Source organism: Nostoc sp., assembly GCF_036917535.1.
In the GTDB taxonomy this organism is placed as follows: domain Bacteria; phylum Cyanobacteriota; class Cyanobacteriia; order Cyanobacteriales; family Nostocaceae; genus Nostoc.
Window position 1 is genome coordinate 1 of the sequence record NZ_JBALDA010000082.1, and the last position, 57,671, is coordinate 57,671.

Sequence of the window (57,671 nt, forward strand, 5' to 3'; positions counted from 1 at the left end):
GTGACAAACGTGGTGCCGGTCAGCCAACCGCCTAGTGCTAGGAAGGCGCAAGGGAACAATAGTATCCCTGACCAACCTACGAATACGAAGCGATCGCGCTTGAGCCAGTCGTCGAGAACGTCAAACCACCCTCTACTGGGCGCGCGTCCAACTGCGATGGTCATCGGACTAAAATCCTCTTTTTTTACTAAAATTGCAACGTTTTTAAGGCAGCACGGAGAGCCAGTGTAACTGACTGCCGTCAGGAATTAACGTTTTTTGACAGTCTCAACTGCTTTTAAGTAACTGAGATTCTGAGAGCTTGCTGACTAGTTAAGTCATTATTTCTCAGGGTTATGACATTACACGTACCATCGGCTAGTAATTTAGCTTGTGGTAACTTAATGATTCTTAACTTATCACATCATTCAGGGTTTTCGCTTAATACGCAAAAGCAAATGAGCTACGAAACACGAACCTTATAAATAATATGAATATCAGAATTTTTACAATTTGACACAACTTTTCTCAGAAATCTAAAAAAATTTAATGGAGATAGATGTAAGTAGTTAACTCATTTCAACAGGTCAAAAAGAGGCAGGGAGAGGGTAGCAGGGAATAAAAGGGGCAGAAGGGCAGGGAGAAAAAATTTTTATCAGCGATTGAGTGAAAAAATAGTACAACATTCCCTAAAAAATTATATCGGTAGCAGGAACATGGAAGGGCACAGTTGAGTTTTTGTCAACGATGTTTGGTAAAATGCGGATAGTCACTTCGCCGCCACGGCCGTTGATACACCTCCAGAAAACCTATGTGAAACCTTAGACAAGGAGAAAGAAAGTTGGCACATCTTGACTAAATACAAATAGCCTAAGTGGTTTGTCTCGTAGTACAAGTAAGCCAGCATTATCTGCGACAGTAAAATTTGTAGGGTACAAAGTGAAAAATTTCTAGTCTGCGGCAGGGTTCCCGTAGACTTCAAACATAACTCTGGGTGCCTCCTAAGCAATAGCCGGATGGGCACAGGAACCCACCACTCTATGCAAAAGCATTCAGTGTGCTTTGTATGTGACAGTTAGTATCTCACGGGCAATGGTAGTTCAATGACGATATCAACAACGATTAACAAAGGCGATCGCATCCTGCACCAAAATGTTCTCGGTTCTCGTCGGTTCAGTAACTACTGGTGGGCAACTATCGTTACCTTGGGAGCAAGCGGCTTTTTATTGGCTGGAATATCCAGTTATTTAAAAGTTAATTTACTCATAGTTTCCGATCCTACTCAACTGGAATTCGTCCCCCAAGGATTAGTAATGGGGTTATATGGTGCAGCTGGCTTGCTATTAGCTATATACCTGTGGCTAGTAATTTTATTGGATGTTGGAGGCGGTTACAACGAATTTGATCGGGAAACTGGGGCAATCAAAATCTTCCGTTGGGGGTTTCCTGGCAAAAACCGCCAAATTCAGATTGATAGCCGCATAGAAGATGTTCAATCTGTACTAATAGACGTAAAAGAAGGTCTTAACCCCCGTCGCGCCCTCTATCTACGCATTAAGGGACGGCGAGATATACCCTTAACACGGGTTGGACAACCCTTATCTTTAACAGAGCTGGAAACAGAAGGCGCAAAGTTAGCCCGCTTTTTGGGAGTATCGTTAGAAGGACTTTAAATAATTGGGCATGGGGCATGGAGCATGGGGCATTGCGGATTGGGGCTGGGGCATGGGGAGTGGGGACAAGGAGGATAAACTGCCAAAGAAGGGGGATAAACCAAGAATTTTTACAATGCCCAATGCCCAATGCCCCTCAAAACGATAAGATACTCTGGTTAAATCAGTAACAGGCAATGCGGTTAAAAATTTCACAATTTTTACTTTCTCTTGCGCTCATCAGTGCCTTGATGTTGGGAGGGTGTTCAACACAGCAAGTCACTTCTAATACGTCTTCTCCAAGCTCGACAGCTACCTCGACTACCCAGACAACTACTGAAGCAACATCTGTATCTCAAACTATAAGTGAGAGTGTTCCTGGAATTGCTAGTTTACCACGTCTTGAAGGCAAGGCTACTGTGGTAATAACGGTTAAAGGCTCGCCGATTACTATCGAAGTAGACGGCACTGATGCCCCTATTACAGCTGGCAACTTCGTAGATTTAGTGCAGAAGGGTGTGTACGATGGTTTAGCTTTCCATCGAGTTGTGCGCGAACCCCAACCGTTTGTGGTTCAAGGGGGCGATCCTCAAAGCAAAGACCCGAAAGTTCCAGCAGATAGACTGGGAACAGGTAGTTATATTGACCCAAAAACGGGAAATGCTCGTTATATACCTTTAGAAGTTAAACCCAAAGGTTCAGATACTCCAATTTACAATAAACCATTTGATGCTACTGCTCAACCCGTCGTATTGCCCCATAAACAGGGTGCAGTAGCGATGGCGCGATCGCAATCACCGGATTCAGCTTCTGCCCAGTTTTACTTTGCTTTAGCGGATCTAGCATTTTTGGATGGTAACTACGCCGTGTTTGGCAATGTCACTCAAGGCTTTGATGTAGTAAACAAAATTCAGCAAGGCGATCGCATTGACTCCGCTAAAGTCACCCAAGGTGCTGAAAACCTAAAAACGCCTGGACAGTAGGAGAAATCAATTCAAAATTCAAAATTCACGCATTCAAAATGAAGAATTGAATGTTTGAATAGCGGAAGATTCTTTACTCCTAAAATTCAGATTGGTTAAGGTTTGTGTTACTGGTATTGGTCTAGTTTCCGCTTTGGGTGGAAGCTTAGAGGATAGCTGGCGAAATTTAATCGCAGGTAAATCTAGAATTCGGTTGCATCAACCATTTCCAGAACTTACACCACTTCCTTTAGGTTTGATTGGTCAACAACCATCTGAGTTGACAATGTTAACTCGGATGGTTGTTGCTTCTGCTTTACAAGATTCTGGGTTAGTTGCACCTTTAGCTGATTGTGCTGTAGTCATTGGATCTAGTCGCTCTTATCAAGCGTCTTGGGAAATGCTGGCGCGGCAAATGTATAACGCGAAGAATTTTCCCGTGTCCTCTTTTGGAAATTGGCTAAATATATTACCTCATATCAATGCGATCGCAGCTGCAAGACAAATTGGTGCATCAGGGATAGTTTTGGCACCAATGGCAGCTTGTGCTACTGGAATTTGGTCTATTGCCCAAGCAGCTTTACTTATCCAAACTGGGCAATGTCAACAGGCGATCGCAGGTGCAGTGGAAGCACCGATTACACCCCTAATTTTAGCTGGGTTTCAGCAGATGGGTGCTTTAGCGAAAACTGGAGCTTATCCTTTTGATTTGCATCGGGAAGGCTTAGTGTTGGGTGAAGGCGCGGCTGTGTTTGTCTTAGAATCAGCAGAATTGGCAAAGCAACGTCAAGCAAAAGTGTATGGTGAAATTCTCGGTTTCGGCTTAACTAACGACGCATATCATAGTAATTCACCAGAACCTGAAGCAAAAAGTGCGATCGCTGCCATCAAACAATGTCTAGAACGTAGTTGTCTGTCACCAACCGATATCAATTACATTCATGCTCATGGCACAGCTACCCAGCTAAATGACCAGATGGAAAGTATGGTAATCCAGCGTTTGTTTCCCCAAGGCGTGGCAGTTAGTTCTACCAAGGGAAGCACAGGTCATACATTAGGAGCGTCGGGAGCATTAGGTGTAGCTTTTTCTCTCATGGCACTAAAGCATCAAATATTACCACCTTGTATAGGATTGCAGCAGCCAGAGTTTGATTTAGAAATCGTTACAGCAGCACGTCTAAGTAAAATTCGACAGGTATTATGTTTGAGTTTTGGCTTTGGGGGACAGAATGCTGCGATCGCGTTAGCAAGGTAAAAATTTGTGTGTGCTCTTTAGCTCCCTTGTCGCCTCCTCAAGTCAAAAACCTAAAACGTTCAACATCTACTTTCCTACTTGTCTTGGCTGCCAGCACAGATAACTTACGGTGCATTGATTCAGGTAAATCAACAGTTAATCTGATTGTCGGTTCTTTAGGATTGGTTTGCTGAAGCACCACCACGCACAGACTGAGCTTGCCTAATTAATTGCACAGCGTCACTGGCAGACTGTAAATCTAACTCTGTAAGCTGACAGGGAAATACTGTTAGCTGGCTTGATTGCTTATCCCTGTTTTGTCAAAGCCTACATCATCGGCAGCTAACAAGCCAATTCTGATCACAGGCAAAGCCTTTGATAGCAACTTTAGAGGAAGAGGCAATCAACGCTGCGAAGCGATGCCTAAAGTGAATGTATTAGTCCGTATACTGTTTGCACGCTTAGCAGAATATACAATATAAAACTGTAACAAAAACTACAAAATCGTTATTTTTCCAAAAAAAAGGATAAGCTTAAGTATAGATGATATCCGGTTCGTAAAGATACCGTGATTAGGAGAAAATTTTATGATTTCAAAATCCTTGTTGTTGGCGGAAACTGCTTCTCCAGCGCATATATGCCCATTTGACCAAGCCTGTAGCTACTTAGAGGCGGCAGCTAAAGAATTAGATTTAAATCAGGGTTTGCTAGAAATTCTCAGCCACCCGCGTAAGGTTGTCACGGTTTCCATTCCCGTAAAGCTAGATGATGGGGATATACAGGTTCTCGCTGGACATCGGGTACAGCACTGTGATGTCTTAGGCCCATACAAGGGCGGAATTCGTTACCATCCGGCCGTGACATTGCGCGAAGTATCCGCTTTAGCAATGCTGATGACCTGGAAATGTGCCTTATTAGGTATTCCTTACGGTGGTGGAAAGGGTGGCATTGCTATAGATCCCAAACGCTACAGTGTTGGCGAACTAGAGCGAATCAGCCGCCGTTATATCAGCGAGTTGATTAAAGATATTGGGCCTTCCGTAGATATTCCTGCGCCAGATATGGGCACTTCTGCCCGTGAGATGGCTTGGATGATGGATACTTACTCTGTGAATGTTGGTAATGCTGTACCAGGAGTTGTAACTGGAAAACCCCTTTCGATTGGTGGTTCTCTAGGGCGAGAAATGGCAACTGGACGGGGCGTAATGATTACTGTACGTGAGACGCTAGCAGATCGAGGTAAATCCTTGGCAGGAGTGCGAGTCGCTATTCAGGGTTTCGGTAACGTTGGCTGTGCCGCAGCAGAATTATTATATGAAGCAGGCGCGAAAATTATCGCGGTTTCAACTGGTGCTGGGGGAATATTCTCTGAAGTTGGTCTTGATATTCCCAAGTTGAAAGTCTACGCCGCTGAAAATCGCAAGAGTATTGTGGGTTTCCCGGAATCTGTAGCAATTAGCAATGCAGATTTATTAACTTTACCCTGTGATGTATTAATACCAGCGGCTTTGGAGAACCAAATCACTGAAGAAAATGTGAATCAGGTGCAGGCGCAGATTGTAGCAGAAGCAGCTAACGGCCCGGTTACTCTTAAGGCTAACTTGGCATTAGAGGCGCGGGGTGTGACAGTGCTACCCGATATTTTGGCAAATGCTGGCGGTGTAGTAGTCAGTTATTTAGAGTGGGTGCAGGGTCTTTCTTACGTATTTTGGGATGAGGAGCGCGTCAACCGCGAAATGGAACATTTAATGGTACAAGCATACCGCAAGGTGATTCATCAGTCGCAGGTGCGCCAAATTTCTTTAAGGTTAGCAGCTTACACACTGGGAGTAGGTAGAGTGGCTCAGGCACTGACTGACAGAGGTCTTTATCCTTAGTTTGTTTTAGTTGTTCATCAGGCAGAATAGATCGTTGGTGGCAGTAATTTTACTTGAACCGCCATTGATTTATCTGCCTTTTTTATTGAGCGATCGCTATAACATGACTAGTACAGGATGGCGGAAGTTTCCCCACCTTTAACCAGTTACTCAAAGCAACTTGTCTCACCAAGCTGATATTATTTGGTCAAGAATATTTTAAAACTACCTTATGACTCGCTAGAAGGTGTAGCAGCATGAATCAAGTCTGGTGTTTCCTCAACAGGAGGACACTCAATAGTTTGAGCCGATGTGGGACGTTGATGGCGTAGTTTACCGCCGCAGGCATCGCGAGTTTTTATCTGCACAGGTTGACCAGTTTCAATTGACTGATAAAGTGCTTGAATAATACTAACATCAATCAACCCTTCCATTCCAGATGGCTCTGGGTATTTATCTTGCAGAATACAATCAGAGAAGTAGGTAAATTCAGCTGCTAATTGGTCGTGATCCTCAAAAGTTCGCTCTTGAGTTTCACCATTAATTGTTAGGTAATGCTTCAGTTCTCCCTGCCAAGCATAAGCAGGTTCTACTCGCAAATCGCCTTGAGTACCTACAATCTGATAAGTCGAAACACTTGCCCCTCCAAAGCTACAGGTAAATGTTGCCAATCGCTCATTGGGGAAACGCAAGATGATGCTAGTCATTTCTTCCACTTCGCTAAAGCGTTCTTCTCCCTTATTGGCAGCTACAGCAAATACTTCAATTGGTTCATCTTGAAAGAGATAACGTACAGCATTAATGCAGTAGATACCAATATCATAGAGCGTGCCACCACCTGTGACATCTCGTAAACGAATATTACCTTCTTCTACTTGCTGAGTAAAAACCGAGTTGAAAATTCGTGGTTCACCAATTTGCTTTGAGCGCAAAATTTCGACTGCTTGTAAATTGGCTTCTTCTAAATGTAAGCGGTAGGCAATCATCAGCTTCACATTATTGTCATCGGCAGCTTTAATCATTGCCTCACACTCTTCTTCTGTTACTGCCATTGGCTTTTCACATAACACATGAATTGCTTGATTGGCAGCCCGCACAGTATAGTCGCAATGCAAGTGATTGAGCAGGGCAATATAAACTGCATCAACCTCGCCGCTTGCCAGACAGTCCTCATACTCCTCGTAAGAGTAAGTATGATTAATACCGTACTTTTTGCTCAGTTCTTCGCTTTTTGTGGGGTCATCTGAAACCAGTGCGACTAATTCCGAGTTTTCAGTGTGGACAAAGGAAGGTAGGGCGGCTTCTTGAGCAAACCAACCTAAACCAACAACTGCATAACGAATTTTACGCTGATCATTTGTAGCAGTCATTTTTATACCTCATAATGAATAAATAGCTTGGTAATTTTAATGCCCTAATTAACGCCATGTGCAACTTTACTCTTAAATCTAACCCCCAACCCCTTCCCTACTAAGGTTGGGGAGAAAGAATCAAAGCCTGTCGACCGTTTCTTGAATATAACCACAATCATCATGCTAAAGCTGATTAGAATAGATACTTAACTTGTGCTGACTGCAAAAAGGATCATAATCTAAATCAAAATGATAATAATTTTTTCTGAATTGCTTTTATACAAAGGGCGATGCGAGAATTGATATCTTTTTGCTCAACTTCATCGATACCCAATTTTACCTTGAGGTGTTGGATATGATTTTGAACAGCCCTGAGCGATATGTGAAGATGATGAGCGATCGCTTGGTCTGTTAAAGATTCATGACACAAAAGCCTAAGAACTTCCAACTCTTTCTCATTCAAGTGTAATTCTTGACGTAACTCTTTAGGCAGCTTCAATTCTCCATTCAGCGCACTTTCAACCCCTTCTAAAAAAGATTTGCGTCGTTCCATCTTATTCACCACCACAAACCCACCGCAGTGATGATTAATAGATGTGACAAGTTTTATCAGCCAAGTGGGTTCACTGCTATAGATGAGGATATTTAGAGAGGAATAAGCATCAAGAATTAACTCTAACAATTCTAAAGAAGATTTAGCTGACTGAGAGCCAGAAGGTGAAACAAATTGTAAATCAAGGACAATTAAATCTGGTGTCTCTATTTGTAGACGTTGTAGTGCTTCTTGAGGAGTGTTGGCGATGACACAAACAGCAGAGGAGTCGAATTTTATCAGAAAATCACAGTTATTTTGGGCTACCTCCGGGTGATCTTCTACAACGAGAAACAGTAGTGGCTTGGCTTTCATGTCTTAGGCGATGATTCCGTAAGTACGGCTGAAATTAAACGTGCGGATTGTAATCTTTGTTAGACCAAGCTTTACTAACTTATTCTCCTAAATAGGTCAAAGTTACATCAGTACAACCTGCTTTTTTATCATCGCAGTTTTTAACAGTCATTGTGCCTTTTAAGAACTGCTGAATGTAGAAGTTATTAGCCCAGTACCCACGTAAGTTAGTTACGATCACATCTCCATCAAGAATATATTTATCTTGGGAATCTCTTTTGAGTTGCATTCTTTGCTCCGCAACGTGATTTTGATTATCAACTAACACTAAAGTTGCATAATCCCCATTCATCCGCAAAAGACCAGACCATTTATTCATTTCTACATACCAAGCCCCGTAAATTTTATCAGGAGAATTATTACTAATAGACGACGGATCAGAAGTATTAGAATTGGCCTTACATAATTTAAAAGCCCGTTCAACTGACTCTGAGTTATAAAAAGTACCTATAGTCTCAATAAAACATTTTCCTGGTGCTGTAGATGTAGCTCCTTTACATACCATAGCTGCTCGTTTGGCAACTTGATCATCATAAAAAGTAGGAAGTGCTGCTTTAAAACATTGAGCTGATATGGTAGATGTAGCTCCTTGACACATCCATGCTACTAAATCAGCCGTATCCGAATTAGCAAAGGTAGGTAGTGCTTGTTGATAACATTGCTGAGGATTTGCTTGGACTGATTTAATATTTATTGTAAATAATCCTAAAAGATTAAGTAGGATTATTACCCTTAGAGATTGCCAAAAGTTCATTTAGTTTTTAAGACTTATTGAGTTAAGAAAAATGTAGTTATAGCCTAAAATCATCGTGTTATGGAAAGTGCGTAGTTTACCGCCGTAGGCATCGCCTAAAATCATCGTGTATGGAAAGTGCGATCGCTAGTTATCTTTAGAGTAGGTGCGATCGCTCAAAATCATCGTGTAATAAAAAGTGTGTAGTTTACCGCTGTAGGCATCACTCTCAGCAACCTACTAATTAATCGAATAATTCCTATGTGCGGTTGAGATTATTGCTAGTGCGATCGCCTACAATCATCGTGTAATCAAAAGTGCGTAGTTTACCGCCGCAGGCATCGCCTAAAATAATCGGGTTATCGAGAGTGCGAGCGCTTCTCCTAGATCCCCGACTTCTTGAAGAAGTCGGGGATCTGAATTCGCTCCACGAAAAGACGAAAATTAATTGTATAAATAAATACTTTTATAAATTAGGCTTTCACTTAGACAAGACAAGAGTTTCAGATTCTTTTTCGGAGATGTCTAATGGTCATAATATTGACTCCTTAATTCAATATTATGATCTTGGTATTGCTAAGCCGATAAATGACGGTTGAAGAAGCGATAAAATACGTAAATAACCCACTTTTATCACTCTCCGAAAACAAAAATCAAAAGCAATTTGCTGGGACTAGAGCGTCAGTCCAGTAGAAGTATTTGACGTAAAAATGCAAAATATGCATGTTGTTTAAATTGAGTATGTAGGCTTTCTGTTTTAATGCGATCACTAAAAACCAAACCTAAATATTTAGCTCAAAATAGGTGTTTTATGCTAATGCATATATTAAAGTTTTTGTCAATCTATATTAGTGGACTGGCTCTCTAGGTTTGTGGCTTGATTTTCTAATATTAAAAACCTTATCGTTGTGGAGTGGAAGGCAGAGTTGGATTTCCACCTGGGACAACAATTATTGTGTTGTTTCCAGGTATAGAATTGTTTTGAGGAGTGATACGACTTATTGCACAAGCATTAATCGCAGTCTCTTCGCTTGTCTGAGTGCGTTCAGCTCCCCAAGGAGTATTTGTGTAAAGCAAGGAATCAATACAATTTTTTATAGAACTAGCTTCTTCCTGAGTTGTTACTCCTTTGCAAACGCTTGCTACGGTTTGCTCGCTAAGTTTTGTTCTTTCTGCACCCCAAGGAGTACTTGTGTAGAGCAAAGAGTTAATACAACTACTTATTGGAGTATCTGCTAAAGCAATTTTACTTCCAATAACTGATGAAAATGGATAAACAACTGCACAGAATAGTAAAACAACTTTTAATCCTTTCATGGTTTATTTGTTATGTGTGTAAAAAACCTAAGTTATTGCCGTGTTATCAAGAGTGCGATTGCATGAAATTATCAAAGAATAGTATCATCAAAAGTGCGATCGCATAACATGAAAGAAGTTAGTCAATCAATAATCTACTTTTGAATAAACGGAACTGGAACCACATCTAGGTCTCCCGATTTAGTATTTTGAAAATCATACCGTCCTCCACCTGCTAACTGAAAGCAGTCAAAACGGTAGTATGGGTGAACTTACGCATTTAAATTAATCCTTCTTTAAAAGCTAACCTGTTGCTTTTACTGAGATTAGTTTTATCCACCAAAAAAGTCTACGAGTATCACCGCAGAAAACTTTGCGAAACCCCGCAAATTAATTTGCAGACTTACGAACCCATCTAAAAACCTAATTATGATAAGTGTGAGAACATCATTTATCCAGCAGCTATCAGGGTTCAGGTTCCAATTATGAAATTCCCTATACAAAGACTGCATATTATCCTCACCACAGTATCTTTGCTGTGGGAACTCGGTTTACCCGCCTTTGCTCAACAAATTTGGTCAGGAACAGGCAGAATTGTCAGTGGTGCTGGTGAAGGTGGCTTAGTTGAGTTAAAATTGGAGATTACAGACAAAAATGTGCAATTCCTTTCTGGCCCTTCAAAAAATGAACCACCATTCCAGCTAAATAACTCCACTGGTCTCAATGGAACTGTAAACATGAATGCTGGAACTTGGCAGTTTGTCCAAACAGGGAACGAGTTAGGAGTCAGCTTGTCTCAAAATAATCCCTATCGGATTATTCGCTATCGTCTCTTTCCCAAACCGTAACCAGATGTGGCGCAAAGGTTGGCAATTTAAATTTCTCAGTTTAGGAATTGGTTGCGGTGTATTTTACAATTTCATTTTCTCCCAAATTCCTTTAGTTCAGAAATTGGAGTTACAACTTCAAGATACTTTGCTGAGATTACATCACCCAAAATCTCCGCCTCAAGAAATTATTCTGGTAAAAATTCAAAGAAAGGATTTAGCAAATCAAAAGCTATCTATAGGGCGAGTTTTTTATGCAGATTTAGTTGAGCATCTTTTAGAAGCAGGTGCATCTGTCGTTGTTTTGAATCTCCGCAATGACTGGCGAGAACCATCATTTGAGTACCCAATCAAAATTACTGAGCCAATAAATAGACCTCTAAAAAATCTGGTGCAAAATCATAGCGCTCAACTTGTTTTAGTGACGCGCACCAATCCAATCTCTAATTATAAAAAAACAAACTTTTTAATTTATAATCATCTTATCCCTTTTGATGGCGAACAACTTCGACCTTTAATTCCTCCTCATACTCTTCAGGGATTTTTTGAATACGAACCAGAAGCAGAATTTCCGAGAAATTTAAGTAGCACTGCTCGACGCTCTCACTTAGTTGGTCGGTTCTTGATATCGGAAGAAAATAATCAAGTTAAAACTTTTAAATCTGCTGCTCTTTTAGCTTTAGAAAAGTTTGAACAACAAGAGCAAAAAAGCCCTCTCTCTTCACGACTTGCTAAAATTCCAACTCAGGTAGAGATTAACTTTTGGGGTAGGGGGGGAACTTTTCCTTCTTTGGAACTGACATCTATTTGTCAGCCTAGTAAAGTCAATTCTGGAAAGTTAACTTTAACAGTGATTACAGAACTTCAGCCTCTGCAAGAACCAGAATTAAACAGTGTTTGGATTGAACACCGAGAGGAAATTTACCGCTTTTTCCGCGAAGCACTGAATAATGTGATCCAACACGCCCAACCACCCCACGGTACTGCTACCCAAGTGTGTATTAGTTTAGAGCAACAGGGAGCCAAATGTATTTTAGCGATCGCCAACGATGCTTCAATTGTAGAATCTACTATCTATGGACGCAAAAAAGGTGGCTATGGTACTAAGATGATGGATGCGATCGCCTCTGAACTTTCAGATGGTGCATGGGAAATGTCAGCTTTACCTGATGGACAAGTGCAAGTTACACTGAGTTGGCATTTACCCTAAGTCAATCTAGCTAAATTAAAAAATAGTAAGAGTTCGGCTAGTCTATGGTAAAACCTAATAATCCAATCAGCAACTCAAGCTTTATACGACGAAGATTATTATCTGTGGCTGAGGACAACTATAAACCAACTTCGCACTGGACAGTTTTCTGCTGTTGATGTAGATAATTTGTTAGAAGAATTAGAAACTATCGGTAGAAGGGAGAAGCGAACAATTGAAAGTTTATAGTTAAGCTTCTTGAACATCTACTAAAACTCAAGTGTTGGAATAATGAACGAGAACGTAATCAAGGACATTGGAAGGGGGAAATCAGGACTTTTCGTAGAGAGATTAAAAAATCTCTTAAAGATAGTCCTAGCTTAAAACCTTACATTTTAGAAATATTTGATGAATGCTATCAAGATGCAAGAAAAGAAGCAAGCGATGCCTACGGCGGTAAACTACGCTCTCAACTTACCATTGACATATTCCCCTCTATACCCATTGGCTCTTTAGAACAAATCTTAGATGAAAACTGGTTTCCTGAATATAACCACAATCATCACGGTAAACCCGATTAAAATGAATACGCAACTTGGGTTTCCATAGGAGTATGCAGTGCAGCCGGACTTAATAGGCTTGGAAATTAGTAAGGGGGAACTAAGACGTTTGACTGGGTTCGATCCAGAAGACGTTTTTCGACCCTCAGTTTTGCGAGATGGCAAAAAGCGATTAGGGTTTTTTATCAATGAACTGCTAGTGACACTGGCGCTAACGCCTATAATTGTGGGCTTTATTTACGCATTTATTATTCTGCCGACAATTGGTTCTTCAATTCGACTAGGAATTCTTTTACTAATTTTAGTGCCAATGCCGATATTAGTCGGGCGATGGCTGTGGCGACAAGTAACCTGTCCTGAAGGACTGACAATACTTTTAGATGAAGTTGATAAATATCATGACCTAGTTGCTGCCATCGATATCAATGACCAATTGGCAGCATCAGGAAACGTAGAAAGCAGTATCCATGACCGAGAGAAAATAACCGCTGCCCTACAACTAATTAGAGAAGATTTAGTCCGCGCTCTGAAAACGGAACGGATTTTGCGAGATAATAAAAAATTGCTTGCTAATAACCAAGAGTTGTTTGTGAATAATTTAGCCAGTCTGCGAGCTTTACAAGTTAGTAGTCAAGCAGGCGAATATGCTCAACTGCTAAATCAATCATTGCAAATTGCAATCGATGTGCAAGCAGAAATCAGAAAATTGCAGAAAGGCTGAGTAGAGATTACCTCTGTTGATAAATTTCCCAGAAAACAATCGCCCCGTTGACTTAAATGAGCAACAAACCCAAAATAATTGTCCTGGATGATGACCCTACAGGTTCTCAAACAGTCCACAGCTGCTTGCTGCTAATGCGCTGGGATGTGGAGACTTTACGCAGCGGGTTGCAGGATGATTCGCCGATTTTCTTTGTGCTGACTAATACTAGATCGCTAACGCCAGAGTCAGCTGCATCTGTCACTAAAGAAGTTTGCCATAACCTGAAAATTGCTTTGAATGCTGAAGGAATTGACGATTTTCTGATTGTCAGCCGTTCTGATTCTACTTTGCGGGGACATTATCCCATTGAAACAGATGCGATCGCCCAAGAACTCGGCCCCTTTGATGCTCATTTTCTGGTACCAGCATTTTTTGACGGCGGACGCATCACCAGCGACAGCGTGCATTACTTGATTATTGACGGTGTACCTACCCCAGTCCATGAAACCGAATTTGCCCGTGATTCAGTCTTCAGCTACCATCACAGTTACTTACCCAAGTACGTTGAAGAAAAGACTCAAGGAGGAATTAGTGCTGAAGCAGTAGAAAGGTTTCTCCTCGCCGAGATTCGCGCTGGTAGTTTGGAACGCTTGCTAAAACTGAGTGGTAATCAGTGCGCTGTCGTCGATGGTGAAACTCAAGCTGATCTCAACCGCTTTGCAGTAGATGTATTAGCAGCCGCAACTCAAGGGAAACGCTTTTTATTTCGCAGTGCAGCAAGTATTTTGACGGCTTTAGCTGCTTTACCACCCCAACCAATTGCCGCCGAAAACATGGCGCAGTACGTGCGCCAAGGCAAACCAGGTGCAGTGATTGTTGGTTCCCATGTGAAAAAAACTACCCAGCAATTAGAGGCGCTATTGCAAGTAGAAGGAACAGTGGGAATCGAAGTGAATGTAGCGCAATTACTTGATGATGCAAATCAATCTGCGGCATTGCTAACTGAAATTCAAGAAAGTACACGAGCAGCACACAAAGCTGGCAAAACACCAGTGGTTTATACTAGCCGTCAGGAACTAAATTTTAAAGATGTCAAGACACGATTAGAGTTTGGGGAAAAAGTTTCAAGTTTATTGATGGATATTGTGCGCGGTTTACCATCTGATATAGGATTCTTAATCAGCAAGGGTGGCATTACTTCAAACGATGTCTTGAGTACTGGACTAGCTTTAACTTCAGCCCGTTTACTCGGTCAAATTTTAGCTGGTTGTTCAATGGTGTTAACGCCATCCGATCATCCTCAGTTTCCTGATTTACCTGTGGTGCTGTTTCCAGGTAACGTTGGCGATGCTGATGCCTTGGTGACAGTTTATCAGAGGTTGACCGTACCAATTTGAGATTTGAGATTAAAGAGTCTTTTGGTTAATGTCGGACAAATATCCCGCTCGCCAACACCCCTTATGAGTGACACAAATCCAAAATCTAAGTTGCGCTGTCAGCGCACCAAAGGTGCGACCTAAAATTTAAAATCTGTTGTCTTTTGGCTAGTACTGCATGACTTCTGATTCTGCGATTCCCAATCGAAAGTCAAATTCTGCACTTCCTAATGCAGAATCAAACTCTATCCTTTCTGAGATAGAGGTAAATTCTACTGTTTCTGATGTTGAGTCAGATTCTATCCTCCCAGATGCTGAATTAAAATCTGTCCTCCTTTACTTAAAATCAAATACTGTTCTTGGGGATGTAGAGTCAAATCCTGCTGACCCAGATGTAGAGTCAACAAATACTGATGCTGGATCGGATTTTATCCTGACTGACTTAAATCCCGATGAGTTAGCATTACCAGGGCATCGTGTAAATGATAATAGTCAAGTCCAGTTAAAAAGTAAGGAGGGACGACTTTTATTAATTTTGCCCTCGGAATCTCAAGTATCTGCCTCAGAACTCACTTGGTCTGATATTTGGCAACAAATAAGACAACGTTTGAGTGCAGGCGATCGCTTCCGTGTATCTAATACACCTGTGCATTTAATGGCACAAGATCGTTTGGTAGATGCCAGACAACTCCAAGAACTTGCCGAGGCTCTGAGTGAAGTCCAACTCCGGCTGATATCTGTCTCGACCAGTCGGCGGCAAACGGCGATTGCTGCCGTGACATTAGGGTATTCAGTAGAACAATTGCAGCCCGTAACTTCCCTGAATTCAGAGCCAACAGCTACAGCGATCCCCCAAGAAGATGCCCTCTATTTAGAAATGACAGTCCGCTCTGGAGTAGAAATTCGTCATCCTGGGACAGTAATTGTCTTGGGAGATTTAAATCCAGGTGGTATTGTAATTGCAGATGGAGATATTATCATCTGGGGTCGCCTACGTGGAATCGCTCATGCTGGGGCTGGAGGCAATAGTGAGTGTCTGATTATGGCCTTGCAAATGGAACCAACCCAACTGCGGATCGCAGATGCTGTAGCTAGAGCACCAGAAAAACCGCCAATGCAGTTTTTTCCAGAGGTGGCACATATTACGCCCCAAGGAATTCGTATCGCTAGGGCGACTGATTTTTCCAGAAACCAATTCACCAAGAGCAATCAAGAACCATAAATATTTATTTAAAGAATGAAGTATATAAGTAAGGATGAAATAAAACAAATATTCATGCCTCACCCACATCAGGGAGAACAGATATTTCTTCATACTTGATACCATACTTCATACTTTATACTGCAATTTACTGTTTTATATTTCCTGAACCCTCATTGACCGCATTTCTATCATGACTCGCATTATTGTGATTACCTCCGGTAAAGGAGGAGTGGGTAAAACCACAGTTTCAGCAAATTTGGGTATGGCTTTAGCCAAAATGGGGCGTCAAGTTGCTTTGGTTGATGCGGATTTTGGTCTGAGAAATTTGGATTTGCTGTTAGGGCTGGAAAACCGCATCGTTTATACTGCGGTAGAAGTCTTAGCCAGAGAGTGCCGTTTAGAACAAGCCTTGGTGAAAGATAAGCGCCAACCCAATCTCGTACTCCTGCCAGCAGCCCAAAATCGCTCCAAAGATGCAGTCACACCCGAACAGATGAAGTTATTGGTGAATGCACTAGCGCAAAAATATCAGTACGTGATCATTGATAGTCCTGCCGGGATTGAAAATGGGTTTAAAAATGCGATCGGCCCGGCCAAAGAAGCGCTAATTGTCAGCACACCAGAAATTTCCTCAGTTCGCGATGCTGATCGGGTAGTAGGGTTACTAGAAGCACAAGGTATCAAGCGTGTTCATTTAATAATTAACCGTATCAGACCCGCAATGGTGCAGGCAAATGATATGATGTCAGTGCAAGATGTTCAGGAACTTCTCGCCATTCCCCTGATCGGGGTAATCCCTGACGACGAGCGTGTTATTGTATCTACCAATCGCGGCGAACCCTTAGTGTTAGCGGAAAATCACTCTTTAGCTGCCACAGCCTTTGAGAACATTGCTCGTAGATTAGAAGGAGAAAGTGTCGAATTTCTGGAGATCGACTCGTCCCAAGACAGCATCTTCGCCCGCCTACGAAGGTTGTTGTGGACAAAGATTGTTTAACTTACTTTTCCAGTCTCCGCCCCAGACCTATTCGTAATGATTGAACTTCTAGAAAAACTTTTTTTTCGCGGCACTGATAGCAGTCGAACTCAAGTTAAACGTCGCCTGCAATTGGTGATTGCTCACGATCGCGCTGATATAGATCCTCAAACGTTGGAAAAAATGCGGAAAGAGATCCTAGATGTAGTCTGTCGCTATGTAGAAATTGAGACAGAGGGCTTGGAGTTTTCTTTAGAAAGTAACCAACGAACCACAGCTTTAATTGCAAATTTGCCCATCCGCCGGGTGAAGGGTACTATACCTGAGTGGGAAAGAGGTGACAAGTCTTTATAGGTTTAATCTTAAGTATTTGTAATCGACCACGGGACGATCGCATTTGAGGATTTGTACTCTTAGTGTCACAGTAGTAGTTAAATTTGTTTGCTCGTCTCAAAGAAAGTATTTCATGAACGGGTAAGTTTTTTCTACCTAGCACAAAAATTACACAACCCATAAATCTCATTCCACTGTCTCTGCACGGTACAGCGATCGCAAAGTACGCTCAATGAAAGCGGTGATCGCTTAGAGGACACTGGATTAACAACAATCTCCTGAGCCATCCTTCCATTTTTCAATAGCTTTAAAATCTGTAGTGCTTATGGAGCCTAGCTTAGAGCTTTTTTTTGTGCTATTCGACCTATATTTAGATATTGACGTTATATAGAATTTTTCTGTATAACACAAAAAGGAATACCTGTAATTGTGACATACTGCCATCGACAAGATATTTAGACGAAATTTTCCGTCTAATAAATAACCCAAGTTGCTAGTTATCAAAAAGCGGCTGAATTTAAGTATAAGTTTGGATTTTTTAGTATTTACCAATACTTTAAAATGTGCTTTTTGTATCATATAAATACCGTTTACAACCTCTAACTAGCAACTTACGTTAAATAGTTAAACACTCTTAAAAACCATGCTAAAAGGGTGTAATACTGAGCCTGATCTCCTCTTAAATTCGATTAGCCAGTGCTTAACAATCTACAGAACCTTCAGAGCAGATCACGATCTTAATGATCGATAGATAAAGCACTCACAATAATGCATAACAGGATAGTTACCGAGAACCAACTCGATGAATGGGTACGTGGCAACGCTCGTGACGCGCAGGGTTTGATTGTTGAGCTTGTCTATCGACTAGTTGCAGCCTCATCTCCAAATCCCAAAGAGCGACGTTTTCCGCTCGGCGACAGTATCGGACAACCTGGACCGGATGGAGTCTTAAATACAGATTTCGACTTTGACCCATTTGTGCCGGAGGGGAGATCCTTCTGGGAAATCGGCACTGGTGTTGATGCTAGAGCGAAAGCAACACGTGATTACAACGATCTAACAGCTGCAATACCTAATGAGATCAAATATGAATCCACATTTGTCTTCGTCACTCCTTTATCTAGCAGAAGGGACTGGCAGTATACGTGGAAAGAAGAGGCGCAAGCTAAGTGGCTGGAAGATCGTCGCCAGCACAGCGACTGGCGAGAGGTTCGTGTTATAGACGGAACTAGAATAATCGACTGGCTACATCATTTTCTTTCTGTTGAACTATGGCTTGCTGACGCAATAAAACTTCCAGCACAGCAAATGCAGACTCCGGAGCAGCACTGGGCTGATCTGAGAACCATTGGCGATCCGCCACCATTTATGCCAGACGTTTTTCTTGCAAATCGTGAGGCGGCATGTACCAAGCTCAAAGAGGTTTTCTCCAGGACAACGCTTCAGCTGAAGCTGGATACTCGTTTTCCTAACCAAGTAGCAGACTTTGTTGCTGCCTATGTGGCGGACATGGAAGATGATGCCAAAGTTGATGCTGTCGGTTGCTGTCTTGTTGTATCGGGTACTGACGGATGGAACGCGATAACGTCCCTTCGAGACGCACACGTACTGATAGCAAACTTCGACCTGGATGAGGCTGACTCCATAGGAACGAAACTTCTCGAAAAAGCTCGTAGGGCTGGTCATGCAGTCATATTTGGGGGAATGCCCGGTGGTATCCCCCACCCAAATCGAGTTTCTATCCCAAACCCAAAAAGCTATCAAATCGAGGAGGCTTTAAAGAAAGCTGGCTATAACGCAGAACGTGCCTGCGTTCTTGCACAAAAGAGTGGTGGCAACTTGAATTCCTTGCTCAGGTGTCTTCAAAACCTTTCCCTGATGCCGGAGTGGGCACAGCAAACAGATGCAGCGGAACTTGCAATTGCAGAGCTTCTGGGTGCATGGAGTGAACACTCTGAAGTGGACAAAACAGTTGCGGAGGAATTGTCGGGAAACTCCTACAGGGAGTGGATCGGAAAAATGCGTGAAATCACGTTTCGTCCGGGCACTCCCCTGATTCAACGGGATGGTGTCTGGAAGGTCGTTGCCCGATATGAAGGGTGGTACGCCCTTGGTCCGAGAATATTTGACGAGCATCTGGCTAGGTTAAAAGACTTAGCAGTCAAGGTTTTGTGCGAACGAGATCCAAAGTTTGAATTACCCTTAAATGAACGATATGCAGCAAATATTCACGGTAAAGTTCTAGCCCATTCAAATTCGTTGCGAAACGGTTTAGCAGAGGGCTTGGCTCTTCTTGGAAGCCATTCAAGAGCGCTGACATCATGTTCTTTCGGCAAAGCTGAGATGATCGCTCGTCTGACCGTGCGGGAGATCCTAGCTAATGCAGACTGGGTTCTTTGGGCCAGCTTAAATCACCTATTACCATTGCTAGCTGAGGCCGCACCTGGAGAGTTTCTTGATGCTGTTGAAAACGCCTTGAGTAATGATACGTGTCCTTTTGATATGATCTTTGCACAAGAGGTATCTGGAATTACTGGTGGCATCTATATAACTGGCTTACTTTGGGCACTGGAAACACTAGCTTGGGATGCTGCGTATTTAACCCGTGTAGTCGTAATCCTTGGAGAATTAACCGCGAGAGATCCTGGCGGAAATTGGGCTAATCGACCAGCTAATTCTTTTACAACAATTCTCTTGCCTTGGTTTCCGCAAACTTGTGCTTCTGTAGCAAAGAGACAGTCTGCTGTTGCAACACTGCTAAATGAGAACCCGGAAGTTGCTTGGAAAGTGTTGTTAACTGTTCTTCCCAGTCCACACCAGTCGTCTACGGGGTCGCGTAAGCCAGCATGGAGGGAGATTATTCCTGATGATTGGTCGGAGGGTGCAACACGCCAAGAGTACTGGGAGCAGATCACTGTCTACACAGAGTTGGCGGTTTATGCAGCAAAACAAGACCTCTCGAAACTTGCTGAGATCATTGACCGGATAGATGATCTTCCGCCCTCTGCGCGTGATCAACTTCTCACTCACTTACGTTCAGACATAATCATTTCGCTGCCACAAGCAGATAGGTTGCGCTTGTGGACTAAACTTGTCGATTTGGTTTCAAAGCACCGAAAGTTTACGGATGCCAAATGGGCTATGAAACCAGAGGTCGTGAATGAGATCGCTGCGATTGCCGAAAGCCTAGAACCTAAAACTCCAATTTATCGTCACCAACGACTTTTTAGTGAGCGTGATTCTAATCTATTTGAGGAAAAGCGCAACTATGAGGAGCAACTTAGGAAACTTGAAGACCGACGGCAACAGGCCGTTGAAGAAGTTTTTGCATCTGGTGGACTGGACGCAGTTCTGGAATTTGCCAAATCAGTACAAACGCCTTGGCGCGTAGGTGTTGCTTTTGGTGTAATTGTAGAAAATGACGCTGAAGAAAAGACGCTTCCGGCATTGTTGGAATCGGAAACCAAGTCTCTTGCTCAGTTCGCGGCTGGCTTTATCTGGGGAAAATTTCGTGGAGACAGATGGCAATGGGTTGATGAGATCGACACTTCCCATTGGACACCCTCGCAAATAGGGCAGTTCTTAGCTTTTCTTCCATTTGTCCCTGATACTTGGAAGCGTTCGGCGCGACTTTTGGGAGAAGATGAGTCCCCGTATTGGTTGAAAACTAATGCAAATCCATATGAAGTTGAAGCAGGTCTTGAACTAGCTGTTAATCGCTTGGTTCAATATGACCGACCGCATGAAGCGATTAAATGTCTTGAGAGAATACTGCACGACAAGAGTCCTCTGAATAGTCAACAAGCTGTCACTGTGCTTCAAGCAGTACTTCATTCACCAGAGAATGTTCGTGCTATGGATGTACATGCTATTATCGAAGTTATAAAGGCGTTGCAAGATGATCCAAAGACAAATCCCGATGACCTTTTCAAAGTTGAATGGGCGTTTTTACCTCTTCTTAATCGACATAATGATGCGTCCCCTAGTCTGCTAGAGCAACGGTTATCCGACGATCCTGATTTCTTTTGCGAGATCATTCGCACTGTGTTTCGGTCGAAGAAGGAGGAAGAACCTCCTGAAGAACCCACGGAGAAACAGAAGAACATTGCAACAAATGCCTACCATCTGCTTCAAAAATGGAGGATGCCTCCCGGTAGCCAGAAAGATGGGACGTATAACGGTGAAGCACTCACTGCCTGGTTGGAGAAGGTCAAATCTGACTGTGCGGAGTCTGGTCATTTGGAAATTGCGCTTTTAATGATTGGTCATGTTCTCATTCACACTCCCCCTGATCCTGATGGACTCTGGTTACATCATGCAGCAGCAAGGGCGCTGAATGCCAAAGATGCCAATGATATGCGGAACGGATTTACAACTGAGCTATTTAACTCACGTGGTGTTCATTGGGTAGATCCAAAGGGCCGAGAAGAACGAGAGTTAGCTGAAAAGTATCGCGCACAAGCTGAAAAAGTTGAGTCTCATGGCTATTATCGTTTAGCTAATTCTCTTAGAGAGTTGGCAGATTCATATGAGCGTGATGCTGAACGGGAGGCATCTAGAGATTCCTTTGATGGTTAAAGAGTATTTACAACAGTTTTCTTTTACATGAGGTACAAAGTCACTGGTTTTGAGGCAGGAGGCAGAAGGCAGGAGGGAGAAGAATCATTTGATTTGTGAATCCTTGGTTATGTACCTCATTTAGTTGCAAACTGCTGTAGTAGCGAATGGCACTAAGTTTAGTTATTTGTTAAAAAAGTACTAAAAATTACCAATGATTACTCTTTTTTGCCTTAGCCTTGTCAGCTTTTCTTAGTGCAATTTGGATCATACAGCTATTAATATTTCTCCTATTAAAAAAATCTCCCGTTGTCGTCACTACTGACAACGGGAATATGTAGGATTTTTTATAATCAATCTATCGATAAGCAACTTGTGGGCCTGCCCAAATTTCTGTCACCTTTTTACCAAAAGTAATCGGTCGATCGCTATCTGTTGCAGTGATAGTCTTACCATCATTAGCAACTTGCATTAATGGCCAGTTTTCCTCGCCTAATTCCCCTGCGCGGAATAACACGCGATCCGGTTGCCTTTTACTCCAACCTAACAATACAGCAACTTTTTCATGTTCTTCGTCACTAACAGGAGCAACTGTATTAGCGTGATTTTTTTGCCGATCCCAAATCACTGCACTATCCGTAGAATCACCCGTGTTAAATATACCATCAAACTTGCGGGCTAAGAAGCGATCGCCTTTTTCTGACCAGCTAACTGGAACTAATACCCCAATCTTACCGCTCGTATCAGTTTCTTCTGAAGACTCCGCTTTTAGTGCCTTTACCTTTAATAAAGGATCGTTAACTGGAGTTGTTGAAGCCATCACCCACAATTTCTTAGTGTGCATATCTTGGACAAACAGAACGCTGGTGACACGGCTGTTGTACATTTGGGGTTTCACTTCCAGTTGCACCCGGCTATAAACAGCATATTTACCATCTGGAGAAATCACTGGTACGCTGCGATAGTGACGCACTCCAGAACCACCATTAGAAGCAATCGCTTCTTGAGTTGCTGTAATCCATTTCCAAGGAATCGGATGAGGACTACCGATGGGATCTATTTGTTCTGCTTGGGACTCATCAACTGGTTCCACAACAGGTATTTCCGTCGTTGTAGTTGATTGAGATTCTCTAATAGCTGGTGCTACTTGAGTTGCTGTCAATGATTCAGTAAAAGACTTTTCTCTAGAGAGATAATTTTCTTGTTCTTTTAAAGACTTGACATTAGCAGCTTTAAGTTTTCGGATTAAATTAAGTTGACTAACACGAACATCTGTTGATGGTGCGAGTTCAACTGCTGCTAAAGAATCGGGAACAGTTACATCGCTTAAATCTAAATCGCTGCTTGACAGATAATTATCTACTTGAGTCGAAGACTCAACTTTATCCGCTGGTAATACTTGCGGTTCCTGAACAGCAGTACTTTGTGTTGGCACAGAGTCAAATTCTTTTGTTGTCGATTCGATTTGATCTGTTTTTAATGTTTCAGCTATCTCAGGTTCTCCAACTACGGCTACTTCCTTTGATCCAGAGTCAGATTCTCCAGCTATCGAAGTTAGTTTATGTACTTCGGATCTTACTGGGATCGAGTGAGCCGATGCTGCTAATAAAGGTGCAAGCAGTATCACAGCGACAACATAATTGAGAAATGGTTGTGTGCGGAACCATCCCGATAGCAAAAGGGGTTTAAGCATTTGTAGACTCTCTAGAGGGGGCAATTGCTATGTGAGAAGCAATACATTAGCAGCAATGGGGCAGTTGGTAGTTATATGTATAACAAGAAACTAAAACTAATGACGAGATAATATCTTTAAAGTTTGCAGAGTTTTACAAAATTAAGTATCATTGTCTACACCTTTTCTAACTGAGGTACTGAATATTTTTTGGCAAAAATATGCGAGTATAGTAAATATGCTGAGAACTCAGTAATTACTACACGATATATAATGTCGCTATACTCGACTACACCAAAAATAACTCTTAGTTAAGAAATATTTCAGGTATAGTTTGAGGAATCAGGCTGGCAAACAAGAGTGAGATAACTTAGTTATCGGGGATCGTACTAGCGATCACTAGTACACAGCAAATAAGCTAGGTTAGACACTAAATATAACAGCGCAAACCCTCATGATAGTAAACGTGAGGCGTTAATTAAAAACCTGGGAAAGCGGACGCATAATACATCATACTCAGAAAATATTGCTATCAGCAACCCAAAGTTATAAATTGCTATCTAAACTAAAAATATAGCTAGAAGACGCAATATTTTTTCGGAAATTTAACTACATTTAAAGCTAATTTCGGGAAGACGATCAGGAACACAACAAAATTCACTCGGTAGATGCTCTAGCGACTCGCAACGAAAAACCACTAAGTGATTAGGTTCACTAGAGGCAGATGCGGCTGATATTTAGCTATTACACTTGTTAACTTAACAATTAAGTTAATCAAGCAGCCTTTGGTTTCATGAATACGAAAATATTGTACCACCAAACAGCCAATATTATTTACAGCGAACAACTGTATTTTGCAACTGTGTCCAGAATACAGGAGCCTGCTATGCCAATTTGAAAAAAGAATGTGACAGATACAACAGATACATACGGATATACCTTTGTTCTGTCTGGCTTTCTTAATTTTGAATTTTGTTAGCGCAGCGTTAGCGAGTCCGCGAGCGTCATTTTGAATTTTGAATTGGTATTAGATGCTGGCTTAGTGCATTCTCTTTCAACATGCAACTTAAATGTTGTCAGTTATCAGGGGCGCACTTACGATTAACTAATGACTCACGACTAACAACTAATTATTAATGAAAATTGTATTTTTTGGTACACCTCAATTTGCTGTACCCACCTTGGAAAAGTTATTGAATCATTCAGAATTTGAGGTACTGGCGGTTGTCACCCAACCAGATAAACGCCGGGAACGCGGAAATAAACTTACACCAACACCAGTAAAAGCGATCGCCACTGCTCACAATTTACCAGTATGGCAACCCGAACGGGTGAAAAAAGACACTGAAACTTTAACCAAACTTAAACAATTAGATGCAGATGTGTTTGTCGTTGTCGCTTATGGACAGATTTTATCGGCAAAAATCTTAAATATGCCAAAATTGGCTTGCATTAATGTGCATGGTTCGATTTTACCTAAATATCGCGGTGCAGCACCGATTCAGTGGTGTTTGTATAACGGAGAGAGAGAAACGGGGATCACCACGATGTTAATGGATGTGGGGATGGATACCGGCGCAATGCTCCAAATAGCCACTACACCTATTGAATTACTGGATAATGCCCAAGATTTAGCCGACAGACTAGCGGGGATCGGTGGGGATTTGTTGGTGGAAACTCTGTTGAAGTTGGAACGTAAAGAAATTCAACCAATTCCCCAAGATAATTTAGCAGCGACTTATGCACCTCTGATTCAAAAATTAGATTATGCTTTGGATTGGTCAAAAAGTGCGATCCAATTACACAATCAAATTAGAGGCTTTTACCCTAACTGCACGGCTACCTTTCGCGATAACCTGTTGAAAATTACTGCTTCTGCTCCTCTTGGTTCTGTAAGCGATCGCGATCTCCCAGTAGAATTACAAGAATTAATGCATAAATTGCCTGATTTGTCAAACGTATCAGAACAACCGGGAGTTGTAGTCAGCATTGTCAAAGGAATTGGCGCAATTATCCAAACTGGGGAAGGTTTGTTGCTGTTGCGAGAAGTTCAGCTAGCCGGTAAACGTCCCCAGTCAGGATGGGATTTTGTTAATGGTACGCGCTTAACTGTGGGAGAAGTTTTTGGTGCAGGAAGCTGACGGGCATAAAGGAGATGAAGGAGAATAATTTTTAACTCCTCACTCCTGTACAGACAAGGGTTAATCGCGTCTTTCCTAAGACTTTTCATAAAAGCGGCAAGATTCGCAAGGGCCATCTGGGTTGACTGCACAGCGAATGAGTTCTGAATGAGCATTGTAGCAGCAGGTGGCATCACCGATTACCCAACGTCCTGCTACCAAACTTTTCTCAGATGGTCGTTTAGCAGACTGTACATAAATGGCAATATTATGCAAGCGGTAGCGCCCAGCTTGAAGTTTGTATTTATGGCGGCGCTCTAAAACCGCGTAGGTTTTACCTTCAAAATCGAGATAGTTTCCGGGTTGTGGTGTCCAATCAAGTTGCACTCTACCAAGGGACTTACGCGGGTGCGTCAAAATCACCTCAGTTTGTAAAGAGTCTGGCTCCATAAGCTTATGTGATTTGATTTACATTATAAGGATGGTATCGCGATCGCTTTCTTTAGCTTACCGAATTTAAATTACAATTAATGATTAACTAAATTTGCGAAAAATATACATACAGTAGGGATGCACTGCTGTGCTACCCTACAGATTACGGCAACCAAAAGTCAGGTAGGATAGATTTACTGAATTTACGCAAAGTTTGGTTGAGCGATCGCGCCACTTGGATATGCACTTCATCCTCTTCTACAGCTAAAATCTCAGCTGGCTGACCTTTTCCCAAATAAGACACTATCAAATTCGCCGCTTCCAAACCAGTAACATAAGCTTTTTCCTGCGACCAAGAACCATGACGGTTCACAATCCAATCCCCACTCATAAATACATTCTCAAAACTTGTCTTAGTCGGCAACATATAACGATAGCTACCAGGTGCAAAGTGAGTCACCGCTTGAGGTAGCCGAATCACACTACTATCAATTATCTTTGCCTGCCGAAATGCTGGTATACAAGTTGCTAAATAACCCTGAACTATTGATAAAATCTCCTCATCGCTCAAACCCAGAAACTGATTCGCGTGATAGAAATCAGCTTCAATCACTGTTCCCGGTTCATCCCGATATTCATCATGTAGAGCATTCAAATCAAAAAACGTCCAACCTGTAGTTGTGTCGAATCCAAAGCAAGCATTAGAAGGACGAGGAATATTAATTTTACGGTCAAACCATAGTCGCGTTGCTAAAACATCAATTGCTCCTAAATTGCTCAAATTACGGAATTCTTCACGACTTTGTAAACTCGGGCTAGTTGAGACAATTTTCTTCATCCCCGTAATTCCAACCGCAAAAATCACGGCATCTGCATCAAAAACTTCATCACCGCAGACCACAGCCTTGGCTCGATGATCACTATCAACAATTAAATCTGTAACCCGACGCTTGGGCAACACTCGCACACTAGCTTTTTCGATACGTTCCACCCAAGGACGAAATATTTTTTCTCCAACAGTTCCCCGACACCAAACCACATCAAAATCGGGTTGATGAGCCAGAATAAAAAAGTAAAGCATCCCTAAAGTTGCGGCGGCTGAACACTGTTCGCCAGGGGCAAATAAGCCCACTAATAACATCGGTTCAAAAGCTTCGCGGTAAAGTCGGAAAGAAACGTTAAAGTCTTTGAATAATTCACGGGCAGTTACAAAATCATAGCGCCGCCAAGCTGCATCAGAATTGTCAAAATCAACGACAGCATAAAGTAAAGGCAAAGCGCTAAGACGGTCAATTAGTGGCAGCCGCTTAAACTGAGTGTAGAGAAAAGTTCCCAGCGGCGAGGGAAGTCGCGGTAAATCTTGAAAAATTGGTGATTCAACTTCCAAACCTGCTGGCGAATATTGCGAAGAACGAGTCCAAGTAGTGAAAGGATTAATTTCTAATTCATTGATTAAAGAAAAAATATTTTTGTAAGGATACCAGAACCCATGAATACCAGCTTCAACAGATTTTCCGGCAGCTGTTTGCCAACCTGCCACTAATCCACCCGGATAGGGACCTGCTTCAAGAAGTGTCACATCATAACCTTGTTTTGCCAAATGGTAGGTTGCTCCTAAACCAGCCCAACCAGCACCGACAACTACCACCCGTTTTTGTTGTAACCCTGCTACCATCGCAGCCTCCAATTGTTGCTGTCCATCAACTAATGTATACGAACTTGTATTTTGATCGAGCAAGAGTTGATTATTATAGCGATTTTCATTTGGATGCAATCGGCGCTTTACTAGCACATCTGTGCAGCTTCACTATTTTCCATCGAATTTAAAATAGCTATAGACTTAAAAAAGGCTCAGGAGAAGCAGTTCAGTAAAAATAACTTGCGGATAATGCTGAGTTAAGAGTATAACAGAAAACAGATTTAACTATTCATGAGGAATAATCATAATGAGTCAATTAGCAAATGTAAAATTTAGTCTGAATGATTTTGAATTGCGAGATGGCATTTATTTTCCTAGCGACTATGAACAATTAACTAATACTCAACATAAAAAAACATGGGATGCAATTGGTAAAACATATTATGGCTCCCAAAAAATTGAAAAAGTTGCAGCAACATCACCCATTAAACAAGATTACACTCTGCTAACTGGCACGCCTGGAGGTACTTGGAACAAATTTCCCTTGAATAAATCTGTCGGTTCTATTCTAGAAATTGGTTCTGGTTATGGTCGCGCACCTTTACATCTATCGAAAGCAAAAAATCTGAAATGTGAGAAATACTACGGTATTGATATTTCTGAGCCTTTATTGCGGCGGTTAATCAAAGTTAAACAAGAATACAATTTTTTCCCAGAAGCTGAATTTCACTTGATTTGTACTTCTGCTGAGACATTGCCTTTAGAAGATAATTCTATAGATTTGGTAATTTCTAACTGCGTTTTTATGCATATCCCAGATGCACAACTAAGGAATTTATTGGCTGATATCTCTCGTGTGCTAAAACCTGGGGGAATTTTTGTTTTTAATCATTCCTTTCACAATAAGTCTTGTCCTTCTCATATTATCCATAATTTTATCAGAAGGCTGAACCCATTTGTGAGAAACCCAGTTTATCTTAAGCAATATTCAGCTGCTGAAATAGAAGAAATGTTAGCTACTGCTAGTATGAAAGCGAAGTGTCCAGAATACATTGTCGAACCAACAGCAGAATATGCGATTTTGCCGGAAACCATCAAAGGGATTCCCGTGCCGTTTGCTAATGCTATCAACAGAAGTCTCAAGCCATCCGATAATTTAAAAGAAACTTTGGCTTACGGTTTTAGTGCCTATAGTACTCAATTGGACTAATTAAGAAACTCTCTGGTTATCACAATAAATTAAATACCGATAATTTCCAAAAGCACAACAATGTTGTGCTTTTATTTTTATAATAAATTGTTAGGTTAAGACATGAAACTTAACATATAGATATTATAAATGTTTAACCGAACCCGATATGACTGCTAATTATAGGAGATTCAAGGTTGCCCAATGAAGATTAGATTCGCCAAAACTTGTACTTTTGTTAATTCGCGCACGAGACGTTGAGCTTGATGTTTATAAAGTGGTATCGGTAACACTCTAGGCAAATTATTCATCCATTGCCTAGCAGTAGTGGAACTACATCCTGTAATCAAAACTATCTTTTCAGCTCCATATACAATTGCATTTGTAGTCAGAGCTTTTTCAATCTGCAACTGCCAAAGACGAGGCAGCATTTCACCCCATTCAATTCGCTGCAAACTACTGCTTGTGGCTAAGACAATTAAGCGATCGCCAGCATCAAGCTTAACATCATACCAGTTTTTGGGATTTCCTTGATTGATTGTGATGTAGTTTACCAACTTTTTCCAGCACATTAAAGCTAAAGTTGGTAAATTATGGATTAGTTGAGCTAATTCTTCCCCAGACAACTATGCCATTGGATCTATCGCCTCTTTGGATATCACTCAAAACTTCATTACTTGCCACATTTATCACCTTCTTTTTGGGTATCGCTGCTGCCTACTGGATGCTAGGATATCGTGGCAAAGGTAAATCGTTGATTGAGGGTATCTTTATTGCGCCGCTGATTTTACCACCCACAGTTGTCGGTTTCTTGTTGCTGCTATTTTTTGGTAAAAATGGCCCTGTAGGGAAACTCATGCAGACTTTTGACTTCACCATCGTCTTTACTTGGTATGGTGCAGCGATCGCAGCTATGGTAGTTTCTTTCCCTTTAATGTATAAAACTGCACTGGGAGCCTTTGAACAAATAGATAGTAATCTGCTGCGAGTCGCTAGAACCCTTGGTGCAACTGAAACCACAATCTTTTGGCGTATCAGTTTACCCCTAGCACTACCCGGCATTGTCGCCGCCACAATGCTCGCTTTTGCCCGTGCTTTAGGAGAATTCGGGGCGACATTGATGCTGGCTGGTAACATTCCCGGACAAACGCAGACAATCCCAATGGCGATTTATTTTGCTGTGGAAGCGGGAGCAATGAACGAGGCTTGGTTTTGGGCGATCGCAATTATGGTGATTTCTCTATCTGGAATTATTGCAGTCAACTTCTGGCAAGAATTGAGAGAAAAGAGGAGGGGAGTGGGGAGCGGGGAGCAGGGAGCAGGGGGAGCAGGGGGAGAAATTCTTTATACTCCGCACATTAGCTTTGAATCTAGTGGATTGTTTGTCAACATTGAAAAAATACTTCCTAGCTTTGATTTAAAAGTTGCTTTCAATACTGATAAGCAACCTTTGGGATTGTTAGGAAGTTCTGGAGCAGGTAAGAGCATGATTTTACGCTGCCTTGCAGGGATAGAAACGCCCACAACCGGGCGGATAGTTTTAAATGGTAGAGTTCTGTTTGACTTGGAACAAGGAATTAATTTACCCAGTCGCGATCGCCGCATCGGTTTTTTAGTGCAGAATTACGCGCTGTTTCCCCACATGAGTGTGGCGCAAAATATCGCTTTTGGCTTGCCCAAAGGACTATCTGCTGGGAGTATTCGGGTACAGGTAGAGGAGCAACTAATAGCAATGCAGTTGCAGGGATTAGGCGATCGCTATCCGCACCAACTTTCTGGAGGCCAACAACAACGGGTAGCTTTGGCAAGAGCATTAGCAAGTCAACCGGAAGCGCTGCTTTTAGATGAGCCGTTTTCCGCACTCGATACCCATCTGCGGAGTCAATTAGAACAGCAAATGACAGAAACTCTAGCTGGCTATCAAGGTGTGACTCTATTTGTCACCCATAATATGGAAGAAGCTTATCGGATTTGCCCAAATCTGTTGGTATTGGAGCATGGTAGAGCCGTTCATTATGGCAGCAAATATGATATTTTCCAGCATCCTGCTACTGTGAGCGTCGCTCAACTCACTGGATGCAAAAATTTCTCCCGTGCTGTTCTCCAGTCATCGCAACAGGTAGAAGCGATTGATTGGGGTTGTACTCTGCAAGTAATTGAACCTGTCAAAAGCGAATTATCCCACATCGGTATTCGCGCCCATCAGTTCGTTTTTACCAACGACTTATCACAGGAAAATACTTTTCCCTGCTGGCTAGTGCGAACAAATGAAACGCCTCATAGAATGACTTTGTTTCTCAAACTACATTCGGCTGGCAAGAACTCTCAAGATTATCATCTGCAAGCTGAAGTCTTCAAAGAAAAATGGGCGACGATGAAAGACCAACCTTTTCCTTGGTATGTGCGTTTAGATCCTCTGCGGTTGATTTTGATGGAATGAACGCGGAGATACATCGGACAGAGTGAATTGCATATTTGGGTGTTGCATAAAATGAACCTGGAAGTTGTCAAATTCCAGTTACCTGTGAAGCGATAATCCCATCGGCTAAAAGGCGATCGCGAAGACAAGCGTGTAGAATGTGTTAGTTAATAGGGTAGGCATCTTTCACTTAAATCCCTATTGTGTAAAAGGTCAAGATGGTACAGACACCCGCCAGTCCAGAAACCGAAACCCTATTGATTGAGTTGCCTAAGACGATTGGGCTGTACGTCACCCAGAAACAGTTTGCCGCTTTAGCAGCAGCCAACCGAGACTTGACATTAGAAAGAACCGCAGATGGAGAGTTAATTGTGAACCCACCAACAGGTTGGGAAACTGGAGAACGCAACCGCAGCCTCACTGGACAACTTGATCGCTGGTACGAAGAAAACGAAGATTTGGGTAAAGCCTTTGACTCTTCGACTGGCTTCATTTTACCCAATGGTGCGACTCGCTCCCCCGATGCCTCTTGGGTGAGCCGAGAACGTTGGCAGGCACTTACTCTTGAACAAAAAGGAACGTTTCCTAATATCTGCCCGGATTTTGTTGTAGAGTTACGCTCTAGCTCAGATCGGCTTGGGTCTTTGCAAACTAAGATGAAGGAGTACATTGACAATGGCGCTCTGCTGGGCTGGTTAATCGATCCGCAGCAGCGACGGGTGGAAATTTATCGACCGAGATTAGCAGTGGAAGTGTTGGAGAATCCGACTGAGTTGTCCGGTGAAGCGGTGTTACCGGGTTTTGTGTTGAATTTGCGTCGGGTGTGGGATTGAAAATTGAATATCTCCTACATGACATCTGCAATCTGCCAGGGGAGTGTTTTTTTGTTTTATGACCGACGCTTCTGGGATCAATGTACTTTCCTATTGCGTTAAACTCCATTATAACTTCCTCAATATTGTCTCTGTTCAACTTCAGATTGTTGTGTCCTTCATCATCCTCTTGAACAATTATTTTCCACCCTGTACAAGGATTTATTAAAAGATAATCTTTCCCTATCGGAAAATTATTCGCTGTACATGTGACATATAATTCATTCCTACTTCTGTTGTTATACGCAAGGTTGTCATAATCTTCTCTGTCCAACTCTTCCTCTTGTTGACCAAGGATTTGATAGGCATAAATAAACTTATTAAGGGGGAGATGACTGAATTCGTACACTTCATCTTTATCATCTTTGATACTAACTTTGCCTTGGTGTTCAATTTCAACTTGAATTTTGTGATTTTCTGTTGTGATGCCCGGAATAAATACCTTTACATCTTGAATGTAAAGATATGCATAATGATGTACTCACAGCTGATGCGGGTGCTGACAGTTTCCTTTACAACACTAGTGCTGTTTTTAACAGATCTGCTATTGGTCTAGATACCATTAGTGACTTCAACAGTTCTCAAGGTGACAAGATTGTACTGGATAAGACTACCTTTAGTGCGTTCCCGCTTCTCTTGTCGGAGACTTTACACGAACGGGTTGCCGTAGGCATCGCTTCTAATCTCGTAACTATTTTAAGTAATATTAATGCTTTTTAAAGTATTGGTTTAGACTTGCATCAACTGATAATTTTAGAAGTACTTACTTCAAGCGCCCAGATCCAAGGAGTCTGAGCGCTTGAATATTAGGTTGCAGAGAAGCTTCTGCTAGATTGTCGTGGAATTAATTATACGGGCATCATGTGCATACTTCTGCAAGACTCTGCACACTTACAGCAAGCAGCAGCACATTCCATCATTTTCGCGTCATCGCTCATCATCTCACACGCCATTGCAGTGCGATCGCACATTTCCGCACAAAGCATACAAGTGCGTTCCATGAACTCAGAACCGCTCATCATCATATTCATACACATCATGCACATTTCAGAGCAATCACGCATCATGCTCATCATGCTCATCATGCTCTTGTCCATGTGTTGACCACCTTTGCTCATGCAATGAGTCATGGTTTCCATGCACATTTTATGACAGTCCATACAAACATCCATGCAAGTTTGCATTTCTGGAGTCATGGTTTCAGTCATCATCATCATCATCGGAAATACCTCCTGATTTTTTGATGCATAAAATAGTGTCCTTGAAAGGACTACTGATCACATTAGTCTTATTCTTTTAAAGAGTCAATGGGGTTTTTAATCCAGAATTTTTAAGCCTACTATCCCGATATAATTACCGGAAATCTGAACTAATTCTACACTAGTTTAATGTTGTTTTGTTGGGAACTACTATACATTAAGGTTTAGAAACGCTCGTTTTTGAGTGTGGTTTCATGTGGCAAGTCAACTTTACTTGGGCATCAAAAGTTAGAGTTAAATTTAACTCGAAAATAATGTTATTGTTTTTAACAAATGAATGCCTAAACTAAGTATTTGTAAATTTATATTAACCTGGATTTTATTAACTTATATTAACTTAAAAATATATATCCTGAAAAATTTGTAATTCATAATGGAATTTCAACTGTGCTTAAAACAAAATTTCCTCAAAAAAGTAATTTTCACAACTTACATAAGATATAATGTCAGTTATAGATTTGATTGCAATTTGAGTAAGCGATCGCTCGCTGCTTGTAATGTCTCAGGTCTTTTGCTAAAGCAAAATCTGATCAATGAATGTCCTTTTTCTGGTTGACTAAAAAAGCTGGAACCGGGAACTACAGCAACACCGATATCTTTAATCAGATGGTAAGTGAATTCAACATCTGTTTTATAGCCAAACTTGGAAATATCTGCAAGAACGTAATAGGCTCCTTTGGGAACGAAATAGGGAATTTTAACTTGGTCTAGAATTTGTAAAATGCTGTCTCGCTTCTGGTGATAAAGTTTGCCTAGTTCTTCATAATAGGATGCTGGCAATTGCATGGCGACAACTCCGGCTCGTTGCAATGGTGCAGGTGCGCCAACGGTGAGAAAATCATGGACTTTGCGAATCGCCCCTGTCAATTGGGGGTTTGCCAGAATGTAGCCAACTCGCCATCCAGTGACGCTATAAGTTTTGGACAAACCGTTAATAGTAACGGTGCGTTCTTCCATTCCCGGAAGGGTCGCTAGGGCAATATGTTGAGTGCCGTCATAGAGAATATGTTCATAGATTTCATCAGTGAACGCTAACACATCCCATTTTTGACAAAGTTCAGCAATTAAGGTGAGTTCTTCACGGCTGAAGACTTTACCTGTAGGATTATGAGGTGTATTGATAATAATTGCTTTGGTATTGGCATTGAAAGCTTGACGCAATTGTGCTTCATCAAATGTCCAATGGGGAGGATGCAGTGTCACGTAACGGGGTATAGCACCAGCTAAAATCGCATCAGGGCCGTAGTTTTCGTAATATGGCTCAAATACAATTACTTCGTCACCAGGATCGACTGTCGCCAGCATCACAGATGCCATTGCTTCTGTGGAACCGCAGGTAACGGTGATTTGGGTTTCGGGATCGATATCTAAGCCGAGATACCAACGGACTTTGTTAGCGATCGCATGACGAAATGGGCGATCGCCCCAAGTAATGGCATACTGATTAACATCTGCCTCTATGGCCTGATATGCTGCTTGTTTCAACTCCAAGGGACAGGGAAAATCAGGGAACCCCTGCGCCAGATTCACTGCATCGTGTTGTAGTGCTACCCGTGTCATTTCTCGAATCACAGACTCTGTAAACTGTTCTGCCTTCGCTGATATTTTTTGCCGCCCAATCTTAGTCACCTCTATACCTCCGTTGATCGTTATTGCCGTTATCCAAGAATTTCTGTAAGCCAAACAAATGCCATAATACTGATAGATTTATCGTAGTATACTCAAATTCCAGATCCAGAGGGAATGCAACCTTATAATCTATATACTTAATTATTGAGATTAATAGTCAATTATTGAAGTACCGATCCAGAATCATCATGAAATCTTTGCACCGTCCCGATTTGTATAGCTGGTCTAATTTCAATCCGGCAAGAAATATTGATTTCAATGGGATTGCCTGGATTCGCCCAGATGGCAACATCTTGATTGACCCAGTAGCGCTATCAAACCATGATTGGAATCATCTGAAATCCCTCGGTGGTGTGGTTTGGATTGTGCTGACGAATTCTGAGCATGTCAGGGCAAGTAAAGAAATTGCCGATCAAACCTATGCTAAAATAGCTGGCCCCATAGCAGAAAAAGACACTTTTCCTATATCTTGCGATCGCTGGCTATCTGATGGTGAAGAATTTGTCCCAGGACTGGAAGTGATTGAACTCAATGGTTCTAAAACTCCGGGTGAGTTGGCTTTGTTACTAGAAAAGACAACTTTAATTACAGGGGATTTAGTTCGAGCACGCAAAGCAGGTAGCTTAACGATTTTACCAGATGACAAGCTGCTGAATCGAAAGGAGGCTGTTGCTTCTGTGCGGAGGTTGGCTCAACTGAGTCGGGTAGAAGCAGTGCTGGTGGGAGATGGTTGGCCCGTCTTCCGCGATGGACGCGATCGCTTGCAGGATCTTGTAGCGACGCTGTAAATGGGTGGGAGCGATCGTCGGTTTAAATATTGGGAGAGTTCTGGCAGGTTGTTGCCTAAACTCCTCCAATTCTTTACAGAAATGCTGCTTTGATTCATGCAACTAGGTTATGTTGATTGTGCTTTTAAGTACTGTTGCTACCAATACTGAACTTTTGATAAATAAAAGCTACAATTTACCTCAAATATAGTAATAATTTACATAAGTAAAATGAGAGTTCATATTGATAAAGATTGGACTTTTATAGAAGCAGCTAAGGCATCTTGGACATACAGAGGTGGAGGTATCCAAGGAGCCGGTTGGCGTCTTGGAGTTCTTAGAGCTTGGGGGTGTGCCGTTGGTAAAAAGCGTGCCCTCCAAGAATTTGATAAGGCAGTAGAAGAGTATGGTATTGAAGAAATTACAAAAGCATTAAATATAGCCTCATCCTCTATTAAAAAACTTAGAAAGTTTTACTCCAATCTTCCTAGTGAGATGACAGAAGTTCTTAGGGTCTTAAAAGCCACAATAAAATTAGATTACCCTGTTGATTTAGAAGAAGATAGACAATATGAGTTTAAACAAGTTAAAGGAAATAATCCTGTTGATTCAATCAAAAATACAGCTGATGAATATGCCGTTGCATATCTAAATAGTGAGGGAGGTAGTGTTCTTTGGGGAATACGTGATTCAAATAAAACTGTTTGTGGAGTTAAGTTAATAACTTGACCGACTAGCTAAATCAAGAGGGGAAGAATGAACAGTCGCCGCGTTGTCATTATTGGCGCTGGATTCGGTGGGTTGCAAGCTGCCCTTTGGGACATTTTTGAGGTTTGTACCAAGTAACTAATTTATCGCAATCTCCAACAATTTTGCCTTGTCGCATGGATGTTTTTCGAGCTTGATGCTTACGAAATACGGCATCACACTCAAGTTTTTTAATAGCAACTAAGTCGGCGTAAGCACAAAAAGCTCTATCTCCTAAAAGGATATCTAAAGGATTAAGAAACTGATATAATTGACGAGCTAGTTTAATATCATGAATGTTCATAACGTCGATACATAATGCCATAGCGGCTCCAGTAGCTAAACTGAATATCACACCAATTTTCGCAATTGGGAACCCACATCCAGGTTTTTGACTACTAGGTTGGGGATATGCTTTCTGGTTTTCGGCAGTATCAGGCATCGATATAGTAGAGCCATCTATTACTTTCACATTTCGATCACACCATAAATATTCTGTTGTCACTTTTTCTTCTAAGCTTTGTCCAGACTGACGAAAAAGTTTTTGTAATAATGTTTCTGGTAATCTAGACTGCGCTTGACAATAGGCACTTGTATCAGTTGATGGAATTTCTACTCCAAGCCCAGCTAAATAAGCAATGATTTTACTCACTGTATTATGACAACTTTTATCAGTATCCAAAACTTGAGATAAAAACGCCCAAAGCGTTACTATTGGGTCAAATAATCGCCGATAATATTTAATGTTTAGCTCATCAAGAGCTTGTTCAATTACACTTGTTAGTAACAATTCTTTAAAAGGTAATCCCAAAGATGAATTAAATTTATCCTTGAGGATTTGTACTCGTTCAGACATATTTGACCCGATGGGAGTGGAGGACTTTAATACTCCACCAAGCACCCCAGGCTCGGAAGAGAATGCAAGCAGAAGATTCGCAACAGATGACGAAATTGAACGAAGTTTAATTTTGAATTTAGCGAATCCAACAAATCAAGACATTGAGGAATATGGAGGTAATTATAAAAAATATAAAGTTTATTCAAACGAAAGTATACACGAAGTAGGAAAAGATGATAGGCATCATGCAAGATTCTCTACACTGCTATTTAATGAAGCCGCCAAGCGTATGGAGAATCAAGAAATGAAGGCGGAAGCGCTTAATGAAGAGGAAGGTGGTCGTAAGGAAGAGTATTTAAGGAAAGTACGAAAAGATAGGAACATGGAGGGCGAGGGAGGAGCATATATGCATGAACCTGACCAGCAGTTTGTTCCAGGTGGGAACCCAGCAAGGAGGAAAGGAGGGTCATTAATGGGTACTCATCATGGGACGCTAGCAGCAAATGGCATGATGGGACAAGTCCTCGATAATAGGCACCCACAAAATGATAAAGCAAGGGGGGGAGTGAAAAGTTGGCTAGTTCATGAAGTAGATGGTAAGACATACAAATATGAGGTGAGGAGTGAAATCGTAGACAGTCTAAAAAAAGAAGGATGGAGTGATAATGAAATTAAATCCTTTTATCTTGATGTGTCAGCAGTGTCGCAGAGAAGCGGAAGCGAAGAAGAGGCGCGACAAATATTGGTGGAAAATTACATACGACACGTAGAGGGACGACTCAGAGAAACCTATGAAAAAGCAATAGACAATGCGAAGAAAGACTACTTGTCGCAGAAGATAACATGCAGTGAGTTTAAGGGGCGAATGGCCGGGATCGTCAACACGGATGACGGAAAAGGGAAAAAGAGCGGAGGCGAAGATTATTTGGATTGGGAAGCAAGGTTTGATTGAGGAGCAGGGAGAAGCTCGAAATATCAATAACAGAATGGCAACCAAGTAGGAAGTGGTGGGCGAGGAGGGGAAGGAGGGACCGGGCGTGTGGGTGCGAGAGCACATTCGCTCTCTTCTTAGCTCGCCATACGTCACCCGATACCATCGATGTTGCAAAGAAAAAGATTTAGCAAGCTATGGTCTCCGTCAGAGGGAGGTAGTGAGGGTCGGGGGAAAAGCCAACAAAAGGGAGGACCTGGGGCAAGAAAAGTATTTATTGTTAATTTGTTGGGGGCACATGGGAGGGAAGTAGGATGGGGAGAAGGAACACCCGTGAAGGTGCAGAAGCAGGGGGGGTGTTGAAGATGCAGGAAGCAAGGGACATGGGCAAGGCGGGGTTAAGGAAAGAGTATGGGAAAGTATGTGATGAAAAAAGGAGCCCCAAGGGATCAACAACAATACAATCATGATTGAAGTTGTCGGTCGGGATTTACAGCAGACGAAACGAGTAACAAGAAAGGAAGCGAGGGTCGGAGGAAACATCATTATATGTCGCGGAAAGGGTCTTGATTATCAAACAGGAGTAAGGGGAATCGGACTCGAATCAGATCCTCATATATGCGACTAACAAGGCATTCGGCGATGGAAATCAAAGGAGTGAGAAAAGAGGGGGAATTATGGTTCTTGGCATCTGAAGGTGATCTTGGTTGGGGAAAGGCAGAAGGCAGTGCGTACACCAGATCAGGCAGAGTGCGTTAACGAAGTAACGCACCGAACCTGCCCACCCCAGCAACCCAAAAACACCCCACAATTCACCCACAGCCACCACCGCCGAATATAAGTCTCAATGCGAATCACATCCGCACCCCGCTCATAAAGCCGAGACACCTTATCCAGCATCCGTGTAACTGTCTTTTCCGCCACACTCAACCCCGTGAGTGTGAACCAATACCCCAAAAAATCAAACCCCCGCGCAATCCTGCCTATAAACGTCTTATCTGGGTGTTGCTCCACCAGTAACTCATTCATCACCTGATTCACCACACTAATCGCCGCCCTCAACTTCCAGCGAGTAGGCGCGAGCACCACCCAATCATCCATAAACCGCACATAAAAACAGCCCAATTGAGCCATGCGGTCATCCAAAGGTTTCAGGTACAATGCCCCCATCAGTGGTGAAAGCGGACAACCCAAGGAGATCCCCTGCTCGATATCGGTATATTCACCCCCATCCGAAACAAACCGTTGCAAATACTGCTGCACCAAATCCAACACGAAGCCGTCTTCCACATAACGCCGCACCAAATTCAATAATATGTCGTGATAGATACTTGCATAATATCCCTTAACATCAGTGCGAAATACAAACTCATTCCCCTCCAGATGCGCCGCCACCTCCCGCACCGCCGCCTTCGCGCCACCAGTCCCAGCCAAGTGAAAGCAACGCGGGGAAAGATGGGGTTGGAGATGTTCGGTTAACACAATGGCGATCGCCTTCAGCACCAAAGCATCAGCCGAACACCACCATTCCACAATTCGCTCCTCACCCCGAATTAAGCGCAATTCCCGAAATCGGTATTTTCCAGAAAGCAGAAGATTTGACGAGGTTTCACCTTTTCTTAGTGCCATTCGTTCAATTACCTATGACTTTCTTGTACTTGCAACTGGAAGCCAAACCCAGTTTTTGGGTGTTCCCGGAGCTTTAGAATATGCGTTTTCGATGAGAACGCTAGAAGACGCAATAGCAATCCGAAATCATATTTACTCTTGTTTTGAGAGAGCTATTCAGGAATCTGATTCATCACGACGCCAACAATTGCTGACGTTTACCATCGTTGGCAGCGGGCCAACGGGTGTTGAGGTTGCAGGTGCTTTCGTTGAAATGCTTCGAGGCCACTTGCGTCGAGATTATCCAACACTTTTGCAGCAAGTGAGGTTAATTCTCGTGCAATCTGGCGATCGCTTATTGGTCGATCTGCCAAAAAAGTTGGCAGCTTACACTTACAAACGATTACATCAGCTAGGAGTAGAGGTTTATCTGCGAACAAAAGTGACTAGAGTGACTTTTGAATCTTTACATCTGCAAAACGACGAGGTAATTTCAACTGCAACCGTCATTTGGACTGCGGGGTTAGAAGCAAATTATCCCACAACATCAGAGGAGGTATCTTCAGCAAATAAGGGAAAGTTACTTGTTCATCCCACCCTACAATTGCTTGAGCAACCCAATATTTATGCAATTGGGGATCTGGCATATATCGAACAGAACGATAAACCATTAACTGGAGTTGCACCAGAGGCACTTCAGCAGGGTGTTGCTGTAGCCCGAAATATTCAGCGGCAATTTCTAGGTAAATCACCAGAGCATTTTAGTTATTTCAACAAGGGAAGATTAGCGATTATTGGCTGTTATTCAGGTGTGGGAAAAATTGGTGCATTTGCCTTTACGGGATGGTTGGCTTGGCTGATGTGGCTAGGAGTTCATTTAGTATATCTTCCTGGCTATCGCAGTCGTTTGCTAGTATTACTTACTTGGCTTCACACTTACTTATTCGGCGATCGCTCAGTTCGCTTAATTCTATCTATGAAAGAACGTTAGTTTTCAAAACCGCTAAGTGCTTCCCAATTTCTGCAATTGAAATTAATTACAGTCGGCGTACCATAGTTGGAGTTCAGGCAATGACTGAAAATAGAAACTACATTAGTCTCAAATTAAAGGATGTTGCGATCGCCTATTTGTTGCTGCGAATTCTCATCGGTGTGAATTACTTTAATCACGGATTCACTCGCATATTTAACATTCCTGGATTCGTTGAAGATACTGTTAACGGGACTTAGACAAAAATTAAGCCCAAATGAAGCCCAAACTGGCTTTATAAGCGGCAAATACGTCACGATGAAGGGTCAGCCAATCAAAAAAACGAAAAGACATAGCCGTTCTAAAGGCTACTAAAGCATCAGTAAAGGTATCCAAAGATTTGTTAGCCCATCTTCGTCTCAAGCCTCCCGTTAGTTGATGCCAAAGAATAAAAGTATAGGCACAAAAAACTAAGATAAAATGTCGAATTAGGCTTCTTTTATCTCGGACTTGATATTCTTTTAACCCTAACCATCCTTTGGCTTCTCTATAAAAAACTTCTACCCAATTTCTTGAGCCATAAGTGTCAACTATCCATTGCGGTGTAACAATTGATGAAGAAATATTAGTAATGAAATAGTCAATATCAGTGGCTTGTGAGAAAGTTGCAGCATTCATGACGATGGCAATATTTCGCTTTCCAACGAGTTGTGATATCTCGACTTCTTTAGTTGCTACCCATAATGTTTTAGGTTTATCTAAGTTGAGTTTAACCTTGGCAAAAGCCTCTGTAGATAATGCTTGTGCTAATTCATCTACTCTAAGTATTTGTGGAATATTCTCTTTGACATTGACTGTTACTTTGCGATTTTTAGCTAATCCTCCTAAATACTTTAATTGCCGCTTTTCTAACTCTAATAAGAAGGATGTGTTGTTACCATATCCTGCATCTACAATTACTATTCCTGGTTGATAACCACGGCTTAAAGTTTGGTCTATTAACTTAGTTGCTAATTCGGGTTTCTTCTCAAATTCTGGATCTTGTTTTCCTTCAGCTAAAGAATTAGCGTGCTGATATAACTCTATATCTAGTGGTAAGCTTTTTCTCCCATCATATAGATGTGTTGTTACTACGACTATGCCATTGTCTGTTTTACCAATTTCTCCGATATACTGTCTGACTACTCCATCCGTAAAATTACCGCTTTTTCTATGTCCAGAATCATCAATTATTAGGCTAAAACCTCTACTGATTCTCGTCTGACTACACTTATTCATGATCTCTAACCGACGTTCGTTAACCTGGGAACTAGACCAAGGTGCTTCGGTTAAAAAGTGGTGTAATCGGTGGTAAGTCACCCCTACGGCATTCTCTGCCATCTGGAGTAAGTTTTTTCTCTCGCTTTCACCTAATAATCCCCCTACATAGTGTCTAAACTCTCTTTTTTGAGCTTTATGAGTAAACACATCATCAAATCTTTGACACCATCTTTCAAAGCATGGAGGCATGGCTGCGGGGGTGGTTTCTTTCATGAGCTTTTTTCAACGTGAAAGCTATGCTGAGATAGCATTATACTCTTTTTTACTCTCCTGTTTTGTTTAAGTCCCGTTAAAGAATTAGCAAATTCTTATTTCCCAGAATTTTTGGTGAGAATCAATTCTTATCTAGTGCCCCCTGTAGAGCTAATTGTGGGCGTGTTGATTACACTTGGGTTAGCAACCAGAAGCGCTTTGATTGTCACCTTTGTCCTGATGATCATTCTGAAGTTGGGGGTGACATCGATACAAAACTGGGGTGCAGCTACTTCCATGCTTTCTTACGGGATTGTACTGTTTATCTTGCTTGCAGGTAGCAGCTTTAATATTTACTCCCTCGATCACTGGAGAAAAAAGAGACAAAACCTTGTAGACTCAGAAGCGAATCGTGAACAAAGTAGGGTCAACCCCTCCGGGGAATTCAAAATTCAAAATTCAAAATTCAAAATTATCAAACCCCACAGATAAATCTGGGAGCTTGAAATAATGATACTGCGCTTTTTTATATCTCCGTTAATAAATTAAGGGGCTTGTAACCCTAGCTCCAATTCAATTTCTAGTTCAAAACTTAGGTAATTATACAATGTAAAAATTGAAAAAAGGAGAAAAAAGACCCAAAAAAATAGGACGATTTAGGTAAATAGTTCTAGCGAAGACCAAGAGTTGCATTTCCTGAAATTGACAATACTTCGTCCATTAGCACTGAATAGGAAAAGTTATTGTCAAAAATTTATTCACCCTTGGTCAAGCTCCAAAATCTGATGATTTAAGTTGTGTGTACGATGTCACGACGGGTTACGTCTACGCAACTTATCAAGCAGGATCAAACTTCAGCGAAACACCGTTCATGCAGTAGCGCTTACCAGTGGGTGCAGGACCATCATCAAAAACATGACCCAGATGACCGCCACAACGACTACAATGCACTTCAGTTCTGGTCATAAACAAGGACTTGTCTACAGTCGTGGCGATCGCACCTTCAATTGGATTAAAGAAGCTAGGCCAGCCAGTACCGCTGTTAAATTTGGTATCAGACGTAAACAGTGGTTGTTCGCAGGCAGCACAATAATAAGTGCCTTGGTCGTATTCCTTATCCAATGGGCTGGTGTAAGGGCGTTCAGTTCCATGTTTACGCAAGACATTAAACTGTTCTGGCGTTAAAATCGTGCGCCATTCTGACTCTGGTTTGGTAACTTCAAATCCACTATTAGAAGTTGTCATTGCTTGTGACCCCCAATTGATATACCTTGATAACAAAGCTGTGCCGACTATGACTGCACTAGCCTGTAAAAAATAGCGTTTGTCCATATATCTATTATTTTCTATTTTCCGGTTCCCTGGCCAATCAACTCCAGTACGGAATTCCCTACATGAATGACTATAATCAGCGATCGCTCTTAAGTGCTTCATCAGCTATGGCAATCCCTTTGAGTATGGTGAAGTAATAGCTACACAGTAATTTAACGACTTCTCAAACTATTCTTGTGGCTTATAAAAGCTAGCTTTGAGAGCATATCGAATCTGAGTAACATATGGTGCAATATGTGGCACCATATGCCAAGAATTATCAGAACGCACAAAAGCGACGGAAATATCAAACAAAGGGGGAATATCAAGAAAACCAGAATCTGGGTTTTCCTCTTTTAAGATTCGGAAACATCCTCCCCAGCGAGAATCCCACTTTTCACAAAAATAAAACATATGAACGAGTGTATTAGCTGGATGATCGTGGTGAGGATATGTACCGTGTCCTGGGTTGTATCGGTAGAAACGCATCCCCAGGATTTGGTTACTCAAATCTAATCCAGTTAGTTCTGCGATCGCATTTCGATAACCAGGAGAACTCAATTCATCTATCAATTGAGTCCATGCACTTCCTAATGGAAAAACTCTTTGTGTTCCTTCATCCAAGGAACGCCCAAACCCGTGTATGTAACCATCATCTCCATCGTACTCAAATTGGTCTTCTAGAGGTGGGGTGCTGACTAACTCGTGCTTGGCTGACTCACGAATGAGGTTGTTGAAGAGAATCCAACGGTAAGGATAGTCATGAATTTTGCCGTTGCGAATTGCATCTAAATCTAACAACATAATTTACTCTACTTGCGAAAATAGTTTTAAACCGAATGAAACGCTAAAGTAAATATTTAAATAAGTCGTCAAGTACCCGATTAGCAGCTAAAGGAGTGTTGCCTACCCAATGGAATCCTACTCGATAAGCTTTACCTTGCTGAACTGCTTTCAACTTGAACCATAGTGGTATAGATTGTAGGCGCTTAAAGGTTGCTGTTGGGTACTTCTCTGAAACAGAAGGGCCGGACGAGGCGACAAAGATGACATCCCCATCTACTTCCGCTAAATGTTCCCAGGAAATATAATAATGAAATGTACCTATTCCTTTTAAACGAGTGGGTAAAGCATTTAGAGCTTCTTGAGAAACAGTGTTTAACAAACCAATCTCCTCAAAAATCCCACCTAAGAAGCTATCTTTCTCTCTAAGAAATAGACGACAAATTTCGCCGTTTCCCAAACCAATTACTGACACCTGAGTATTTATGAGTCGCTGAAGCGCCGTAGCTCTAAACTCTGTTACACGAGTATTGTATTGAGTCATGAAACTTTGGGCAGTTTCCGTCTTACCAAGAACTTTGGCAGTCTCTATCAAAAGTCCCTTCCAATCCTTTGCAGCATTGAAATCAATTAGTACTGTCGGCGCGATGTGTGATAAAAGTGGGTAGATGTCCTTGTGAACAACATCAGTGCCTAAAATTAAGTCTGGCTTGAGAGCCAAAACCTTTTCGATATTTGTTGGTAAAAAGCCGACATCGACAACACCTTGACTCTGCTGAAAATCAATTTGTGATTTGTCAGCCCATTGCAGCGGCGCTCCCACTGGCTTGACTCCAACAACTATAGCGTCTGACCATAAATAGCCATGTAGAATAACTACTCGTTGAGGATGGACAGGAATTTGAGTTTTTCCCATTGCATGTTGGACTATGCGAACAGGGACTTGGGTGGAAGCGCCTTTGAGATCAGTTATCTGTTGATAATTTTTTGGGGAAAAAGCGATCGCCCCAAGTATAATCAACAGACTAACTAAAACAATTCGCACTATTTGATTCATTACCTAAAATTCCCACTTCACAGTCAACTCTGCTGTAAAAGGACGACCAGGAACAACCCGTGTGTCATTACCAAAAGGTTGGTAATATACGGTGTCAAACAAATTTTTGAAGTTAACTCCAACATTAAAGTTATTTTTCTGATAATAGAGGGCTGCATTGGTGATGAAGTAACTCGGTAAGCGGAATGAGTTCGCTAAATCTGCAACTGTCTCGCTAACGTAGTCCAAACCAATACCACCGCCAAAGCCTTTCAAATCCCCTTTGGAAATAGTGTAAGTTGTCCATAAACTAGCAATATGTTCTGGTGCGGTAGGTAGTTGATTACCGACTGGAATTCGGTTGTCACTCGTCACTTCACCGTTGGTATAACCATAAAAGCCAATCACATTCCAGCCAGGAAGAATTTCTCCAGCCACCGAAAGTTCTACACCTCGGCTTCTTTGCTCACCCGTTTGCACACTAAAGCCTGGATTAATTGGGTCAGCAGTCAAAACATTAGTGAGTGTTAATTCATACAAAGCAAGTGTTGCAGACAGTTTCTTATCAAACAAATCAGTTTTAACACCCACTTCATACTGAGTGCCGCGCCGTGGTTTAAACAGACTATTATCAAATGCAGTACCAATTACTTGCTCAAAGGAACGACTATAGCTAGCGTAGAGTGAGACAGGTTCTATCGGTTGATAGACAATACCTACACGGGGGCTAAATGCAGAATCAGACTGACTGGTTGTCGTTGAGTTAAGAAAATTAGTAAATTCACTATCTACAAAGTCATAACGTCCACCCAAAAGTAGTTTCAGGTTGTTGGCAATGCTAACTTGATCTTGAATATAAATGCCCAAAGCATCATTTTTGGTTTTGGAGTCAAATCTCCGAAGGATACTACCTAATGGTTGTCCATATACTGGATTGAACACATCGATCAAACCAGCATCTCTTTGAATCGTATCGAATTTAGGATTGATCTCTCTTAATAAGTCAAATCCGAAAAGGAGTTGATGTGCAATACTACCAGTCTTAAATTTACCGACAACGTGGGTATCTGTAGTATAGTTGTTATCGCTGACGGGATCTAGATAAATGTTTTTTATTCTACTAACAGTACGATTATCTGGGTTTAGAGAACTTGAAATCAGCGAAGCACTACCAGTAAGGTTGATAAAGGCATATTGGAACGAGTTACTAATCGACCAATTTTCACTGAAGCGATGCTCTAAGTTGTAGGACAATCGACCAAACTCTTGGTTATAGCCATCATTAAGTTCTCCCAGATAACGACTGCGAGGGATTTTGCCATTAGGGTTAGGCAGTACTGTTGCACCTGGAGGCTGAGTAGTATCAGAAGTTGACTGTTTTAAGTTAAGATACTCGCTATCAAAAGTTAGCTTTGTATTTTCTCCAATGCGCCAACTAATGACTGGTGCAATAAAGTAACGCTCTTCATTATAAAAGTCGGTAAAGTCCTCAGAGGTTTTATAAGAACCATTCAAGCGATACAAGAGACTAGCATCTTTTGTCAATGAACCAGAAAAGTCAAATGCAGGTTGGTAAAATTGATAACTACCAGCAGTAAAACCGACAGTATAGTAAGGTTGACTCAAGGGTTGTTTTGTCACTACGTTAACAATACCTCCTGGAGTGACTTGACCATAAAGCACGGAGGCTGGGCCTCTAAGAACTTCTATTCGTTCTGTGTTAGTAGTAGAAATTTTTAAATTACCAAATGTTCCAAGTCTGTCTAGCAGTCCATTTCTATAGGTATTTCTAGTATTAAAACCTCGAATTGTAAAGTTATCTACAATTCTAGACGAAGGTCCATACTGTAATACGCCAACATTTTGTAGTACATCACTCAAGTTCTGCGCCCCCTGGTCTTCGATAACCTGTCGAGGGATCACCTGAATTGACTGGGGAATATCGCGCAGTGGCGTGTCTGTTTTTGTGCCAATACTTGTATTGGGAACCCGATACGTGTCGGCGGTGCAGTCACCTCCAGTTCAATTGGTGGTTGCTTTTCCTCAGTAGGGGGTTTTTGCTCAGGTGTTGTTGGTTGCTGTACAGTCGATGCAGCAGGAGTTACTCCAAATACCAACCCTTCAGTCTGACTATCGAATAACTTTATAACAGGTGTACTTGTTTCCCCTACTACTGTCACCCGCAAAGTACTTGCATCCACATTTGCAACTGTAACTAATGCAATTCCAGAGAAAGGCTTCTCTTGCCGAAAATCACCACCTACAAGCTGTAATTGAGCATTGGGGATATCTGCAATATATGAATTCCCTTCTTTTTTCGGTGAAACTTGTAATTTAACAGAATTAGCTGTAATTAAAATTAACTCTATTCCTTTGTCGGTGGTATTCACCTTCACATTTGTCACTGACACCACATTTGATGTGACTTGACGAGGCAGCGCGTTGCGGAGCCAGCCGCGTGGGCGGGTTTCCCGACTTGAGCGGACTGGCGTGGGGTTCCCCCCATTGTAGCGACTGCCGTTTAATTGGAGTACAAAGTTCTGATTTCTGGGTGTCCTTAACAAATATGTTACACTCGTTTTCTGAGCCTGAATTTCACTGGCAGAGTAAATTTTACTCTTGACTTCACCTAAATTTGCATTACCTAAATTTGCATTAGATTTTTCAGATAATGGTTGTTGAGCATTAGCTGAATCAACTACAGTGATGGAGAAAACTGCTATTAACAAGGTACTAGCAACAAATAAAATATTCAAACGCATTTTTTATACACTCCAAACTAGCACACCACATAATAAAGGCAAAAGTCAAAAGAAAGAATGCTTATCTGACAGGCTTTTTAATGATTTAAGATAGTAACTTGATTCTTCTGTAGGTACTATTTAAAACAATTTCATAGTATAAATCCGTAGAAGTTACAAGTTAATTACCAACCTATCTGGTAAAAAATGTGTTTATACCAACTTCAGTTATTGCTAAAGAATACAATACCAACGGCGATCGCATTTTCTTTGAGCCGGACTTTTTTTTATTCGAGACGGACTTTTTGTGTTTGATATGACTTGGGATTTATGCCAAACTTTTTATAAAAGGCATAGCTAGTAGCTTTTAGGGGGCGATCGCTCTTAAGTGCTTCATCAGCTACGCCTGATTTAACAACACCTCAAACTACTCTTGTGGCTTATAAAAGCTGGCTTTGAGAGCATATCGAATTTGAGTGACATCTGATGCAATATGAGGAACCATATGCCATGCTTTATCTGAATTGATAAAGGCAACAGAAGTTTCAAACAGTGGTGGTACATCGATAAAGGCGGAATCTGGATGAGAGTTATTTAAAATTCGGAAACATCCTCCCCAGCGAGAGTCCCACTTTTCAGAAAAATAGAACATATGAACGATTGTGCAGCCTAAATTGTCACGATGAGGATATGTACCATGTCCTGGATCGTATTGGTAGAGAAGCATTCCTAATATATGCTCGCTTAAGTCCAAGCCTGTCAGTTCTTCAAGAGCTATCCTATAAGCAGGAGAATGAAGTTCTTCAATTAATTTTTGCCAAGCAGTTCCTTTGAAAAAAACTCTATCTTTTCTAAAAGGAGGCCCTACCCAATGTCCATAACCATCTTTTTCTCCATATTGAAATTGATCTTCTGGAGGAGGAGTGCTAACCAATTCACTTTTAGCTGAGTCATTAATAACATTATTAAAGAGAATCCAATGATAAGGATAATCGTGAATTATACCATTGCGAATTGCGTCTAAATTTAACAGCATAATGTACTCCAATTCTATAAAAGTAAAACTTATGACTTGTTGAATAAATACTTAAAAAGGTCATTAATTACACGATTAGCTGCTAAAGGTCCATTGCCTATCCAGTAGACTCCTACTCGATAAACCTTATTATTCTGCACAGCTTTTAACTTGAACCATAAAGGTACAGATTGCAAACGCTGTAAATTTTTTTGGGTTTCTTCTTCTTTTCTAAACGCGAAAGTAGTCACAAAAATCACATTTCCATCTATTTCATCAACACGTTCCCAAGAAATAAGATAATTATCTAACATGGGAATATTTTGATTCAGAGAAGTTGTATGAATTAAACCTACTTCTGACAAAATGCCATATGAAAAGCTATTCTTCTGCTGATTGAACAGCCAACAAATTTCTTTTTCAAAACCAATCACTGACAACCGAGTTTTTGAAAGGCGATCGCCCATAGCATCTCTAAACTTTTGTAAGCGAGAATCATAGTCAGTTAAGACCTTTTGTGCTTCCTTGGTCTTATCCAACGCTTCAGCCACTCTGATAAAATGGTCTTTCCAGTCGTGAATGTTGATCTGAACAATAACTGTTGGTGCAATGTGTGACAATAATGGATAAATATCTTTTTGAGCATCAAACGTGCCTAAAATCAAGTCCGGTTTAAGAGCTAAAACCTTTTCGATATTGGTTGGTACATAGCCCACATCCACAACGCCTTGTAGCTGTTCTAAGCTAATCTGCGGTGGTGTTATGCTAGCCCATCCCCGAACTGCTGCGCCCACTGGCTTGAATCCTAACGCGATCGCATCTTCCCACAAAAAACCATGTAAAATAACTACTCGCTGCGGATGCACAGGTATCCAGGTTTCACCCATCGCGTGTTTAATCAGACGGCTACTTGCTTTTGAAACATTACCAACAGAGGTGCTGAATTTAACCTGTGTTGATGCAGGATGATACACAACAGTGCAAGCGCACACAAGAAAAAAGGTAACTAATCCTAGTAACCACCCTCGCTTAAGACAATGTATCCATCGAACAACCATTCAAAATTGCCACCCAAGTGTGAATTTTGCAATCAGTGGTAAAGCGGGGAAAACTTGTGTATCGCCGTTGGAGGCTTCAAAATATCTCTTATCAAATAGGTTCTGAATATTGAGTGCAGCGTTAAAATTATTTCGACGGTAATAAAGGGCTGCATCAGCACGAATGTAACTTGGTAGTTTTAAAGTGTTCAATGAATCTACTTGTTGGTCGCCTACGTAAGTTAAACCAAAACCAAATCCTAATCCTTGTAAATCTCCTTTGGGTATAAAGTAAGTCGTCCATAAACTAGCAAGATGTACTGGCTGATTAGGTAATAAGTTTCCCACAGGAAAGTTATTATCTTGTGTAATACGAGCATCAGTGTAAGAATAAGCGGTAATTACGTTCCATCCTGGCAAAATTTCTCCTGCTAAATTCAGCTCTACGCCTCGACTTGTTTGCTCACCAATTTGTATACTAAAGTCCTGGTTAGTGAGGTCGGTCGTTGTGACATTAGAAAGAGTAAATTGATACAAAGCTAGAGTGGCAGAGAGTTTGCCATCGAACAGATCCGTTTTAGCGCCTGCTTCATATTGAGTCCCATATTGCGGTTTAAAAGCACTACCATCAGCTGCTGTCCCAACCACTGGCTCAAAAGAACGGCTGTAACTGGCATAAAGTGAAAGCGCTTTACTAGGTTGATAAACTAAGCCCACACGAGGACTAAATACGCTGTCATCTTGATTAGTTGTAGTTGAAATAAGTCTATTGGTCTGACTAAAATCTGTGAAGTCCCAACGCCCACCTAAAACAAGCTTAAGGTTATCTAGAAAAGATATTTGGTCTTGAGCATAAAAACCCAAACTATCAATCTTAGTTTTAATGTTGGAACGAGAGACAAGAGTACCACCGCCAGTCTGATCGTAAATTGGATTAAAGATATTAATAGAAGGAGCAGTGACTCTAGTAAACTTTGAAAGCGGTTGCACGTATCTAGATAACTCGAACCCCACCAGAATTTGATGCTGAATGCTGCCAGTCTTAAACTTACCAGTTACATTTGTATCTGAAATGTAGTTATTGCGGATATTGATGTTATCAAAAACCCTAGTTCGTGTTGCAGTCTGGTCATCCGCTAATAAAGCACTGAGTTGTACACTGGGAACGTTTTGCCTCAACAAAGTAATTTGAAAAGCGTTTTGCAAAGACCAGTTTTCATTAAAACGATGCTCTAGTCTGTAACTTCCTTGGGTTACAGCGCGGTCTTCTGGAGGATTTGAAGGTTCGCCTAAAAACCGACTAATAGGGAGTTCGCCATTTGGATTAGGTAAAATAGTACCTCTAGCAGGTAAGCCTATTTCTTGAGGTTTTTTAATCTGTGTATAGCTTCCCTCTAAAGTTAGCTTAGTATTGTTTCCCAAGCGTGCAGTAATAACTGGTGCAACTAAATATCGCTCTTGGTTGTAAAAATCGAGAAAACTATCGGAATTGATGTAAGAAGCATTAAAGCGATACAAAACATTTTTATCAGAGGTAAGTGGACCTGAGAGATCAATTGAGGGTCGATAATAACTATAACTACCTGCTGTGAACTGAAGATTATAGTATGGTTCAGCTAGAGGCTGTTTGGTAACTAAATTAGCAAAGCCACTGAGATTACCCCTACCATAAAGTACAGAAGCAGGGCCTTTGAAAACCTCTACTCGCTGTAGATTGGTCAAGTCAGTGGGAGCAATAATTGAAAAAGCTGGACTTTGCCTCAAACCATTGATAAATATATTAGTAAAGCTGTTTGAAAAGCCTCGAATGGTAAACTCATCAGCAAAACGACCAGGAAAACGGGCTGGTGGCGCAACACCTGCATTTCTCAACACATCCCCAAGGTTATCCGAGCTTTGATCTTGCCAAACTTGCCCAGGTATTACTTGAATTGATTGGGGAATATCACGCAGTGGCGTGTCTGTTTTTGTGCCAATACTTGTATTTGGAACCCGATACGTGTCTGGGGGTGCAGTCACCTCTAACTCAATTGGTGGTTGCTTCTGTTGAGTTTGGTTTTGCTGTAGCGGTGTTGTTGGCTGAATAGCAGTCGATACGGCAGGAGTTACCCCAAATACTAAACCCTCAGTCTGACTATCAAATAACTCGACAACAGGTGTACTTGTTTCCCCCACTACTGTCACCCGCAAAGTATTTGCATCTACATTTGTGACTGTAATTAGGGCAATTCCAGAGTAAGGCTTCTGTTGCCGAAAATCTCCACTTGCTAGCTTTAACTGAGCATTAGGGATATCTGCAATGTATGAATTCCCTTCTGTCTTCGGTGAAACTTGTAATTTAACAGAATTAGCTGTAATTAAAATTAACTCTATCCCTTTATCTGTGGTATTCACCTTTACATCTGTCACTGACACCACATCCGTAGTTGCCTGACTTAATTGAGGAACAAAATTCTGATTTCTAGGTGTCCTCAACAAATATTTTGCACTCGTTTTAGAAGTCTGCACTTCACTCGAAGAATGAACTTTACTTTTGACTTCACCTGAAGTGTTAAATTTTTCAGATAATAGTTGTTCAGCATCAGCTACAGTCACAGAAAAAACTGTTATTAACAAGCTACTAACAGCAAAGAGAAGATGAAAACGCATTTTTTATACACTCCAGACCAACACACAACGTAAAACAATAGCGAAAGTAAAATTTGCTGCACTAGACATCAGCCAACAAAAATACTGTTAATAGCTTGTTTGCATAAAGTTTGCTCAGATCCCCGACTTCTTAAAAAAGTCGGGGATCTTGCATCTCCTCGTTAAAACAAACTCATAATAGAAATTTGTAGTAGCTATTGTTACTAACTAAGGCAGTTGGTAAAAAATTATGTTTATACCAACTTTAGTGATTGCTATAGAATACAATACTCAAAGCGATCGCATTTTCTTTGAGCCGGACTTTTTTTTATTCGAGACGGACTTTTTTTGTCTGATATGACTTGGGATTTACTCCAAACTTTTTATAAAAGGCATAGCTAAATGAAGGTAAGCTAGTGTAACCCACTGTTCTAGCTACTTCCGTGACATTCATATTTTTTTCCATCAGTAGCTTTTGAGCTAGTTCCATGCGATGGTTATGTAGGTAGCCAAAGACTGTAGTACCAAAAACTTGCCGGAAGCCTTGTTTAAGTTTGCGATCATTCAGTCCCACCTGTCGTGCTAGCTGTATCAGAGAAGGTGGATTATGTATATGTTGTAATAAAATCTCTTTAGCATTACGAATACGTTCAATCTCAGAAGATTTAAGCATAGTCGTTATTAAGTTACCTTGATTGATTTGTAACTCTTGGTCTATTATTAATGCTGCTAATTCCCAAACCTTGCTTTCAAAATATATTCGTTTAGTTATACCTTGGTAGGGACATTGAAGAATTTGCTGCACTGCTAAAAGCATTGCTGGAGTTTGGATACCATAACGCTCATAAGTGGGTTGATCTGAACGTCTAAATAAATGTTTTAACTCCGGCGGAATTTCTCCAGAGATATCTGATACAAATGAGTAAAAAACTTTTGGTTTTATATGAACACCGACTTCTATCAATCCAAAGAACTCATGATGGAAATGAGTAGACTCAAGAGCCATTCCATCACTGCTCAAAAAGTATTGTCCTGCTCTGCTACTAATGTTTTGAGCTTGAGAACCTGCCAAAGGGAAAAATTGAAATTCTATCATGTGTCCTCTAACAGGAGATTCTACAACTACTGATTTTTGTGATTGATAGTTGTAGATACTTAAAAGTACATCATCTCGTAGATGAATTTCTCGGTGAAATCCTTCACCATATATAATTTGAAGTTTGCGAATCATGTCAAACTTATCGGAATCGCTATTTTGTCTAATCGGCTCTTCTTCATTAAATAGTTTCCAATAATCGTATAATGATAGGATTAATGTCATCAGTTATTTAACAAATTTTAAATAAGAAATACAGACGCATCTCAAATAGCAATCTAAATATAATTGCGGAAAAAATGCTAGAAACTTTTTAAAAGTAAAAGTTTTTACTAGCAGGTAGTAAATGGCTCTTTAGAGGCTAGGTATTAGAAATTGCTGTTAAACTTATCACTTACTGTTAGTGATAAATGTAATCAATTAAACATTTTAATAAAAGTTTACCAACTATACTGGTATATTTCTTTATATACTTATTCCTGTCGTAGGTTTAAACAGTTTGAATACACCACAACAATATGCAAGCGAAACGGCAACTGTTTAGATTCCGTGCCACAGCCTGAAAAATGGTCGAGTGAAGCGATCAATCCCCAGCTTGTTGAACACCATCTAATATACATTTGTCTGATAGGAATACCGGCGTTTTTAGAAAACCTCTTGCTTACTTAAATAGAATATGTGATACTCTAAAAATTATAAATAAAACGGTATATCTATCGATTTGCCGTAGTTTGTAAGGACAGAATTCATGCAGCTACTATGGTTCATCCCAACTCATGGCGACGGACGTTACCTTGCAACTGCTACAGGTGGACGGGCAGTAAGCTTTCCTTATCTGCGGCAGATTGCTCAAGCGGTGGATGACCTTGGTTATACAGGCGCATTGCTACCCACGGGACGTTCTTGCGAAGATGCTTGGATTGTAGCATCAACACTGGTATCACTGACGCGACAGATGCGTTTTTTGGTGGCGATTCGTCCCGGCTTGGTATCGCCTGGAGTGGCAGCGCGGATGGCGGCAACTTTTGATCGCCTCTCTGGGGGACGCTTGCTGATTAATGTCGTCACAGGTGGCGATCCCGTAGAATTGGCGGGGGATGGCTTGCATTTGGATCACGATCAACGCTATGAATTAACAGATGAATTTTTAATAGTATGGCGAGCGATCGCTAGTGGTGAACAAGCCAATCTTCAAGGCGACTATCTCAACATTCAGGATGGTAAGTTGCTGTTTCCACCCGTCCAGAAGCCATATCCGCCTTTATGGTTTGGCGGTTCCTCTCTGGTTGCTCAAAAAATTGCTGCCAAGCATGTAGATGTTTATCTAACTTGGGGCGAACCACCGCAGCAAGTAGCCGAGAAGATTGCAGCAGTTCGCAGACTTGCTTTATCAGAAGGTCGAACTTTGCAGTTTGGGATTCGCCTACATATTATTGTGCGCGAAACTGAGAGTAAAGCTTGGGATGCAGCGAATCAATTGATTAAGTATGTAGATGACGAAGCGATCGCTAAAGCCCAAAAAGCTTATGCTCGGATGGATTCAGTTGGACAACAGCGGATGACTCAATTACACCACGGTAATCGTGAGGCCTTAGAGATCAGCCCGAACCTGTGGGCAGGAGTAGGTTTAGTCCGGGGTGGTGCGGGAACGGCCCTAGTAGGCGATCCCCAAACCGTAGCGGCTAGGATATTGGAATACGCTTCTTTGGGTGTTGAGTCCTTTATCCTCTCTGGCTATCCCCACCTAGAGGAAGCTTATCGAGTTGCAGAACTTCTATTTCCCCATCTGCCATTAGAGAATTTACCCGCCGTGGAGAAGCAACATGTCTTAAGTCCATTTGGTGAGATTGTGGCAAATGAAGATTTCCCTAAACAAAAGCTTCAAGAAAGAGCAACGTACATATCCTAGTAATTATGAACTAAGAGATTAACAGCCATGCTGTACCAACAAATCGACCAAAAAATCTCAGAAAAAGAAACGTGGGCATTTCGTCGTCAATTGGGAGTACCTAACAATAAACGCTTGTGGGTACTAGCTTGCATGGATGAACGTTTACCAGTGGAGAAAGCATTGGGAATTGGTGAAGGAGATGCTCATATTTTCCGTAATGCTGGGGGGTTAGTTACAGATGATGCGATTCGGTCAGCGATGTTAACTACACAGTTTTTTGGCAGCAAAGAAATCATCGTCATTAATCATACCGAATGTGGCATGATGACAGCATCAGGAGACTTTCTCAGTGAGGTATTGCGAAATCAAGGTATTGACCTGGATCGAGTTAGTGTAGATCCTGCTTTGCCAGAATTGAAGCTACCAAAAGGCGTTTTTTCTAAATGGATCAAAATGTTTACCGATGTAGATGAAATCTGCACACAGCAAGTACAATTACTGCGTAATTCTGCTTTAATTCCCCAGGATGTAGTTATTCATGGCTACATTTGGGAAGTAGAGAGTATGAGTTTGCGCCGTCCTTACAAACGTCTGAGTGATCGGGTCAACACAGCATCAGCGATGGAGACCAAAACTGCAAAACATACTGAACCCGTTTTAGAAACTGGGAGTTTAATTGAATGACAAATATTTTAGCGATCGCAGGTAGTCCAACCCATCCATCTAGAACCTATGGTGTTGTAGAATACACTGCCAACCTTTTACAACAAGAAGGCTTGCACGTAGATATTATTTCAGCTCGGGACTTGCCTGCTGAAGATTTAGTTTTTGGACGATACGACAGCCCTGCTTTAGAACAGCCAAAAGCTTTATTAGCAAAGGCAGATGGTGTGATTATTGCCACCCCAATTTACAAAGCTGCTTACACAGGAGTGCTGAAAACATTTCTAGATTTGCTGCCACAAAAATCATTGACAGGTAAACCCGTCTTACCAATTGCCCTTGGTGGGACGATCGCTCATTTATTGGCAATTGAATATGCCCTCAAACCTGTGTTATCTGAATTAGGAGCGCGGCATATCCTAGCTACTATTTATGCGGTAGACAAACAAATTCAACGACAAGCTGATAACAGCGTCCTGTTAGATGAGGAAATTGAGCAAAGACTCAAAGAAGTACTCAAGGAATTTGTTAAAGCTGTCGAATATGATGCCGCAGCCCCTCAAGAATTGGTTCATGCCAATTAAGTAATCAAGTTTATACCTCCGTTTACTTGTAGCAGAGGGGTAATTTCTACTCATCTGCTACCTTTCTCTAAAAGTTAATCATAATAACATAAATTTACTCTCAAAAATTTTACTTTTATAGCGGTGTATGTCATCTAAGTTTAAGGGACCTCCAACAAATAAATTACTACTACTTGTGGGGTGGACATCTTGTCATAGGTGTCAAGTTAAGGCGGATGCCCAAATGTCAAAGGTATGTTCATCGAATTCGGGGTGTCGTTTATTATTTTTGTTCAATTTTAATTTGAGTCGGATAAAACCAACCTAGCGGCGTTTAGAGAAATGTCGTCATTGTTTAGTTTTTATCAATTTTTAGGACGCGTGATCAGCTAATCATGCAGCCAATCGCAGCCCTGAGCTAATTGTTGGTCTAAATTCTTAACCCCTCATAACTGGGCTATTTTGTCATTACTGGTGGTAATAATCAGCTTTTTTAGTCAGGTTAGCCAGTAAATTAGATGTAGGGTATAAAAAAATAAACTCAATGAAAGCGATGTCTAACGACAAG

51 protein-coding genes and 1 pseudogene (1 of these 52 running past the window's edge) are annotated in these 57,671 nt (G+C 41.4%); 29 read left to right on the forward strand and 23 right to left on the reverse strand.

Annotation, left to right across the window (positions count from 1 at the left end; all coding sequences use genetic code 11):
- Positions 1 to 164: pseudogene (locus V7K56_RS25885) on the reverse strand (photosystem II D2 protein (photosystem q(a) protein)); the annotation flags it as partial.
- Positions 165 to 1,082: 918 nt separating this feature from the next.
- On the opposite strand from V7K56_RS25885, the gene V7K56_RS25890 reads away from it, so the two are divergent.
- From V7K56_RS25890 to V7K56_RS25905, 4 genes are all read left to right on the forward strand, one after another.
- On the forward strand, positions 1,083 to 1,652 hold the full coding sequence (locus tag V7K56_RS25890) for a photosystem I assembly protein Ycf4 (protein WP_334914993.1): 570 nt from the start codon (positions 1,083 to 1,085) through the stop codon (positions 1,650 to 1,652).
- 176 nt (positions 1,653 to 1,828) lie between these two features.
- On the forward strand, positions 1,829 to 2,614 hold the full coding sequence (locus V7K56_RS25895; RefSeq protein ID WP_334914995.1) for a peptidylprolyl isomerase: 786 nt from the start codon (positions 1,829 to 1,831) through the stop codon (positions 2,612 to 2,614).
- A gap of 91 nt (positions 2,615 to 2,705) precedes the next feature.
- Complete coding sequence (locus V7K56_RS25900; RefSeq protein ID WP_334914997.1) at positions 2,706 to 3,848, forward strand: beta-ketoacyl-ACP synthase; 1,143 nt, start codon at positions 2,706 to 2,708, stop codon at positions 3,846 to 3,848.
- 566 nt (positions 3,849 to 4,414) lie between these two features.
- Positions 4,415 to 5,704, forward strand: coding sequence for a Glu/Leu/Phe/Val family dehydrogenase (locus tag V7K56_RS25905; RefSeq protein WP_334914999.1), 1,290 nt, complete (start codon positions 4,415 to 4,417; stop codon positions 5,702 to 5,704).
- A gap of 209 nt (positions 5,705 to 5,913) precedes the next feature.
- Here the strand turns inward: V7K56_RS25905 and V7K56_RS25910 are convergent, their stop codons facing one another.
- The 4 genes from V7K56_RS25910 to V7K56_RS25925 form a co-directional block, all read right to left on the reverse strand.
- Positions 5,914 to 7,053, reverse strand: a complete 1,140-nt coding sequence (locus V7K56_RS25910) for a Gfo/Idh/MocA family oxidoreductase (protein ID WP_334915001.1) — start codon at positions 7,051 to 7,053, stop codon at positions 5,914 to 5,916.
- A gap of 226 nt (positions 7,054 to 7,279) precedes the next feature.
- Positions 7,280 to 7,942, reverse strand: a complete 663-nt coding sequence (locus tag V7K56_RS25915) for a response regulator transcription factor (protein WP_334915003.1) — start codon at positions 7,940 to 7,942, stop codon at positions 7,280 to 7,282.
- A 79-nt stretch (positions 7,943 to 8,021) separates the two neighbouring features.
- Entirely contained in the window at positions 8,022 to 8,735 is a 714-nt protein-coding gene (locus V7K56_RS25920) for a hypothetical protein (protein WP_334915005.1), read from the reverse strand.
- Between the two features lie 879 nt (positions 8,736 to 9,614).
- Positions 9,615 to 10,031: a hypothetical protein gene (locus V7K56_RS25925; protein ID WP_334915007.1), complete on the reverse strand. Its 417-nt coding sequence runs from the start codon at positions 10,029 to 10,031 to the stop codon at positions 9,615 to 9,617.
- 464 nt (positions 10,032 to 10,495) lie between these two features.
- Here V7K56_RS25925 and V7K56_RS25930 point away from each other — a divergent pair, with 464 nt between their 5' ends.
- The 10 genes from V7K56_RS25930 (at position 10,496) to V7K56_RS25970 (ending at position 21,756) form a co-directional block, all read left to right on the forward strand.
- Positions 10,496 to 10,858 (forward strand): hypothetical protein, encoded by a 363-nt coding sequence (locus tag V7K56_RS25930; protein WP_334915009.1) that lies wholly within the window; start codon positions 10,496 to 10,498, stop codon positions 10,856 to 10,858.
- 4 nt (positions 10,859 to 10,862) lie between these two features.
- Positions 10,863 to 12,047, forward strand: coding sequence for a CHASE2 domain-containing protein (locus tag V7K56_RS25935; RefSeq protein WP_334915011.1), 1,185 nt, complete (start codon positions 10,863 to 10,865; stop codon positions 12,045 to 12,047).
- Positions 12,048 to 12,167: 120 nt separating this feature from the next.
- The gene (locus V7K56_RS37240) at positions 12,168 to 12,275 is read left to right on the forward strand and encodes a DUF29 family protein (RefSeq protein WP_442940186.1); all 108 of its coding nucleotides are present in this window, start codon (positions 12,168 to 12,170) and stop codon (positions 12,273 to 12,275) included.
- Positions 12,272 to 12,607 (forward strand): DUF29 domain-containing protein, encoded by a 336-nt coding sequence (locus tag V7K56_RS25940; protein ID WP_442940187.1) that lies wholly within the window; start codon positions 12,272 to 12,274, stop codon positions 12,605 to 12,607. Before V7K56_RS37240 ends, V7K56_RS25940 begins: the two co-directional genes overlap by 4 nt.
- Before the next feature lie 37 nt (positions 12,608 to 12,644).
- Positions 12,645 to 13,307: a hypothetical protein gene (locus tag V7K56_RS25945; RefSeq protein WP_334915013.1), complete on the forward strand. Its 663-nt coding sequence runs from the start codon at positions 12,645 to 12,647 to the stop codon at positions 13,305 to 13,307.
- Positions 13,308 to 13,363: 56 nt separating this feature from the next.
- Entirely contained in the window at positions 13,364 to 14,686 is a 1,323-nt protein-coding gene (locus V7K56_RS25950) for a four-carbon acid sugar kinase family protein (protein ID WP_334915015.1), read from the forward strand.
- A gap of 157 nt (positions 14,687 to 14,843) precedes the next feature.
- Entirely contained in the window at positions 14,844 to 15,887 is a 1,044-nt protein-coding gene (gene minC, locus V7K56_RS25955) for a septum site-determining protein MinC (protein ID WP_334915017.1), read from the forward strand.
- Between the two features lie 172 nt (positions 15,888 to 16,059).
- A complete protein-coding gene (minD, locus tag V7K56_RS25960; protein WP_292871659.1) occupies positions 16,060 to 16,866 on the forward strand; it encodes a septum site-determining protein MinD in 807 nt (268 codons plus the stop codon).
- Positions 16,867 to 16,902: 36 nt separating this feature from the next.
- Entirely contained in the window at positions 16,903 to 17,199 is a 297-nt protein-coding gene (gene minE, locus V7K56_RS25965) for a cell division topological specificity factor MinE (RefSeq protein ID WP_334915021.1), read from the forward strand.
- 747 nt (positions 17,200 to 17,946) lie between these two features.
- Entirely contained in the window at positions 17,947 to 21,756 is a 3,810-nt protein-coding gene (locus tag V7K56_RS25970; protein ID WP_334915023.1) for a hypothetical protein, read from the forward strand.
- A 337-nt stretch (positions 21,757 to 22,093) separates the two neighbouring features.
- Here V7K56_RS25970 and V7K56_RS25975 read toward each other — a convergent pair whose 3' ends face one another.
- The gene (locus V7K56_RS25975) at positions 22,094 to 23,428 is read right to left on the reverse strand and encodes a hypothetical protein (RefSeq protein ID WP_334915025.1); all 1,335 of its coding nucleotides are present in this window, start codon (positions 23,426 to 23,428) and stop codon (positions 22,094 to 22,096) included.
- A gap of 1,115 nt (positions 23,429 to 24,543) precedes the next feature.
- Here V7K56_RS25975 and fmt point away from each other — a divergent pair.
- Positions 24,544 to 25,548, forward strand: coding sequence for a methionyl-tRNA formyltransferase (fmt, locus tag V7K56_RS25980; RefSeq protein ID WP_334915027.1), 1,005 nt, complete (start codon positions 24,544 to 24,546; stop codon positions 25,546 to 25,548).
- 75 nt (positions 25,549 to 25,623) lie between these two features.
- Here the strand turns inward: fmt and V7K56_RS25985 are convergent, their stop codons facing one another.
- Together V7K56_RS25985 and V7K56_RS25990 are read right to left on the reverse strand one after the other, a co-directional pair.
- Positions 25,624 to 25,977, reverse strand: a complete 354-nt coding sequence (locus tag V7K56_RS25985; RefSeq protein WP_334915029.1) for a DUF6464 family protein — start codon at positions 25,975 to 25,977, stop codon at positions 25,624 to 25,626.
- Between the two features lie 145 nt (positions 25,978 to 26,122).
- Positions 26,123 to 27,634, reverse strand: a complete 1,512-nt coding sequence (locus V7K56_RS25990; RefSeq protein ID WP_334915503.1) for a hydroxysqualene dehydroxylase — start codon at positions 27,632 to 27,634, stop codon at positions 26,123 to 26,125.
- 271 nt (positions 27,635 to 27,905) lie between these two features.
- On the opposite strand from V7K56_RS25990, the gene V7K56_RS25995 reads away from it, so the two are divergent.
- Positions 27,906 to 28,808 carry a class I SAM-dependent methyltransferase gene (locus tag V7K56_RS25995; RefSeq protein WP_334915031.1) on the forward strand — a complete coding sequence of 301 codons (903 nt, stop codon included), beginning with the start codon at positions 27,906 to 27,908 and terminating at the stop codon, positions 28,806 to 28,808.
- A gap of 170 nt (positions 28,809 to 28,978) precedes the next feature.
- On the opposite strand, the gene V7K56_RS26000 is transcribed toward V7K56_RS25995, so the two are convergent.
- Positions 28,979 to 29,413 carry a hypothetical protein gene (locus tag V7K56_RS26000; protein WP_334915033.1) on the reverse strand — a complete coding sequence of 145 codons (435 nt, stop codon included), beginning with the start codon at positions 29,411 to 29,413 and terminating at the stop codon, positions 28,979 to 28,981.
- A gap of 2 nt (positions 29,414 to 29,415) precedes the next feature.
- On the opposite strand from V7K56_RS26000, the gene modB reads away from it, so the two are divergent.
- The 3 genes from modB to V7K56_RS26015 all read left to right on the forward strand — a co-directional run bounded on the left by modB (position 29,416) and on the right by V7K56_RS26015 (position 32,798).
- Positions 29,416 to 31,227, forward strand: a complete 1,812-nt coding sequence (gene modB, locus V7K56_RS26005) for a molybdate ABC transporter permease subunit (protein WP_334915035.1) — start codon at positions 29,416 to 29,418, stop codon at positions 31,225 to 31,227.
- A 197-nt stretch (positions 31,228 to 31,424) separates the two neighbouring features.
- Positions 31,425 to 32,039 (forward strand): Uma2 family endonuclease, encoded by a 615-nt coding sequence (locus tag V7K56_RS26010; RefSeq protein ID WP_334915037.1) that lies wholly within the window; start codon positions 31,425 to 31,427, stop codon positions 32,037 to 32,039.
- A 504-nt stretch (positions 32,040 to 32,543) separates the two neighbouring features.
- The gene (locus tag V7K56_RS26015; protein WP_334915039.1) at positions 32,544 to 32,798 is read left to right on the forward strand and encodes a hypothetical protein; all 255 of its coding nucleotides are present in this window, start codon (positions 32,544 to 32,546) and stop codon (positions 32,796 to 32,798) included.
- Between the two features lie 128 nt (positions 32,799 to 32,926).
- On the opposite strand, the gene V7K56_RS26020 is transcribed toward V7K56_RS26015, so the two are convergent.
- Both V7K56_RS26020 and V7K56_RS26025 read right to left on the reverse strand, forming a co-directional pair.
- Positions 32,927 to 33,298, reverse strand: a complete 372-nt coding sequence (locus V7K56_RS26020) for a four-helix bundle copper-binding protein (protein WP_334915041.1) — start codon at positions 33,296 to 33,298, stop codon at positions 32,927 to 32,929.
- A 489-nt stretch (positions 33,299 to 33,787) separates the two neighbouring features.
- A complete protein-coding gene (locus tag V7K56_RS26025) occupies positions 33,788 to 34,966 on the reverse strand; it encodes a pyridoxal phosphate-dependent aminotransferase (RefSeq protein WP_334915043.1) in 1,179 nt (392 codons plus the stop codon).
- A 188-nt stretch (positions 34,967 to 35,154) separates the two neighbouring features.
- Between V7K56_RS26025 and V7K56_RS26030 the strand changes: the two genes are divergently transcribed.
- Both V7K56_RS26030 and V7K56_RS26035 read left to right on the forward strand, forming a co-directional pair.
- On the forward strand, positions 35,155 to 35,754 hold the full coding sequence (locus tag V7K56_RS26030) for an MBL fold metallo-hydrolase (RefSeq protein ID WP_334915045.1): 600 nt from the start codon (positions 35,155 to 35,157) through the stop codon (positions 35,752 to 35,754).
- A gap of 210 nt (positions 35,755 to 35,964) precedes the next feature.
- Positions 35,965 to 36,462, forward strand: a complete 498-nt coding sequence (locus V7K56_RS26035) for an ATP-binding protein (protein WP_334915047.1) — start codon at positions 35,965 to 35,967, stop codon at positions 36,460 to 36,462.
- A 49-nt stretch (positions 36,463 to 36,511) separates the two neighbouring features.
- Here the strand turns inward: V7K56_RS26035 and V7K56_RS26040 are convergent, their stop codons facing one another.
- Positions 36,512 to 37,336 carry an IS4 family transposase gene (locus tag V7K56_RS26040; RefSeq protein WP_334915049.1) on the reverse strand — a complete coding sequence of 275 codons (825 nt, stop codon included), beginning with the start codon at positions 37,334 to 37,336 and terminating at the stop codon, positions 36,512 to 36,514.
- 10 nt (positions 37,337 to 37,346) lie between these two features.
- Here V7K56_RS26040 and V7K56_RS26045 point away from each other — a divergent pair, with 10 nt between their 5' ends.
- Positions 37,347 to 38,270, forward strand: a complete 924-nt coding sequence (locus V7K56_RS26045; protein ID WP_334915051.1) for a hypothetical protein — start codon at positions 37,347 to 37,349, stop codon at positions 38,268 to 38,270.
- Positions 38,271 to 38,990: 720 nt separating this feature from the next.
- Here V7K56_RS26045 and V7K56_RS26050 read toward each other — a convergent pair.
- Positions 38,991 to 39,878 (reverse strand): reverse transcriptase/maturase family protein, encoded by an 888-nt coding sequence (locus V7K56_RS26050; protein WP_334915053.1) that lies wholly within the window; start codon positions 39,876 to 39,878, stop codon positions 38,991 to 38,993.
- Between the two features lie 55 nt (positions 39,879 to 39,933).
- Between V7K56_RS26050 and V7K56_RS26055 the strand changes: the two genes are divergently transcribed.
- Both V7K56_RS26055 and V7K56_RS26060 read left to right on the forward strand, forming a co-directional pair.
- Positions 39,934 to 40,848 (forward strand): NAD(P)/FAD-dependent oxidoreductase, encoded by a 915-nt coding sequence (locus V7K56_RS26055; protein WP_334915055.1) that lies wholly within the window; start codon positions 39,934 to 39,936, stop codon positions 40,846 to 40,848.
- An 80-nt stretch (positions 40,849 to 40,928) separates the two neighbouring features.
- Entirely contained in the window at positions 40,929 to 41,087 is a 159-nt protein-coding gene (locus V7K56_RS26060; RefSeq protein ID WP_334915057.1) for a hypothetical protein, read from the forward strand.
- A 7-nt stretch (positions 41,088 to 41,094) separates the two neighbouring features.
- On the opposite strand, the gene V7K56_RS26065 is transcribed toward V7K56_RS26060, so the two are convergent.
- Complete coding sequence (locus tag V7K56_RS26065; RefSeq protein ID WP_334915059.1) at positions 41,095 to 42,360, reverse strand: IS701 family transposase; 1,266 nt, start codon at positions 42,358 to 42,360, stop codon at positions 41,095 to 41,097.
- 135 nt (positions 42,361 to 42,495) lie between these two features.
- Here V7K56_RS26065 and V7K56_RS26070 point away from each other — a divergent pair, with 135 nt between their 5' ends.
- Complete coding sequence (locus V7K56_RS26070) at positions 42,496 to 42,831, forward strand: DoxX family protein (RefSeq protein WP_334915505.1); 336 nt, start codon at positions 42,496 to 42,498, stop codon at positions 42,829 to 42,831.
- 345 nt (positions 42,832 to 43,176) lie between these two features.
- On the opposite strand, the gene msrB is transcribed toward V7K56_RS26070, so the two are convergent.
- From msrB to V7K56_RS26115, 9 genes are all read right to left on the reverse strand, one after another.
- Positions 43,177 to 43,671, reverse strand: a complete 495-nt coding sequence (gene msrB / locus V7K56_RS26075; RefSeq protein WP_334915508.1) for a peptide-methionine (R)-S-oxide reductase MsrB — start codon at positions 43,669 to 43,671, stop codon at positions 43,177 to 43,179.
- A 168-nt stretch (positions 43,672 to 43,839) separates the two neighbouring features.
- A complete protein-coding gene (locus tag V7K56_RS26080; RefSeq protein WP_334915061.1) occupies positions 43,840 to 44,454 on the reverse strand; it encodes a 2OG-Fe(II) oxygenase in 615 nt (204 codons plus the stop codon).
- A 43-nt stretch (positions 44,455 to 44,497) separates the two neighbouring features.
- Positions 44,498 to 45,490 (reverse strand): iron-siderophore ABC transporter substrate-binding protein, encoded by a 993-nt coding sequence (locus V7K56_RS26085; RefSeq protein WP_334915063.1) that lies wholly within the window; start codon positions 45,488 to 45,490, stop codon positions 44,498 to 44,500.
- 3 nt (positions 45,491 to 45,493) lie between these two features.
- Positions 45,494 to 47,392: a TonB-dependent siderophore receptor gene (locus V7K56_RS26090; RefSeq protein ID WP_334915065.1), complete on the reverse strand. Its 1,899-nt coding sequence runs from the start codon at positions 47,390 to 47,392 to the stop codon at positions 45,494 to 45,496.
- Positions 47,389 to 48,231: an AMIN domain-containing protein gene (locus V7K56_RS26095; protein ID WP_334915067.1), complete on the reverse strand. Its 843-nt coding sequence runs from the start codon at positions 48,229 to 48,231 to the stop codon at positions 47,389 to 47,391. Before V7K56_RS26095 ends, V7K56_RS26090 begins: the two co-directional genes overlap by 4 nt.
- Positions 48,232 to 48,637: 406 nt before the next feature.
- Complete coding sequence (locus V7K56_RS26100) at positions 48,638 to 49,246, reverse strand: 2OG-Fe(II) oxygenase (RefSeq protein ID WP_334915069.1); 609 nt, start codon at positions 49,244 to 49,246, stop codon at positions 48,638 to 48,640.
- Positions 49,247 to 49,275: 29 nt separating this feature from the next.
- Positions 49,276 to 50,283 carry an iron-siderophore ABC transporter substrate-binding protein gene (locus tag V7K56_RS26105; protein WP_334915071.1) on the reverse strand — a complete coding sequence of 336 codons (1,008 nt, stop codon included), beginning with the start codon at positions 50,281 to 50,283 and terminating at the stop codon, positions 49,276 to 49,278.
- A complete protein-coding gene (locus V7K56_RS26110) occupies positions 50,284 to 52,911 on the reverse strand; it encodes a TonB-dependent siderophore receptor (RefSeq protein WP_334915073.1) in 2,628 nt (875 codons plus the stop codon). It lies immediately after the preceding gene.
- A gap of 307 nt (positions 52,912 to 53,218) precedes the next feature.
- Positions 53,219 to 54,211, reverse strand: coding sequence for a helix-turn-helix transcriptional regulator (locus V7K56_RS26115; protein WP_334915075.1), 993 nt, complete (start codon positions 54,209 to 54,211; stop codon positions 53,219 to 53,221).
- A 523-nt stretch (positions 54,212 to 54,734) separates the two neighbouring features.
- Between V7K56_RS26115 and ssuD the strand changes: the two genes are divergently transcribed.
- The 4 genes from ssuD to V7K56_RS26135 all read left to right on the forward strand — a co-directional run.
- Positions 54,735 to 55,895, forward strand: a complete 1,161-nt coding sequence (ssuD, locus tag V7K56_RS26120) for an FMNH2-dependent alkanesulfonate monooxygenase (RefSeq protein ID WP_334915077.1) — start codon at positions 54,735 to 54,737, stop codon at positions 55,893 to 55,895.
- A gap of 27 nt (positions 55,896 to 55,922) precedes the next feature.
- On the forward strand, positions 55,923 to 56,561 hold the full coding sequence (locus tag V7K56_RS26125; RefSeq protein WP_334915079.1) for a beta-class carbonic anhydrase: 639 nt from the start codon (positions 55,923 to 55,925) through the stop codon (positions 56,559 to 56,561).
- Positions 56,558 to 57,124, forward strand: coding sequence for an NADPH-dependent FMN reductase (gene ssuE, locus V7K56_RS26130; RefSeq protein ID WP_334915081.1), 567 nt, complete (start codon positions 56,558 to 56,560; stop codon positions 57,122 to 57,124). Before V7K56_RS26125 ends, ssuE begins: the two co-directional genes overlap by 4 nt.
- A 523-nt stretch (positions 57,125 to 57,647) precedes the next feature.
- Positions 57,648 to 57,671, forward strand: the start of a protein-coding gene (locus V7K56_RS26135) for an FAD-binding oxidoreductase (protein ID WP_334915083.1). The gene runs 1,335 nt beyond the window's last position; the window shows 24 of its 1,359 coding nt (coding positions 1-24); it begins with the start codon at positions 57,648 to 57,650; the stop codon falls past the right edge of the window.

What these genes read in the sequence shown, in the direction of transcription:
- V7K56_RS25970 (WP_334915023.1), top strand. Translation starts at nt 17,947, where the DNA reads ATGCATAACAGGATAGTTACCGAGAACCAACTCGATGAATGGGTACGT.
- V7K56_RS25990 (WP_334915503.1), bottom strand. Translation starts at nt 27,634, where the DNA reads ATGGTAGCAGGGTTACAACAAAAACGGGTGGTAGTTGTCGGTGCTGGT.
- V7K56_RS26020 (WP_334915041.1), bottom strand. Translation starts at nt 33,298, where the DNA reads ATGATGATGATGATGACTGAAACCATGACTCCAGAAATGCAAACTTGC.
- V7K56_RS26040 (WP_334915049.1), bottom strand. Translation starts at nt 37,336, where the DNA reads ATGTCTGAACGAGTACAAATCCTCAAGGATAAATTTAATTCATCTTTG.
- V7K56_RS25910 (WP_334915001.1), bottom strand. Translation starts at nt 7,053, where the DNA reads ATGACTGCTACAAATGATCAGCGTAAAATTCGTTATGCAGTTGTTGGT.
- V7K56_RS26045 (WP_334915051.1), top strand. Translation starts at nt 37,347, where the DNA reads ATGGGAGTGGAGGACTTTAATACTCCACCAAGCACCCCAGGCTCGGAA.
- V7K56_RS25925 (WP_334915007.1), bottom strand. Translation starts at nt 10,031, where the DNA reads ATGAAAGGATTAAAAGTTGTTTTACTATTCTGTGCAGTTGTTTATCCA.
- V7K56_RS26080 (WP_334915061.1), bottom strand. Translation starts at nt 44,454, where the DNA reads ATGTTGTTAGATTTAGATGCAATTCGCAACGGCAAAATTCATGACTAT.
- V7K56_RS25930 (WP_334915009.1), top strand. Translation starts at nt 10,496, where the DNA reads ATGAAATTCCCTATACAAAGACTGCATATTATCCTCACCACAGTATCT.
- V7K56_RS25915 (WP_334915003.1), bottom strand. Translation starts at nt 7,942, where the DNA reads ATGAAAGCCAAGCCACTACTGTTTCTCGTTGTAGAAGATCACCCGGAG.
- msrB (WP_334915508.1), bottom strand. Translation starts at nt 43,671, where the DNA reads ATGGACAAACGCTATTTTTTACAGGCTAGTGCAGTCATAGTCGGCACA.
- V7K56_RS26050 (WP_334915053.1), bottom strand. Translation starts at nt 39,878, where the DNA reads ATGGCACTAAGAAAAGGTGAAACCTCGTCAAATCTTCTGCTTTCTGGA.
- V7K56_RS26095 (WP_334915067.1), bottom strand. Translation starts at nt 48,231, where the DNA reads ATGCGTTTGAATATTTTATTTGTTGCTAGTACCTTGTTAATAGCAGTT.
- V7K56_RS26060 (WP_334915057.1), top strand. Translation starts at nt 40,929, where the DNA reads ATGACTGAAAATAGAAACTACATTAGTCTCAAATTAAAGGATGTTGCG.
- V7K56_RS25920 (WP_334915005.1), bottom strand. Translation starts at nt 8,735, where the DNA reads ATGAACTTTTGGCAATCTCTAAGGGTAATAATCCTACTTAATCTTTTA.
- V7K56_RS25895 (WP_334914995.1), top strand. Translation starts at nt 1,829, where the DNA reads ATGCGGTTAAAAATTTCACAATTTTTACTTTCTCTTGCGCTCATCAGT.
- minD (WP_292871659.1), top strand. Translation starts at nt 16,060, where the DNA reads ATGACTCGCATTATTGTGATTACCTCCGGTAAAGGAGGAGTGGGTAAA.
- V7K56_RS25935 (WP_334915011.1), top strand. Translation starts at nt 10,863, where the DNA reads ATGTGGCGCAAAGGTTGGCAATTTAAATTTCTCAGTTTAGGAATTGGT.
- V7K56_RS25975 (WP_334915025.1), bottom strand. Translation starts at nt 23,428, where the DNA reads ATGCTTAAACCCCTTTTGCTATCGGGATGGTTCCGCACACAACCATTT.
- V7K56_RS25890 (WP_334914993.1), top strand. Translation starts at nt 1,083, where the DNA reads ATGACGATATCAACAACGATTAACAAAGGCGATCGCATCCTGCACCAA.
- ssuE (WP_334915081.1), top strand. Translation starts at nt 56,558, where the DNA reads ATGACAAATATTTTAGCGATCGCAGGTAGTCCAACCCATCCATCTAGA.
- V7K56_RS26010 (WP_334915037.1), top strand. Translation starts at nt 31,425, where the DNA reads ATGGTACAGACACCCGCCAGTCCAGAAACCGAAACCCTATTGATTGAG.
- V7K56_RS26105 (WP_334915071.1), bottom strand. Translation starts at nt 50,283, where the DNA reads ATGGTTGTTCGATGGATACATTGTCTTAAGCGAGGGTGGTTACTAGGA.
- V7K56_RS26065 (WP_334915059.1), bottom strand. Translation starts at nt 42,360, where the DNA reads ATGAAAGAAACCACCCCCGCAGCCATGCCTCCATGCTTTGAAAGATGG.
- V7K56_RS26115 (WP_334915075.1), bottom strand. Translation starts at nt 54,211, where the DNA reads ATGACATTAATCCTATCATTATACGATTATTGGAAACTATTTAATGAA.
- minC (WP_334915017.1), top strand. Translation starts at nt 14,844, where the DNA reads ATGACTTCTGATTCTGCGATTCCCAATCGAAAGTCAAATTCTGCACTT.
- V7K56_RS26030 (WP_334915045.1), top strand. Translation starts at nt 35,155, where the DNA reads ATGAAATCTTTGCACCGTCCCGATTTGTATAGCTGGTCTAATTTCAAT.
- minE (WP_334915021.1), top strand. Translation starts at nt 16,903, where the DNA reads ATGATTGAACTTCTAGAAAAACTTTTTTTTCGCGGCACTGATAGCAGT.
- ssuD (WP_334915077.1), top strand. Translation starts at nt 54,735, where the DNA reads ATGCAGCTACTATGGTTCATCCCAACTCATGGCGACGGACGTTACCTT.
- V7K56_RS26110 (WP_334915073.1), bottom strand. Translation starts at nt 52,911, where the DNA reads ATGCGTTTTCATCTTCTCTTTGCTGTTAGTAGCTTGTTAATAACAGTT.
- V7K56_RS25950 (WP_334915015.1), top strand. Translation starts at nt 13,364, where the DNA reads ATGAGCAACAAACCCAAAATAATTGTCCTGGATGATGACCCTACAGGT.
- fmt (WP_334915027.1), top strand. Translation starts at nt 24,544, where the DNA reads ATGAAAATTGTATTTTTTGGTACACCTCAATTTGCTGTACCCACCTTG.
- V7K56_RS25995 (WP_334915031.1), top strand. Translation starts at nt 27,906, where the DNA reads ATGAGTCAATTAGCAAATGTAAAATTTAGTCTGAATGATTTTGAATTG.
- V7K56_RS26125 (WP_334915079.1), top strand. Translation starts at nt 55,923, where the DNA reads ATGCTGTACCAACAAATCGACCAAAAAATCTCAGAAAAAGAAACGTGG.
- V7K56_RS26100 (WP_334915069.1), bottom strand. Translation starts at nt 49,246, where the DNA reads ATGCTGTTAAATTTAGACGCAATTCGCAATGGTATAATTCACGATTAT.
- V7K56_RS25905 (WP_334914999.1), top strand. Translation starts at nt 4,415, where the DNA reads ATGATTTCAAAATCCTTGTTGTTGGCGGAAACTGCTTCTCCAGCGCAT.
- modB (WP_334915035.1), top strand. Translation starts at nt 29,416, where the DNA reads ATGCCATTGGATCTATCGCCTCTTTGGATATCACTCAAAACTTCATTA.
- V7K56_RS26035 (WP_334915047.1), top strand. Translation starts at nt 35,965, where the DNA reads ATGAGAGTTCATATTGATAAAGATTGGACTTTTATAGAAGCAGCTAAG.
- V7K56_RS26015 (WP_334915039.1), top strand. Translation starts at nt 32,544, where the DNA reads ATGCATAATGATGTACTCACAGCTGATGCGGGTGCTGACAGTTTCCTT.
- V7K56_RS26085 (WP_334915063.1), bottom strand. Translation starts at nt 45,490, where the DNA reads ATGAATCAAATAGTGCGAATTGTTTTAGTTAGTCTGTTGATTATACTT.
- V7K56_RS25985 (WP_334915029.1), bottom strand. Translation starts at nt 25,977, where the DNA reads ATGGAGCCAGACTCTTTACAAACTGAGGTGATTTTGACGCACCCGCGT.